Origin of the sequence: Alkalihalobacterium sp. APHAB7, from assembly GCF_048323755.1 — a bacterium.
In the GTDB taxonomy this organism is placed as follows: Bacteria; Bacillota; Bacilli; order Bacillales; family Bacillaceae_F; genus Alkalihalobacterium.
Genome location: NZ_JBLWFS010000018.1, coordinates 1 through 57,671 on the forward strand (window position 1 = coordinate 1; position 57,671 = coordinate 57,671).

The 57,671-nt window shown below is 37.1% G+C and carries 61 protein-coding genes (1 of these 61 running past the window's edge); 21 read left to right on the forward strand and 40 right to left on the reverse strand.

The genetic code is table 11. The features are described from left to right. Window positions 1-116 (forward strand): IS3 family transposase (locus ACNSTQ_RS15885; RefSeq protein WP_418200878.1); only part of this gene is annotated, 116 nt, incomplete at its 5' end. Window positions 117-220: 104 nt separating this feature from the next. On the opposite strand, the gene ACNSTQ_RS15890 is transcribed toward ACNSTQ_RS15885, so the two are convergent. Beyond that, the gene (locus ACNSTQ_RS15890; protein ID WP_418200800.1) at window positions 221-532 is read right to left on the reverse strand and encodes a hypothetical protein; all 312 of its coding nucleotides are present in this window, start codon (window positions 530-532) and stop codon (window positions 221-223) included. Between the two features lie 472 nt (window positions 533-1,004). On the opposite strand from ACNSTQ_RS15890, the gene ACNSTQ_RS15895 reads away from it, so the two are divergent. Next, window positions 1,005-2,147 (forward strand): GGDEF domain-containing protein, encoded by a 1,143-nt coding sequence (locus tag ACNSTQ_RS15895; RefSeq protein ID WP_418200801.1) that lies wholly within the window; start codon window positions 1,005-1,007, stop codon window positions 2,145-2,147. A gap of 118 nt (window positions 2,148-2,265) precedes the next feature. Continuing rightward, a complete protein-coding gene (locus ACNSTQ_RS15900) occupies window positions 2,266-3,867 on the forward strand; it encodes an ABC-F family ATP-binding cassette domain-containing protein (protein WP_418200802.1) in 1,602 nt (533 codons plus the stop codon). A gap of 61 nt (window positions 3,868-3,928) precedes the next feature. On the opposite strand, the gene ACNSTQ_RS15905 is transcribed toward ACNSTQ_RS15900, so the two are convergent. The 6 genes from ACNSTQ_RS15905 to ACNSTQ_RS15930 form a co-directional block, all read right to left on the reverse strand. Then, the gene (locus tag ACNSTQ_RS15905; protein ID WP_418200803.1) at window positions 3,929-4,792 is read right to left on the reverse strand and encodes a DUF6671 family protein; all 864 of its coding nucleotides are present in this window, start codon (window positions 4,790-4,792) and stop codon (window positions 3,929-3,931) included. Window positions 4,793-4,838: 46 nt separating this feature from the next. After that, the gene (uvsE, locus tag ACNSTQ_RS15910; protein ID WP_418200804.1) at window positions 4,839-5,699 is read right to left on the reverse strand and encodes a UV DNA damage repair endonuclease UvsE; all 861 of its coding nucleotides are present in this window, start codon (window positions 5,697-5,699) and stop codon (window positions 4,839-4,841) included. 18 nt (window positions 5,700-5,717) lie between these two features. Beyond that, a complete protein-coding gene (locus tag ACNSTQ_RS15915) occupies window positions 5,718-6,458 on the reverse strand; it encodes a metallophosphoesterase family protein (protein ID WP_418200805.1) in 741 nt (246 codons plus the stop codon). A gap of 25 nt (window positions 6,459-6,483) precedes the next feature. Beyond that, on the reverse strand, window positions 6,484-7,284 hold the full coding sequence (locus tag ACNSTQ_RS15920) for a S1C family serine protease (RefSeq protein ID WP_418200806.1): 801 nt from the start codon (window positions 7,282-7,284) through the stop codon (window positions 6,484-6,486). A 223-nt stretch (window positions 7,285-7,507) separates the two neighbouring features. After that, the gene (locus tag ACNSTQ_RS15925; protein WP_418200807.1) at window positions 7,508-9,994 is read right to left on the reverse strand and encodes a DUF3656 domain-containing U32 family peptidase; all 2,487 of its coding nucleotides are present in this window, start codon (window positions 9,992-9,994) and stop codon (window positions 7,508-7,510) included. A 303-nt stretch (window positions 9,995-10,297) separates the two neighbouring features. Next, window positions 10,298-10,450, reverse strand: coding sequence for a hypothetical protein (locus ACNSTQ_RS15930; RefSeq protein WP_418200808.1), 153 nt, complete (start codon window positions 10,448-10,450; stop codon window positions 10,298-10,300). A gap of 71 nt (window positions 10,451-10,521) precedes the next feature. Between ACNSTQ_RS15930 and ACNSTQ_RS15935 the strand changes: the two genes are divergently transcribed. Then, window positions 10,522-10,905: a DUF2512 family protein gene (locus ACNSTQ_RS15935; RefSeq protein ID WP_418200809.1), complete on the forward strand. Its 384-nt coding sequence runs from the start codon at window positions 10,522-10,524 to the stop codon at window positions 10,903-10,905. Window positions 10,906-11,300: 395 nt separating this feature from the next. On the opposite strand, the gene ACNSTQ_RS15940 is transcribed toward ACNSTQ_RS15935, so the two are convergent. Both ACNSTQ_RS15940 and ACNSTQ_RS15945 read right to left on the reverse strand, forming a co-directional pair. Further along, the gene (locus tag ACNSTQ_RS15940) at window positions 11,301-11,657 is read right to left on the reverse strand and encodes a hypothetical protein (protein ID WP_418200810.1); all 357 of its coding nucleotides are present in this window, start codon (window positions 11,655-11,657) and stop codon (window positions 11,301-11,303) included. 81 nt (window positions 11,658-11,738) lie between these two features. Further along, the gene (locus tag ACNSTQ_RS15945) at window positions 11,739-12,650 is read right to left on the reverse strand and encodes an NAD-dependent epimerase/dehydratase family protein (RefSeq protein WP_418200811.1); all 912 of its coding nucleotides are present in this window, start codon (window positions 12,648-12,650) and stop codon (window positions 11,739-11,741) included. Window positions 12,651-12,790: 140 nt separating this feature from the next. Between ACNSTQ_RS15945 and ACNSTQ_RS15950 the strand changes: the two genes are divergently transcribed. After that, on the forward strand, window positions 12,791-13,288 hold the full coding sequence (locus ACNSTQ_RS15950) for an arsinothricin resistance N-acetyltransferase ArsN1 family A (protein WP_418200879.1): 498 nt from the start codon (window positions 12,791-12,793) through the stop codon (window positions 13,286-13,288). 55 nt (window positions 13,289-13,343) lie between these two features. Here ACNSTQ_RS15950 and ACNSTQ_RS15955 read toward each other — a convergent pair whose 3' ends face one another. The 3 genes from ACNSTQ_RS15955 to ACNSTQ_RS15965 form a co-directional block, all read right to left on the reverse strand. Then, a complete protein-coding gene (locus ACNSTQ_RS15955; RefSeq protein ID WP_418200812.1) occupies window positions 13,344-13,742 on the reverse strand; it encodes a (deoxy)nucleoside triphosphate pyrophosphohydrolase in 399 nt (132 codons plus the stop codon). A 5-nt stretch (window positions 13,743-13,747) separates the two neighbouring features. Then, complete coding sequence (locus tag ACNSTQ_RS15960) at window positions 13,748-15,817, reverse strand: AMP-binding protein (RefSeq protein WP_418200813.1); 2,070 nt, start codon at window positions 15,815-15,817, stop codon at window positions 13,748-13,750. Window positions 15,818-16,032: 215 nt separating this feature from the next. Next, window positions 16,033-16,272, reverse strand: a complete 240-nt coding sequence (locus tag ACNSTQ_RS15965; protein ID WP_418200814.1) for a hypothetical protein — start codon at window positions 16,270-16,272, stop codon at window positions 16,033-16,035. A gap of 135 nt (window positions 16,273-16,407) precedes the next feature. Here ACNSTQ_RS15965 and ACNSTQ_RS15970 point away from each other — a divergent pair, with 135 nt between their 5' ends. Then, a complete protein-coding gene (locus ACNSTQ_RS15970; protein WP_418200815.1) occupies window positions 16,408-16,950 on the forward strand; it encodes a YpiB family protein in 543 nt (180 codons plus the stop codon). Between the two features lie 122 nt (window positions 16,951-17,072). Continuing rightward, entirely contained in the window at window positions 17,073-17,903 is an 831-nt protein-coding gene (locus ACNSTQ_RS15975; protein ID WP_418200816.1) for a site-2 protease family protein, read from the forward strand. A 135-nt stretch (window positions 17,904-18,038) separates the two neighbouring features. Here the strand turns inward: ACNSTQ_RS15975 and ACNSTQ_RS15980 are convergent, their stop codons facing one another. Continuing rightward, the gene (locus ACNSTQ_RS15980; RefSeq protein ID WP_418200817.1) at window positions 18,039-18,170 is read right to left on the reverse strand and encodes a hypothetical protein; all 132 of its coding nucleotides are present in this window, start codon (window positions 18,168-18,170) and stop codon (window positions 18,039-18,041) included. A gap of 92 nt (window positions 18,171-18,262) precedes the next feature. Between ACNSTQ_RS15980 and ACNSTQ_RS15985 the strand changes: the two genes are divergently transcribed. Further along, entirely contained in the window at window positions 18,263-19,168 is a 906-nt protein-coding gene (locus tag ACNSTQ_RS15985) for a CobW family GTP-binding protein (protein WP_418200818.1), read from the forward strand. A 126-nt stretch (window positions 19,169-19,294) separates the two neighbouring features. Here ACNSTQ_RS15985 and ACNSTQ_RS15990 read toward each other — a convergent pair whose 3' ends face one another. The 6 genes from ACNSTQ_RS15990 to ACNSTQ_RS16015 form a co-directional block, all read right to left on the reverse strand. Then, the gene (locus tag ACNSTQ_RS15990; RefSeq protein ID WP_418200819.1) at window positions 19,295-19,507 is read right to left on the reverse strand and encodes a DUF6501 family protein; all 213 of its coding nucleotides are present in this window, start codon (window positions 19,505-19,507) and stop codon (window positions 19,295-19,297) included. Window positions 19,508-19,593: 86 nt separating this feature from the next. Next, on the reverse strand, window positions 19,594-19,893 hold the full coding sequence (locus ACNSTQ_RS15995; RefSeq protein ID WP_418200820.1) for a hypothetical protein: 300 nt from the start codon (window positions 19,891-19,893) through the stop codon (window positions 19,594-19,596). A gap of 561 nt (window positions 19,894-20,454) precedes the next feature. Beyond that, window positions 20,455-21,261, reverse strand: a complete 807-nt coding sequence (locus ACNSTQ_RS16000) for a DUF169 domain-containing protein (protein WP_418200821.1) — start codon at window positions 21,259-21,261, stop codon at window positions 20,455-20,457. Between the two features lie 64 nt (window positions 21,262-21,325). Next, a complete protein-coding gene (locus tag ACNSTQ_RS16005) occupies window positions 21,326-22,495 on the reverse strand; it encodes a Ger(x)C family spore germination protein (protein WP_418200822.1) in 1,170 nt (389 codons plus the stop codon). After that, complete coding sequence (locus ACNSTQ_RS16010) at window positions 22,492-23,964, reverse strand: spore germination protein (RefSeq protein WP_418200823.1); 1,473 nt, start codon at window positions 23,962-23,964, stop codon at window positions 22,492-22,494. Before ACNSTQ_RS16010 ends, ACNSTQ_RS16005 begins: the two co-directional genes overlap by 4 nt. After that, window positions 23,961-25,043 carry an endospore germination permease gene (locus tag ACNSTQ_RS16015; RefSeq protein WP_418200824.1) on the reverse strand — a complete coding sequence of 361 codons (1,083 nt, stop codon included), beginning with the start codon at window positions 25,041-25,043 and terminating at the stop codon, window positions 23,961-23,963. Before ACNSTQ_RS16015 ends, ACNSTQ_RS16010 begins: the two co-directional genes overlap by 4 nt. 266 nt (window positions 25,044-25,309) lie before the next feature. Between ACNSTQ_RS16015 and ACNSTQ_RS16020 the strand changes: the two genes are divergently transcribed. Beyond that, window positions 25,310-25,546, forward strand: coding sequence for a transcriptional regulator SplA domain-containing protein (locus tag ACNSTQ_RS16020; RefSeq protein WP_418200825.1), 237 nt, complete (start codon window positions 25,310-25,312; stop codon window positions 25,544-25,546). Window positions 25,547-25,573: 27 nt separating this feature from the next. Further along, window positions 25,574-26,602 carry a spore photoproduct lyase gene (gene splB, locus ACNSTQ_RS16025; RefSeq protein ID WP_418200826.1) on the forward strand — a complete coding sequence of 343 codons (1,029 nt, stop codon included), beginning with the start codon at window positions 25,574-25,576 and terminating at the stop codon, window positions 26,600-26,602. Window positions 26,603-27,034: 432 nt separating this feature from the next. Here splB and odhB read toward each other — a convergent pair whose 3' ends face one another. Together odhB and ACNSTQ_RS16035 are read right to left on the reverse strand one after the other, a co-directional pair. Beyond that, window positions 27,035-28,261: a 2-oxoglutarate dehydrogenase complex dihydrolipoyllysine-residue succinyltransferase gene (odhB, locus tag ACNSTQ_RS16030; protein ID WP_418200827.1), complete on the reverse strand. Its 1,227-nt coding sequence runs from the start codon at window positions 28,259-28,261 to the stop codon at window positions 27,035-27,037. Window positions 28,262-28,264: 3 nt separating this feature from the next. Continuing rightward, entirely contained in the window at window positions 28,265-31,090 is a 2,826-nt protein-coding gene (locus ACNSTQ_RS16035; RefSeq protein ID WP_418200828.1) for a 2-oxoglutarate dehydrogenase E1 component, read from the reverse strand. A 273-nt stretch (window positions 31,091-31,363) separates the two neighbouring features. Here ACNSTQ_RS16035 and ACNSTQ_RS16040 point away from each other — a divergent pair, with 273 nt between their 5' ends. Beyond that, a complete protein-coding gene (locus ACNSTQ_RS16040; protein WP_418200829.1) occupies window positions 31,364-32,152 on the forward strand; it encodes an HAD family hydrolase in 789 nt (262 codons plus the stop codon). Between the two features lie 65 nt (window positions 32,153-32,217). Here ACNSTQ_RS16040 and ACNSTQ_RS16045 read toward each other — a convergent pair whose 3' ends face one another. Then, window positions 32,218-33,066, reverse strand: a complete 849-nt coding sequence (locus tag ACNSTQ_RS16045; RefSeq protein WP_418200830.1) for a Ku protein — start codon at window positions 33,064-33,066, stop codon at window positions 32,218-32,220. 173 nt (window positions 33,067-33,239) lie between these two features. Here ACNSTQ_RS16045 and ACNSTQ_RS16050 point away from each other — a divergent pair, with 173 nt between their 5' ends. Continuing rightward, entirely contained in the window at window positions 33,240-35,057 is a 1,818-nt protein-coding gene (locus tag ACNSTQ_RS16050; RefSeq protein WP_418200831.1) for a DNA ligase D, read from the forward strand. Between the two features lie 29 nt (window positions 35,058-35,086). On the opposite strand, the gene ACNSTQ_RS16055 is transcribed toward ACNSTQ_RS16050, so the two are convergent. After that, window positions 35,087-35,983 carry a manganese catalase family protein gene (locus ACNSTQ_RS16055; protein WP_418200832.1) on the reverse strand — a complete coding sequence of 299 codons (897 nt, stop codon included), beginning with the start codon at window positions 35,981-35,983 and terminating at the stop codon, window positions 35,087-35,089. A gap of 49 nt (window positions 35,984-36,032) precedes the next feature. After that, a complete protein-coding gene (locus ACNSTQ_RS16060) occupies window positions 36,033-36,275 on the reverse strand; it encodes a YuzF family protein (RefSeq protein WP_275117416.1) in 243 nt (80 codons plus the stop codon). Between the two features lie 352 nt (window positions 36,276-36,627). Between ACNSTQ_RS16060 and ACNSTQ_RS16065 the strand changes: the two genes are divergently transcribed. Next, window positions 36,628-37,449, forward strand: a complete 822-nt coding sequence (locus ACNSTQ_RS16065) for a squalene/phytoene synthase family protein (protein ID WP_418200833.1) — start codon at window positions 36,628-36,630, stop codon at window positions 37,447-37,449. A gap of 154 nt (window positions 37,450-37,603) precedes the next feature. Here the strand turns inward: ACNSTQ_RS16065 and megL are convergent, their stop codons facing one another. Continuing rightward, a complete protein-coding gene (gene megL / locus ACNSTQ_RS16070) occupies window positions 37,604-38,812 on the reverse strand; it encodes a methionine gamma-lyase (RefSeq protein WP_418200834.1) in 1,209 nt (402 codons plus the stop codon). A gap of 576 nt (window positions 38,813-39,388) precedes the next feature. Then, window positions 39,389-39,916, reverse strand: coding sequence for an N-acetyltransferase family protein (locus ACNSTQ_RS16075; RefSeq protein ID WP_418200835.1), 528 nt, complete (start codon window positions 39,914-39,916; stop codon window positions 39,389-39,391). Between the two features lie 73 nt (window positions 39,917-39,989). On the opposite strand from ACNSTQ_RS16075, the gene ACNSTQ_RS16080 reads away from it, so the two are divergent. Both ACNSTQ_RS16080 and ACNSTQ_RS16085 read left to right on the forward strand, forming a co-directional pair. After that, window positions 39,990-40,235, forward strand: coding sequence for a DNA alkylation repair protein (locus tag ACNSTQ_RS16080; RefSeq protein WP_418200836.1), 246 nt, complete (start codon window positions 39,990-39,992; stop codon window positions 40,233-40,235). Window positions 40,236-40,380: 145 nt separating this feature from the next. Further along, entirely contained in the window at window positions 40,381-41,613 is a 1,233-nt protein-coding gene (locus ACNSTQ_RS16085) for an aminopeptidase (protein ID WP_418200837.1), read from the forward strand. A 90-nt stretch (window positions 41,614-41,703) separates the two neighbouring features. Here ACNSTQ_RS16085 and ACNSTQ_RS16090 read toward each other — a convergent pair whose 3' ends face one another. The 6 genes from ACNSTQ_RS16090 to ACNSTQ_RS16115 form a co-directional block, all read right to left on the reverse strand. Next, on the reverse strand, window positions 41,704-41,964 hold the full coding sequence (locus tag ACNSTQ_RS16090; RefSeq protein ID WP_275117422.1) for a DUF2535 family protein: 261 nt from the start codon (window positions 41,962-41,964) through the stop codon (window positions 41,704-41,706). 99 nt (window positions 41,965-42,063) lie between these two features. Next, window positions 42,064-42,975: an aldo/keto reductase gene (locus ACNSTQ_RS16095; protein WP_418200838.1), complete on the reverse strand. Its 912-nt coding sequence runs from the start codon at window positions 42,973-42,975 to the stop codon at window positions 42,064-42,066. A gap of 173 nt (window positions 42,976-43,148) precedes the next feature. Then, window positions 43,149-44,351 (reverse strand): alpha/beta hydrolase, encoded by a 1,203-nt coding sequence (locus ACNSTQ_RS16100; protein ID WP_418200839.1) that lies wholly within the window; start codon window positions 44,349-44,351, stop codon window positions 43,149-43,151. A 319-nt stretch (window positions 44,352-44,670) separates the two neighbouring features. Further along, window positions 44,671-45,204 (reverse strand): peptide-methionine (S)-S-oxide reductase MsrA, encoded by a 534-nt coding sequence (msrA, locus tag ACNSTQ_RS16105; protein WP_418200880.1) that lies wholly within the window; start codon window positions 45,202-45,204, stop codon window positions 44,671-44,673. Between the two features lie 277 nt (window positions 45,205-45,481). Beyond that, entirely contained in the window at window positions 45,482-45,613 is a 132-nt protein-coding gene (locus ACNSTQ_RS16110) for a hypothetical protein (protein ID WP_418200840.1), read from the reverse strand. A gap of 91 nt (window positions 45,614-45,704) precedes the next feature. Beyond that, on the reverse strand, window positions 45,705-46,367 hold the full coding sequence (locus ACNSTQ_RS16115) for an SIMPL domain-containing protein (protein WP_418200841.1): 663 nt from the start codon (window positions 46,365-46,367) through the stop codon (window positions 45,705-45,707). A gap of 199 nt (window positions 46,368-46,566) precedes the next feature. Here ACNSTQ_RS16115 and ACNSTQ_RS16120 point away from each other — a divergent pair, with 199 nt between their 5' ends. Beyond that, window positions 46,567-46,698: a hypothetical protein gene (locus ACNSTQ_RS16120; protein WP_275117427.1), complete on the forward strand. Its 132-nt coding sequence runs from the start codon at window positions 46,567-46,569 to the stop codon at window positions 46,696-46,698. Between the two features lie 36 nt (window positions 46,699-46,734). Here the strand turns inward: ACNSTQ_RS16120 and ACNSTQ_RS16125 are convergent, their stop codons facing one another. Together ACNSTQ_RS16125 and ACNSTQ_RS16130 are read right to left on the reverse strand one after the other, a co-directional pair. Next, a complete protein-coding gene (locus tag ACNSTQ_RS16125; protein ID WP_418200842.1) occupies window positions 46,735-47,409 on the reverse strand; it encodes a hypothetical protein in 675 nt (224 codons plus the stop codon). 133 nt (window positions 47,410-47,542) lie between these two features. Continuing rightward, entirely contained in the window at window positions 47,543-47,830 is a 288-nt protein-coding gene (locus tag ACNSTQ_RS16130) for a HesB/YadR/YfhF family protein (protein ID WP_418200843.1), read from the reverse strand. A gap of 172 nt (window positions 47,831-48,002) precedes the next feature. Here ACNSTQ_RS16130 and ACNSTQ_RS16135 point away from each other — a divergent pair, with 172 nt between their 5' ends. The 4 genes from ACNSTQ_RS16135 (at window position 48,003) to ACNSTQ_RS16150 (ending at window position 52,195) form a co-directional block, all read left to right on the forward strand. Continuing rightward, a complete protein-coding gene (locus ACNSTQ_RS16135) occupies window positions 48,003-48,521 on the forward strand; it encodes a ribonuclease H-like YkuK family protein (protein WP_275117429.1) in 519 nt (172 codons plus the stop codon). 462 nt (window positions 48,522-48,983) lie between these two features. Continuing rightward, complete coding sequence (locus ACNSTQ_RS16140; protein ID WP_418200844.1) at window positions 48,984-50,384, forward strand: sigma-54 interaction domain-containing protein; 1,401 nt, start codon at window positions 48,984-48,986, stop codon at window positions 50,382-50,384. A gap of 119 nt (window positions 50,385-50,503) precedes the next feature. Then, window positions 50,504-51,916, forward strand: coding sequence for a lysine 2,3-aminomutase (ablA, locus tag ACNSTQ_RS16145; protein WP_418200845.1), 1,413 nt, complete (start codon window positions 50,504-50,506; stop codon window positions 51,914-51,916). 6 nt (window positions 51,917-51,922) lie between these two features. Continuing rightward, complete coding sequence (locus ACNSTQ_RS16150) at window positions 51,923-52,195, forward strand: YokU family protein (protein ID WP_418200881.1); 273 nt, start codon at window positions 51,923-51,925, stop codon at window positions 52,193-52,195. Between the two features lie 51 nt (window positions 52,196-52,246). Here ACNSTQ_RS16150 and ablB read toward each other — a convergent pair whose 3' ends face one another. The 6 genes from ablB to ACNSTQ_RS16180 all read right to left on the reverse strand — a co-directional run bounded on the left by ablB (window position 52,247) and on the right by ACNSTQ_RS16180 (window position 57,495). After that, the gene (gene ablB / locus ACNSTQ_RS16155; RefSeq protein WP_418200846.1) at window positions 52,247-53,071 is read right to left on the reverse strand and encodes a putative beta-lysine N-acetyltransferase; all 825 of its coding nucleotides are present in this window, start codon (window positions 53,069-53,071) and stop codon (window positions 52,247-52,249) included. A 45-nt stretch (window positions 53,072-53,116) separates the two neighbouring features. Beyond that, a complete protein-coding gene (locus tag ACNSTQ_RS16160) occupies window positions 53,117-54,388 on the reverse strand; it encodes a peptidase (protein ID WP_418200847.1) in 1,272 nt (423 codons plus the stop codon). After that, window positions 54,381-55,070 carry a 3-oxoacid CoA-transferase subunit B gene (locus ACNSTQ_RS16165; RefSeq protein ID WP_418200848.1) on the reverse strand — a complete coding sequence of 230 codons (690 nt, stop codon included), beginning with the start codon at window positions 55,068-55,070 and terminating at the stop codon, window positions 54,381-54,383. Before ACNSTQ_RS16165 ends, ACNSTQ_RS16160 begins: the two co-directional genes overlap by 8 nt. Further along, window positions 55,055-55,738, reverse strand: coding sequence for a CoA transferase subunit A (locus tag ACNSTQ_RS16170; protein ID WP_418200849.1), 684 nt, complete (start codon window positions 55,736-55,738; stop codon window positions 55,055-55,057). The genes ACNSTQ_RS16165 and ACNSTQ_RS16170 overlap by 16 nt, the downstream gene beginning before the upstream one ends. Window positions 55,739-55,742: 4 nt before the next feature. Beyond that, window positions 55,743-57,092 carry an aspartate aminotransferase family protein gene (locus tag ACNSTQ_RS16175; protein WP_418200850.1) on the reverse strand — a complete coding sequence of 450 codons (1,350 nt, stop codon included), beginning with the start codon at window positions 57,090-57,092 and terminating at the stop codon, window positions 55,743-55,745. A gap of 196 nt (window positions 57,093-57,288) precedes the next feature. Continuing rightward, window positions 57,289-57,495, reverse strand: a complete 207-nt coding sequence (locus tag ACNSTQ_RS16180) for a hypothetical protein (protein WP_418200851.1) — start codon at window positions 57,493-57,495, stop codon at window positions 57,289-57,291. 159 nt (window positions 57,496-57,654) lie between these two features. On the opposite strand from ACNSTQ_RS16180, the gene ACNSTQ_RS16185 reads away from it, so the two are divergent. Then, window positions 57,655-57,671 carry the 5' end (the start) of a DUF421 domain-containing protein gene (locus tag ACNSTQ_RS16185; protein WP_418200852.1) on the forward strand. Its footprint extends 472 nt past the window's final position, so only the first 17 of its 489 coding nucleotides appear in the window; it begins with the start codon at window positions 57,655-57,657; its stop codon lies off the right edge, out of view.

The following is a 57,671-nucleotide window of genomic DNA, read 5'->3' on the forward strand; positions in this document are numbered from 1 at the left end:
AGCTTAAACAGGATATTGACAAATATATCCGCCATTATAACCATACTAGATATCAATGGAACCTAAAAAAGATGACTCCTGTGCAATACAGAAATCACCTTTTAAAGGTGGCCTAAGCCTTTTTTAAAAATGTCCTTTACAAAGGGTACCTTTTATTCAAGGAATCATCTTTTTTATTGAAACACTTACCAGTCGCCGTTCATGTAGAGCATTAAACCCTTTACATTAATTGATACGGTCCATCTGGGCGTTCTAACACATATTGCTCCTGAGCTTTATTTAACATTTCACTCCAAGTACTAAAATGAGTGGTTTGAGCGATAAATTGATCCCATTCTTCCTTATTGCTATTAATAATATTTTGTATATCCACTGTATCGAAATATCCATTTCTTAAGAACTGTTGCCATGAATAATACGAAGTGTATCGTGCCATAAATTGTTCATTAAATAAGAGATGGTAAGGTGCAATTGTTGTCGAGTACTGTTCAACAAACATTTTTTGTAAACTAGAAATTACCGATTTTATCATACCTAACATCCCCTTTTATTCATACTAATCTGATCTGATTTATTCTAACAAAAACATAGCGATCTTTTTTTACTAAGCTGATTTCGTAAACTTTGTTGCTTTTGGGCCGTTTTTTGAAAATAAAATAGCCTTTTCAAGACAAATTCATTTGTCTGAACGGCTATTTTATTTTCAAAAGCTTCACGCATAGCGTGAAGAGCCAAGCATTCGCTTGGCTTACGGTCCAAAAGCACGGAGCAACAATCTTTGTGAAAAGAGCCATTTACTAAAATGACTGTCACTGTGAAGTTTAATTACTTACTTATATATTATTCAAACAATTCCTACCTGTCAACTCGTATTTATAATTTTCTCAGTGTTTTATGTCTGTTTTTTTCTTTTCTTCACATTATTTTCTATTGTTTTAAAAAAACTAAGGTGTATATAATTAAATTTGTCCTACTTTTTTTAAGAAAGTGAGAATTATAATCAAATGTACTACTTTATCCATGAAATGTTTGCGAATGCTGCTATTTTATCGTCATTTATTTTCTTTGCGGGATATTTAAATAGAGATGTTGCCTTATCGGTCCATTCATCACTTCGCACGAGATTTGCAATAGGGCTATATTGTAGTTTTTTAGGAATTATTTTGATGCAATACAGCATTCAAATCTCAGAAGCTGTCATCGACTTACGTTATTTTTCAATTATGCTTGCAGCTTATCTAGCCGGCTTAATACCAGCTATAATAGTTGCTGCTATTATTGGGTTTGCACGAATATGGTTTTGGGGTTTAAATTTAGGTGGATTAATTGCGTTTAGCACTACCCTCATTGTAGGAGTAGGGTGTGGAGTAATCGGTCATTTCATAGCCAAACAATATCGTAAAAAATGGTTATATATGATTACCTATTCAACACTGGTAGGAGTGGCAACACTGTACCTCTTAGTAAGAGATATAGTCATCATAATACAATTTAGTGTGATCTTTCTTTTGACTGGTATTTTTCTTATGTATTGTTTACGTTATGTTAGAGAAGCAAATGAAAATTATCGTTCCATCAAACAGAATTCCTATGAAGATGCGCTGACAGGGTTAACCAATGTACGCGGTTTCAATAAAGCTATTCAAGAGTTAGTTGATGTGACTCGAATCAACGAAGAAAAGCAGCTTTCCTTCCTATTAATTGATATTGACCATTTTAAGAAGATAAACGATACATATGGTCATCTTAATGGAGACTTCGTTTTAAAGAAATTAGGGCAGTTGCTACAGTCAGAATCTCGTTCGTCAGATATCGTATCAAGAAATGGTGGCGAGGAATTCTCGATTTTACTTCCCAATTGTGATAAAGAAGATGCTGTTCAAATTGCCAAAAGGATCCGGAAATCGGTAGAGGCGGCTTTGTTTCATATAAACGGTGCACAACTTAATGTTACTATTTCACTTGGGGTTTCGAACTTCACTAGTCCAAGCATGACACCTGAACAACTCGTTCAAGAGGCAGATGAATGCCTTTACTTTGCTAAACGCGATCTGGTCGAAATCAAATTGCAGTGCGAAAAGACGGGAAGTTTACCACTGAAAAATAAAAAGTTACAAAGCTTCAAGGTGCGTATTGATCACGCCTGATTATCCAAATCAGGCTTTTTAATTTGTATTATATTCATTCTGCAGTCAACTATAGTTTTTTATAAAGTGAATTAATGGTATAATTTTATAGATATTGTTTTTTGGAGGGTTTTATTTAATGATTACAGTACAAAATGTAGGTTTACGTTACGGAGATAGAAAACTGTTTGAAGAAGTAAATATTAAATTTACACCAGGTAACTGTTACGGTCTTATCGGCGCGAACGGTGCTGGAAAATCAACGTTTATCAAAATTCTTTCTGGAGAAATTGAACCTCAACAAGGTGAAGTACATATGAATCCAGGCGAGCGTCTTGCAGTTTTAAAACAGAACCACTTCGAATATGAAGAACATGAAGTCCTTAAAGTTGTTATTATGGGCCATGCTCGACTATATGAAGTTATGCAAGAAAAAGATGCGATTTACATGAAAGAAGATTTTAGTGACGAAGATGGAATTAAAGCAGCTGAACTAGAAGGTGAATTCGCCGAAATGAACGGTTGGGAAGCTGAGTCTGAAGCAGCTATTCTTCTAAAAGGTCTTGGTATTGGCGAAGACCTTCATTATAAAAAGATGGCAGATCTTACAGGTGGGGATAAAGTCAAAGTACTCCTTGCACAAACATTATTCGGTAAGCCTGATGTTCTTTTACTTGATGAGCCGACCAACCACTTAGACATTCAAGCGATCCAATGGTTAGAAGAGTTTTTAATTAACTTTGAGAATACCGTTATTGTTGTATCCCATGACCGTCACTTCTTAAATAAAGTGTGTACTCATATTGCCGACTTAGACTTTGGAAAAATTCAAATTTATGTTGGAAACTATGACTTCTGGTATGAGTCTAGCCAGCTAGCGTTAAGAATGGCTCAAGATCAAAATAAGAAAAAAGAAGAAAAGATTAAAGAACTACAAAACTTTATTGCCCGTTTCTCGGCCAATGCATCTAAATCGAAGCAAGCAACTTCTCGTAAGAAATCATTAGAGAAAATTTCATTAGATGACATTAAACCATCATCTCGTCGCTACCCGTATGTACACTTTACTCCTGAACGCGAAATCGGAAATGACTTATTACGTGTAGAAGGTCTTTCTAAAACAATCGATGGAGTAAAAGTGTTGGATAACGTTAGCTTTACGATGAGCAAAGATGACAAGATTGCTTTAGTCGGTGCAAATGAACTTGCAAAATCGACTTTATTTAAAATCTTAATGGGTGAAATGGAAGCAGATAGCGGAACGTATAAATGGGGCTTAACCACTTCTCAAGCTTACTTCCCTAAAGACAACTCGAAGTATTTTGAAGGCTGTGACCTTAACCTTGTCGATTGGTTACGTCAATTTTCACCGAACGACCAAACTGAGAGCTTCTTAAGAGGCTTCCTTGGTCGAATGCTGTTCTCAGGTGAAGAAGTTATGAAAAAAGCGAGTGTTTTATCTGGAGGCGAAAAAGTACGTTGTATGCTTTCAAAAATGATGTTAAGTGGTGCTAACGTTCTCCTATTAGATGAGCCAACGAACCACTTGGACTTAGAATCAATTACAGCTGTAAACAACGGACTCATCAACTATAAAGGTTCAATGATCTTCACTTCACATGACCATCAGTTTATTCAAACGATTGCTAACCGCATTATCGATATTACACCAGAAGGTACAATTGTTGATAAGCTTATGACATATGATGAGTACTTAGAAGTAGCAAATGCTAGTGCTTAACCACGCAAACACCGCTCAAGTCATTTGAGCGGTGTTATTTTTGTATTTGTTATTGTAAATTTTAAGGGTTGCACCAATTACAGCGAGCCGGGTCCGCGTACTCCTTGCCACTTGGAAACAGAATTTCTTCTTCATGTGTACAGTTTTTACATTTATACAAATGAGACCGAACGGCTTCGGTAGGATTACCGCAATACGCACATTCTAATCCTTTTTTGTATTCAATGACCTCATACCCAGGCGTTGTACAAACTGGGCAAAACGACTGTAGTTTTTTGACGAGATCTAACGTGGCTAATTCAATATTTTTCATTCGGGTCGGATTAAACATCGCTCGCATATCGGTTTGAATAAAAACAGACTTTCGTGAGCTGGTTAGCAACCGGGAAACGGCACGTTTAAGATGGTCAGCCTCTATAATCCCTTTTTCCATCTCTTTTCGATTTGTCGTATCCTCAGTAGCTTTAACAATCACTCCGTGGTCGGGAAACCCTTGAGCTAGAGCAAATTCATATGCATCTTCGTAACTTTCAACTATTTTTCCAGCGTAATTTGTGTTGCCATTTGCTGTTAATCCTGTAACCTCAAGGTCTCGATCCTTATCAACAAACAAGATGAGCTCGCGATTAAAAGGCATAAACGGAATGATCGGGTGTGAACCAAATGACCCCTCACTTGCCAACCCTATATTTAGTCCACTTTGGAGCATCGCTGTTTCTACCTTTTTTTGAGCAGCTTCAAGCTGGTCTCCCGCTCTCTCCACGTCATTTGAAAACGTACCAAAAACATCCGTATCCAACTGTTCAGGAACTGCTACTTCAATGCCTAACTCTTGTTTTAAGATAGGTGCAATCACCTGTTCTTTTTTATGCATGGTCGCAAGTATCGCTTTTTGATTTAAGTATATATTCTTGTTTTTTTTCATCTAAACGTCATCTGCACTTTCTTCCAGAATGATAAAACCCATCCTACTACCTTAGCTTGAGGATCGCTTGTTCTTTCATTTTAGCTTCTATCATTATATCTACATCATACCCATCTAAAACCGACATGAAATAATTCATATCTTCCTCGTGGATAAAATCGTGATGTGCCGTATCAGTCTTGCACGTTTTTCCTGAGCTTATATGCATTTTCGGTTTACCTATTCCGTCCCACGTTTTCACTACTGTTGAAATAACCTCATGGATATTAGTATCCACAGGATTACAGAAGTGGTGATGGATATCAAAGCATACCGGTACTCCCGTTTCTTTGTGAATGTCCAATACGTCATTAACGTTATACACCTTATCATCATTTTCGAGGCGAAGTTTCTCCTTTATGTTAGGACTTAATCGATTATAGACGCTAATAAACCTTTGTTTACTTTCTTCTTTATTTCCATAAGCACCGCCCGTATGAATAATGATATCTGTCCCCTTCACCAAATCCATTAATTTGGCATGATACACTAGGTCTTTTAATGCATTACTTACTACATTTTCATTTGGTGAATTGATGACCGTATATTGACCCGGATGTATACTAAGCCGCATGTGATGTGTTTGTTTGATTTCAACGATTTGATCCGTGAGATGAAGGACGTCTTTATCTTCCCACCAATTCCAATCAAGAATATCATGACTACCAAACGGTATAATATCGCTACTCAAGCGAAAAAAAAGAATATCATGTTCTGCATTCCAGTGAACCATTTTCAGAACTTCTTTCAAATTGAGTAAAGCAAGTTCCTTAATTTTTGCCATACCTTCTTTTTCAACGGTAGCTAAACGACATGTCCTCATCTTTGATTTCAAGCTAATATTTTGACACGCATAACCTAGTCGCAATTCTTCTCATCCTTTTCATCAGTCTTTCAAACCTCGATACTTTGCAGTTGTTAACTCTTTAATATAATCTTCTAGCTCTGGCATATTTACATCTTTCGCATGCTCTATCGCTAACTCAATGTCATACGGAACTCGTACAAATTGAATTGAAAAACTACCTATTTGTTTTGACTGATACTGACCTTCTAAAACTGCATACGAAGCTTGTGTAATTTCTAACGGGTTTCCGACGCTCCCACAATTGAATAACGTTTTCCCTTGAAAGTTTTGCACATAAGCATTGTGTACATCCCCGTATCCGACAACATCGGGCTCTTTTTCACCCTCAATGTTTTCCGTGTATTGAGAATTTTGGAACATCGTTAGTCTTTTCTCAATTAGATCCCACGGTTGTATTCTTTCATGAACACTTCTAGGTGAAGCGTGAAATAAACGAATTAACCTCCCGCTCATATAAAAGTCAAAAGAGAAAGGAAGTTGTTCTAAAAAAGCGACTTGATCGTCACGTAGTTGTGCTTGGTGCCAGCGAAGTGTTTCAAACTTTGGTTCTTTCGTAATGATATCATCCCAATTCCCCATAATCGTCAGCTCACAATTCGCTTTAACTTTATCAATGACTAAACTCGAATGCGGACCTTTACCAACAAGGTCTCCAAGACAAATAATATGAGATATTTGACGACTTTCAATGTCGGCTAATACAGCATCTAAAGCTGGTGTATTGCCATGAATATCTGATATAACTGCGATTCTTTCCATTGTATCCCCTCTCTCTTTCTTTTAATTATGGACCGATAAGCTGTTGTAATTCATCGTTTACATATTGGATCGGAATAGCTAACCCGACTGAATTTTTATCATCAAGTAATCGCGGGATCGTTCGGGCATAGACAACGCCAATGACCTTTCCTTCTTCATTGATAACAGGACTTCCGCTATTACCGCTATATATCGGTGCGGAAATTTTTAACACATGTAAACGATCCTCATTTTCAACGATTTCACCGTCAGTTACAATTTGTGAATGCATCAATGGATTACCAATGACATAAATTGCATCTCCAATGGATCCACTGTTTTCATCTAAAGTAAGATGCGGAACATCCCTAGCAGGAACAGATACAAAAGCGAGATCTAATTCTTCATTGGATTCAATCACCGTTCCTTCGTACAAATCGCCATTTGGAAAACTAACGACAAGTTGTCCTTTTCCATCCACTACGTGATGATTCGTTATGATCATTCCTTCTGATGATATGGCAAAGCCCGTTCCCCTTGAATTGTTACCTTGAATGGTGACAACGGCTTCTTTATATATTTGAATATCTTCTTGTTTGGATAGTTCGTTAGACGTTCTTAAGAACTGCAGAGCGTTCAAATTAAACATGTTTAACCATACACCCAGCACATTTAGGACGAGTAAGAAAGAAACACCGATCGCAACCGATTTTATAATGAATGCTTTACGCTTTTTTTGCTTTTCAACTCGTTCAAGATCTTCTTCCTCTTCTTCAATAAAAAAGTCTTCTAGTGACGGTTCCTCGTACTGATGCTCTTCTATATTTTCATTTTCTTTATCGTTCATACGCTCCTCCACCCTCTTATAAATACTATTCTAATCATATCATTTTTATTTAGAAAACACGATTTACCACTACTCTCGACGCAAATAGAAGTAGCATAACTAAAATCGCTTTTCCTGAACTTCTAGACAATAAAAAAAGACAGGAATTCATCCTGTCTCTTGATCAATGTTGTAAAGTTACTCATTAACTACTATAGCAAGTTTAGTGAGGTCTATTATATTTTTACTTTTTCACCAGTTGTCCTCTAGTGACACCAAGCTGGTTCGTTGCACGTAATTCACGCCAAACACTGCTTCCTGAGCGCTTTCCATCTAGTGCTTCACGATATAAAGATAGAACTTCTTTTACCTTGTCTCCAGTCTCCTCAAGAAACTCGACACGATAATGTGCTATACCTAATTGTAAGAATTGCGGTAAATATTCTGCTCCAGATTGTTCAATGGCATTGTAGACTGTATTTCTACATCCAATATCAACCCGAACTGGGTGCGAAAAGCCAACACGGTCTTGTAAGGAGATACGATGTTCCTCACAAGGACGACCACAGTTTGTAAAATCTGTTCCTTCACTTAAAAATGTACAATACACACAGTGTTCTGTATGAAACATTGGTAAGTGCTGATGAATAACAAGCTCCATTTGATCGGTTGGTGCCACTTCAAGCATATCGACCATTTGCTGAACATTTAAATCGTAAGAAGGCGTCACACGTTCTAGCCCACGACTTAAGAATAATTCAGCAGCCTTATGATTGGCGATATTAAGTGAGAAATCACCAAACAATGGTAAATCTAAATTTTGAGAAGTATAATATTGCACGGCACCTAAGCTACGAACAAGAATAGCATCTGGTTTGGCCTTTAAAATTCCATTTAAAATACCATTTTCTCCAGGCATATGAATACGAGGTGTTGCTAACGCGATTGGTTTATTATATTTTCTTGCTACTTCAACTGCAGCCGGATAATCTGTCGTAAACTCAAAATCAGCGTAAACGAAATGGACATCCGTCTGACAAGCTGCTTCCACTTGTTCCATCGAACGGCAAAGAGCAATCAACTCACTACTCGACACTTTTTGGTCGCGTTCTTTTTTCGCAGAGACCACTGTTGACTCTTCGGTTACTTTGTATTGGCGTGGTTTTTCTCGAAGTTCAAGTAGTTGCTCAGCTGCGACACGACGCATGCGATTAAGCTCTTTTACCGGAACAATTAAGTCCCCTTCTAATTGAAGTTCTAGATGTGTTAATTCAAAAACCGTCCCGCCTAAACGACCCCATTGTTCCACTAAATATTCTTTCGTTAGTGGTCTTTTCATCGCCTTTTCTAGTTCCATTTCAGAATGAACAACGACAGAATTTCCGTTAACTACATCAGTCCATTTTGCGACAAGAGGTTTTCCTTCTGCACCGCTTGTTCCAATTCGAACTGGAAATAATTTAAACGTAATTTCACCTTCAAATGTTTTACGTAAGCGATTTTCAAGCTCTTGGTCACTCGTTTTCCAAATTTTATCGCCAACTTTAACTTTTGTTAAATTCACATCATGACGTCCTGGAACAATTTCAATTAAACCAGATGGAATTTCACCCGGCACTTTTTCTCCACGTTTTCGAAGGTCATAGACACGTCCGCCTTCTTCTTTTTCTTCCGGTCGACCTGCATCAAATACAATTCCATCGCCGCGCTTTAACGGAGCTTCAATGTCACAGAGCACCGCATCCTTTAACACTTTTTTAACCGTACCTAAATAAACACCCCGTTTTTTCGGGAACGTTCCATCAAGAAGTTTTTTATGATTTGTTCCACCTAGGAATCCGTGTGTAAACCCACGACTAAAACTCTGTTCTAGTTCACGAATATCTTCTACTGACGGGCGGTAATCTGACCCTGCCATATATTCATCAATGGCTTTACGGTATTTACTAACAACGTTAGCAACATACTCAGGAGACTTTAAACGTCCTTCAATTTTAAAAGAAGAAACTCCAGCCTCGATTAGCTCTGGTACGAGATCAATGGCAGCAAGATCTTTCGGAGATAGAACGTAAGCGATATTGCCCATTTCTTTTCTTTCCCCATCAACCATTAGATCATATGGTAAACGACAGGCTTGAGCACATTCGCCGCGGTTGGCTGAACGACCTCCCCACATTTCTGAAGTTAAACATTGTCCAGAATACGAAACACAAAGCGCACCGTGAACAAAAACTTCTAGTGGTGTTTCGGTCTTATTGGAAATCGATTTAATCTGTTTTAGATTATTTTCACGTCCCAGTACGACCACTTCAATGTCATAAGGCGCTAAAAACTCAACAGCCTCTGCAGAAGTTACAGTCATTTGAGTAGAGCCATGGATCGGAAAGTCAGGTGACATTTCTCGGATCATATGCATAAGACCCATATCTTGGACAATTAATGCATCAACACCTGCTTCGATACAGGCGGTAACTAGTTGTTTTGCATCATTTAACTCGTTTTCAAACACTAAAATGTTAAAAGTTACATAACCGCGTACATTATATTTGTGTAAGTACGCCATAATATGAGGGAGTTCTTCCATTTGGAAATTATCCGCTCGAACTCTGGCGTTATATTTCCCAATACCAAAAAAAACAGCATCTGCTCCGTTGGCAACAGCTGCACGTAAACAATCCCAATTTCCGACAGGTGCTAATAATTCAACGCTTTTTTTTAAAAAAGGATTCAAGAGTGAATCATCCTTTCGTTTTTAAGACAAATTTTATTTAAAAAACTTTTAACCATAAGTGAGGCAAAGTTACATGCTTTTCATTAACTTTATATCTCTAGAATATTTAAACTTCATAAAGATTGTAAACAAGCCTTTTCTATTTTAAACGATAATCTGCATCTCTGTAAGCTTTTTTATTTATCTAACAATTTCGACATGTAATATTCGTCCACATTGGTTTCGATTTGCGGTTCCACCTTTTGCTAAGATATGTCCAATCAGACTTCCGTTATTTTCTGCTACTAGTATGGTCGAATTTTCTTACTTTAAAAACATTTCAATCATTTTTTCGATATGCTCTTTTGACGTATTTCTTTCGTCCGGTTCTAATAATAAAAAATCTGTTTCTTCTTCTATTTTTTTCAAAAGGGTCCCGTATCTAACTGCATCATTAAGCGCTATCGTCCGTATCATCAGCTCCTCCTCACTTATAGTTATTTCATTGACATTTGTACATACTAACGGTATTGAAAAAGATTTAAGGAGTGGTTATCATTTTTAAACATTTAAACCCCATCCTCATAAAAATGGCTATGACAATCATTGTACTCGTCCTTGTCATGTCCGTCGCCTATAACTACCCGCTTTGGACCCCGATTGGAATTGGGATATTGGTTGCAGCGGTTAGTTATTCTGTTGGTGATTTGTATATCTTAAAGATCTCAAACAACGTGATCGCTTCCTTGGCAGATCTCTTTATAGCCACTTGGTTAATTTGGATCATTGGACCTCTCTTCCAAGGCTTAGGAATTCCATTTTTCGTTGCTTTTATATCCGCCCTGCTCATTACAGGTGGAGAATGGTTTTTTCATAAGTACATGGTTAATTACAGAAAAAATATCCACCACAACCCTAAATATCCAAATTAATGTTAAGAACACACAACAGTGCACTATATTAGGCATGGAGAACCCTTCTCCATGCCTGTTCTTTACTTCTTTTTCATGCACAGACTACCCTGTTTACTATTTTTTCAAGTATCTACTCTAGTAAATTTTTTTATAAAATAGAAGTATAAATTACTAGATTTGCTCATAGTCTAGAACAAACCATTTTAGGAGGTAGTCAAATGATTACAAAATGGAAAGGTCTAGATCTTCAAGAAAAGAGTCTAGTTATTGGAATGTCTCTATCTGTAGCCTTTTTTCTGTTAATGAGCGCAGTTAAGTATATGTAACCTCTCTTACATAAAAGAGCACTATCTTCCCATGACGAAAGACACCTTTAACACAATAAAGCATTAAAGGTGCCTGGCACCATATTTTTAAATTTGGTTGAAAAATTGTTGAATGTACCGATAGCTTTGTCCGAGATCGCCTAGTGAGCCTTGTTTCGAACAGAGAATATCAATTGCACTTTTAACTGGGTCTATTTTAAACACTGTAATTATCATTAGATAAGGTGTACCTTTTTTCTTTTCTACGATAATTTCACCACGCTCCAAATCGACTTTCTTTATGTCCCAATCGGAAAACTTTTGATTGATCGTTGTTGTAACATGTTCGATCATTGCTCGCTGATTTTTACTGAAATATCGTGTTTTTAATTCCGGAACTTTAGGTTGTTCACTCGTTTCTTCTGAACTTCTCCAGATCCCAGTTATCGTTCTCATTAAGCTCATGTATTGAGTCCCTCCTCTAGGTGCCACTATTGTTCCATTATTGCTACTTTCATAAGCTTTTATAGCATATCATTTTTTTTCTCACGTTTCACCTGTCGTCCCATTTACTTTTTTAAAATAAAACCTTACAAGTTCAGGTAAATAATCGTCTACACTTCTAAAGGTAAAGCCTAACTGTTCTGCCTTTTTAGAGCATAGCGAGTACGAGTCAGGTAAAGCATATGGTGACATCGTTTGCTCATTCTTCTTATCGGTATAAATTGCCTTGTTACCGCCAATGTCTTCTATTTGTTTCATAAGGTCTCTAAATGATAGATCATCCGGTGCAGAACCGTTAATCGGACCTTCAAACGAACTGAGCCCTAATTCAAACAAAAAGTTAGCAGCTTCATCAGAAGTGATGAAATCCAGGATGTTATCAAGGTTGGGAATATGAAGGGGTTCTCCTTTAACTACTTTTTCAACATGAAACTTTAAGCGTTCCGTATAATCATCTTTTCCAACAACAATTGGCAACCTGACAGCAACGACAGGAAAGCTTGCTTTTTGAAAATAAACAGCTTCAGCCACACGTTTCGCTTCCTGATAACCAAAAATACCTTTGTATTCTCGTCTTCCTTTCAGCTCAAAAGTGGAATACGTATACGGATCAAAATCACCCTCAATTTTATTGACACCAAAATCATATACCGCCCCACTCGATGTAAAAACTAGTTTAGAAATCTTGCCATTTAAAATATCGCAAATATCTAATGCCTCTTGTGGAGAATAACAACTTTGATCATAGACGATATCAAATGATCGAGTAGATAGAGCCTCCTCTAATGTATTTTTATCTTCACGATCAACGATTAAACGTTCCACACGGTCACCAAAGTCATCACTCGCCTGTCCCCTCGTTGCAATCGTTACAGCTACTCCTTCTTTTAATAAGCGTTCAACTACCTTTTTTCCAAAAAACATCGTTCCACCCAGTACTAGTGCTGTTTTCATACTTTGCCTTCCTTTCAGTTAGATTTGTCTGTTCTTATGTAAAATGACAAACAGATTGCTAAATTTTCGTTCACCCGAAAAGCTAGAAATATGATATCTTAAAAATAACTAGATTTAAAAAGAAAGGGTGCATGGTTGTGATTAAAATCGTAACAACTCGATTAGCTGCTGATACAGACTTAGATGTAATAAGAATTATTTATAACCAGGGAATTGAAGATCGAAATGCTACTTTAGAAACAGAAACAAAAGACCATGCATATATGCAAGAATGGTTTGCTAACCATCAAGGACGATATGGCGTCATTGTCGCAGAGATTGAGGGAATGATTGCCGGGTGGGCTTCTCTTAATCAATATTCCCCTCGCGCTGCTTATGATGGAGTGGCTAGTTTATCCATATACATTCATAGAGATTTTCGTGGAAAAGGCGTTGGCAACCATCTCTTGCAAGCGATCGAACAACTCGCGGTAGAAAATGATTTTTATAAAATTGTTCTTTTTACATTTCCTCAGAATGAGATGGCACAATCTCTTTACCGGAAAAATGGCTATCGTGAAGTAGGTATCTTTCATAACCAGGGCAAATTGGACGGAACATTCATTGATATTATGGCAATGGAAAAATGCTTTGTTTAATAAAGTAAAACGGCACTCTAGGAAGGTGCCGTTTTTTATAATTCTACATTCAACATCACTGAATTATCTTTTGTTGTAACCAATCAACTGTCGGAATATCAGCTGGCGCCCAGTTTAATTGGTGAAGGCATTCTATAGGCACCCATCTTAACTCAGCGTGTTCCATTGGTTTAGGCGTACCCTCAATAATCTTTGCTAAGTAAGTGTGTAAATGAACGATCACGGAGTCGGTTTGATGATGTGTATCCGTAATCTTTTCTACTACTTCAATCTGACAACCCAGTTCTTCATCAATTTCTCGAATTAACGCTTCTTCCATGTTCTCGCCCTTTTCTATTTTCCCGCCTGGAAACTCCCAATGATTGGGCATCGACATCGTCTCAGATCGTAATGCACAAAGAATTTGTTTGTTTTCATTCACCATAACGGCTCCTACTACTTCAATCGTTTTCAATTGGATCACTCACTTTTAGCTATTCGTTCTAGTGTGACGTAGTCTGTCTTCCCACTACCCAAAAGAGGAATTTCTTCAACTTGCTTTACTTCAGCTGGAATTAATAGGGCTGAATGTTTATGAGCTTTTACATATCGCTTTAGTTCACGCATATTAAATTCTTCTTTATTCGTAAACAATACGATCTTTTCACCCTTACGTTTATCTGGAATACTGACAGCAGCAAACCCGATGTCATCAAAACATTGGGCAACGATTTCTTCAACGAGATTTAATGAAACCATTTCACCACCGATTTTTGCAAAACGTTTTAATCGTGATTTGATCGTAATGTAGCCGTAATCATCGATTTCAACGACATCTCCCGTATCATACCAATCATTAAGTGGAATAAACCCTTTACCGTGGATTAAATATCCTTTCATTAAGTTCGGTCCTTTGATTAACAAGCTCCCACCTTTTTCGATCCCTTCAACCTTTTGAAGTTTATATTGAACGCCAGGGATCATTTTTCCTACCGACTGTTCTTTTGCGTGCATTGGCGTATTTACTGCTAACAGAGGTGCAGCTTCTGTTGCACCATACCCTTCTAATATCCGAATTCCAAATTTTTGTTGAAACAGCTCTTTAATTTCTTCTTTAACACTTTCCGCACCTGCGATGACATAACGAACAGTATGAAAATCAAATGGATGACCGTTTTTACCATATCCATTTAAAAACGTTGGTGTACTTAAAATAATCGTAATGTCCTCATTATAAAGAAGTTCTGGAATAACCTTATATTGAATCGGCGATGGATGTATGACAACAGGAATACCTGATAATAGCGGTAAAAATGTTCCAATTGATAATCCAAAACTATGAAACATCGGTAACGGGTTTAACATTCGATCGCCGGTATGTAAATCGATAACGGATAACGCTTGGTGTATGTTTGCATAAATATTATCGTGGGTTAAAATAACACCTTTTGGCTTGTTCTCACTACCAGAAGTAAATAATATAACCTCATTTTTAGCATGAACAGATCGCTGTGAACTTGCGTGATTTTTTAAGCCGACAATTTTATCTTTTGAATTCAAGCTTTCTTTTACATCTTCAAGATAAATGATCGACAGGCCATTGGCTTTAAATACGTCAATTACCTCATTCAATTCTGCTTTTTCAATAAAAACTTTCGATGTTAAGATCGTTTTTACACTTGCTGTCTCACAACAATCAATCAACGTGGAGTGCCCCATCGTAAAGTTTAATACCGCTGGTGTAATACCGATTTTAAATAAAGAGAACAAACATACCGCTTGTCCGATGGAGGAAGGCAAGAAAACCCCGACTCTTTCTTCATCTAATATTGTTTCCAGTTTGGAACTTAATACTTGAACTCCTAGCAAAAACTTTTTGTAGGTTAGTGCATTCGTAGGGTCCTTAATCATAATTTTGTTTTGATCGTGAACTTTTGATGCTTCAAGAAGTTCATTAAATAAATTAACATTATACTTATACATTGATTTTGCATATAGTTCGGTCATCTTTTGATAAATGATAGATGTTGCCAGCTGCTTTTCATTGACACCAGGCTTCTTCTCAATATTAATTTGGAACGGTTCTCCAATATGTATCGAGGCATCTTTTTCTGAAAATGGATTGAGCGACGTAAAATTAATTAGTGCGTTCTTTGTGTCATTCGTTTGAATGATAACCGGATAAATTGTCGCTTCTGTGCGATTGGCGATAAATGCAATTTCTTCATAAATCTTCATGAGATTACCCGTTCGCGAAATCCGGATCTCTGGAAATACAAGTACAGGCTCTTCTGACTCTATAATTGAGATCGCCTTTTTTAACACATCAGGCGTTACCTCTTCAAAGTATGTAACTTTTCGTCCGACCAAGTTCTTTTCATTCAGTTCATATTCTTCTTTATTAAAAATGAAAAAATGTACGTGTAACGGTAGTTCCCGATGCAAATAAACTACGTCGTTTTTTGATACATGGTTTGACATGTATATGACTCGATTTGTTTTCGGTTTCTCTATCTTTTTCTCTGTTTTCTTTTTAAATAATCCAAACAATGGAAATCCTCCAGTCTTGTCCAACCTTATGTTATTTTTTAGTTATATCCATTATAGTATTTTACAGGTAAATTGAAAAATGTCACACTGTTAAAACAATTACAAAGTAAAAAAATGGTACCTGGCACCTTTAGTTCACTAAAGGTGCCAGGTACCACTACTGCGTTAAAGCATCAAAGCATCGTGACTTACATAATGGCTAAAACCATTTTACTCTACATGAACGCATTATTATTTTGCTGGTTGATATATAGGAAAAGTGAAAAATACGTTTTAAGTTCTTTGATCGACAAGTAATCATAGTCTTCAAACGAAAAGTAACTAAAGAAAGCCTCTACCGCTTCTTCTTCCGCGCTAATCAAAATAGCTTCTTGTCCGATATAACTACGAATTTGTTCAAATAACTGGCCGTAACCGTAAAGTTTAAACACATCACCGATTTGCTCTTTTTCCATCCTTTATCCCTCCACTACTAGTATGGTATGAAGGTCAACCGAATAAACGTGTCACAAAATCTTACAATCAAGTAGTCTTAAAACTTTATTTTTGAGTAAAATTAAATGATCATAGTTTTATCAAGGGGTTTTTTTATGAGTAAATTTGTTTCAGCACACGAAAAAAAAACTTTCTTATTATGGTTTCTTGAAAACCATCGACTAAAGAAAGCGGATGCCAGGCGATTGTTAGAAGTTTTATTAAAAAACTTTCATATATTAGATCATGTTCATTTCACAGACGAGTTAAAAAGCCATCGAAGAACCGTTGTCATTTCTAGCATGAATTCAGATGAAATAGGATTTAAATATTATCAATCAGGTCGAGTATATGAAGAAGTTGCTGTTGCCTATAACGACATCACTACCCATCCAACGGAACCCGTTTATCTTTTACTACATTTTTACGGTAAATTAAACAATCAACGGTACTTACAACTGATCGAGAACAAATCGATTGATAATATTAGACGTTATGAGCACTATGAAAAAGTTGCCAAAGAAGCAGAACAAGTGATTGAGCAATCTCTAAACCAAAATAAGAAAGAGATATTACTACGCCAAATTGATAAAGCTTTAGATGAGAAAAATGAAAAACTCTTTCAACACCTCGTTAAGCAATTACAAACCTATGAATAGTTGTTCTAGTTCTTTCTAGTCATCATATGATGAAATATAATTCGTGGATTAAGGAGTAGCCTTTACTTTTCTCATTAGATATTCTTGTGAGACAGCTAAGAATATGAGGGGGTTAAAAGAATGTGACCTGGTATGAAATGTTCCTTTTCCTAAAATTGGTTTTAGCAGTTTATTTTATTCTTTTTATTCATAAGTGGGGACATTACTGCTTTGCCCGTTTCACTGGTTTAAAAGTGACTAACTTCCTTGTGGGACGTGGACCTACCATTTATCATACCGTTACAAACGATTGCCGATGGTCTTTTCAGTTGTTCCCCATTAGTGGAAAAGTAACCGTTCATTCCTTACAATTCCAACGATCTCACTTAGGGATCAAAATGGGATTTTTTCTGTCGGGATCACTTACCAATCTTTTGTTTTATTTGCTTTGCTATGGTTACTTCAGCTTTCAGCAGACAGGTGCTTTTTGGGGAGGCATCGTTCAAGCATTAAAAGGAATTTATCATCTTTTATTACTTATACCAACTATAAAAATTTCAACGATCTACTCTCCAGAGCGAGACTTAATCGGTCAGCTTGAATTATACACTTCTTTAGCGCAACTAATGGACAGTGCTGTACTCGGCTTAGCACTTCTAAGTTTACTATATGCGATGATTAACCTGCTCCCCATCCCTGGCCTTGACGGTGGACGGTTGGTTTTACTTTTCCTCGAAGAGATCGGAACTCAGCTCGGTATAAAAGAAAGTTATTTACAAAAAAGTATGAAGGCTTGTCTTATAATAGGAACCTTTTTTCTTTTTTCACCGTTTATTATTAATAATATCTGGTCGATAAGTTTAGAGCTTGGACTAACATTTTTAGAGATTATCCTATGGATCACGCTACTTATTAGCATCTTTATGAATATCCATATCTTTTTAGAAAAACAAGAAGTTTTAAAAAAACGATAAAAGAATTGCAAAACAAGGAGAGCGATTTTCACTATCGCTCTCCTTGTTTATGACTTGGTCCATCACACTTAAAACATTCAATCCTATTTCTTTTTAATGTATTAGAACCGCATTATTATTTTACTCCGACTTTTTCTAGTCTTCCTCATTTTTTAAAGGCTCGACATGCCAATAATAAATTTTTGGAAAATAAATGTATGTTAAATAATCTTGTACTAATGAAATCCCAAGAAACGATACCATTTGCAGGTCAATCCCTTTCATCATCCTGATCCCCCCTCTTCATAAGTTTATGGGATTGACAGCCAGCTAGTGTATAATAAAACGAAAATCAACTTTGAATGAATAAGGAGTTACAAATGAAACAAACGGAAATTTACATCCTTTCGGGATTTTTAGGCAGTGGAAAGACCACTTTATTGAGAAAGTTATTACAACATGAAAAAGAAACCGGTAGAGATGTCGGTGTCGTAATGAATGAGATTGGAAAGGTTTCGATTGATAGTACTGCTGTATCTGAGGATTTACCATTAAGAGAATTACTTGATGGATGTGTTTGCTGTACAATTATTGACCAATTTGAAGATCAGTTAGCCAAATTACTTGAGGAACATGAACTCGATGCGATCTATATCGAAACGACAGGAGCTGCTCATCCATTAGAAGTGTTCGATGCATGTATGGCCCCATCGATCGCCGCCAGAATTCAAATGAAAGGGATCATCACGGTCATTGACCTCTCACTTTGGATGCAACGACATACGCTTGACCCCGCTGTCGAAGAATTAATAATAGAACAAGTAAAACATGCAGATTTGTTACTTTTGAATAAAAGTGATCTTCTGCAAGAGAGCGATCAAGCGTCCGCTCTTTATTCAATTCAGGGTTTAAACTCTAAAGCACTAGCGATACTCACATCTAATGCCGACATTAACCCGATGGTTGTTACTGGTATTTCTTTAAACGAAAAAGACGAGAAATCATCGGTCACCATCGATAAATTAGCGTTACAAACTTATGTCCATACGTTCAACCACCCTGTTCACCACGAGGGATTTGAACAATTTATCTCAAGATTACCGGCATCTATCTATCGGGTGAAAGGCTTTATTCGCTTTATTGAGTCTAACTTACTATATTCGTTTCAATATACAAATGGACAACCTATTTTATTGCCTGATCTATCTGACCACCCAACAACGATTGTGTTTATCGGTTCACACTTAAACAAAGCAGATTTGAAGGAAGCATTAAATTTACTGTAAAAAAGACTGACTCCCTTGACCTCAAACCTCTTTTTAGCGTTAGATCACAAAATACGCCTGAAAAGGAGAGAGACGGAGTCAGTCTTTTACATTGATTCGTATATCCTTCATATCGATGAAGTTCTACTAGTTAACTTCTACTTCTTGAAAGTAATCTTTGTAGTAACCTCCAACTTTCCCTGTGTTGTCGACAACAAAATAAAACTCTTCTGTTTCATTTTTTACATCGTACACTTTATCAGCAGTTAATGCACGGTCGACCATATATTTTTTTGCATTTGTATGTACGCATTTTACTTTTTTGATCGTTTGACTCTCACTCCACTTTTGATGGATCATGACTTTTACCTCCTTTTAGTACGTATATCCCTTATCATATCAAAAAAAGGCAAAAGATAGAATAACCGCTAATCATGTCAAAACAATTATCTCGTAAATTCACGGTTTAAATCAATCGCCATTCCACTCCAAACATAACATTCTGGTCCTTCTTCGGATATAATGAAGTTGCCGTTTCGCGTAAGAGTCATTACACATCCATATTCGTCTTCAACAGATTTTGCGACATTACCATTCTTAATCGCATATGCCCCTTCAATTTCACCTACATGTGTATAGGCTACATGAATATCAAAGTAAAAGCCATCATCTGTTTCGTCATAAATATGTAAGTATCCACCTACATCTGGATGATCATTAATATTCCACTGTCCTTCCCAAGCCAACTATTTTTTTTGAATACCAGTGTGTGGTTCATTGTCTTCTATTGCCTCTGTTTTTGTCTCTTCCTCCATCATTTGTTCCCGCAACTCATTTTCAAGCTCTTCTTTTAACTCTTTACGCAATTCTTCTTTTAACTAAACCCTCTTAATTACGTAAAAAAAGGTTGGGTTTACTTAAAAATTATCCCAACCTTTCTAAATTGAATGGTTATTGCGCTTACTCAACTAATACACGCGTGCGTTCGTTATTCATATGAAGGCCATTTCCGTTACATTCCTTCCTTAGTTTGTCTTTCATGTGGCTTTATGAAGGACACTTCCCTTACAGCTCTACCTTGTTTTGTCCCTCATCAGCTTCATGAAGGACACTTCCCTTACAGCTCTACCTTGTTTTGTCCCTCACCAGCTTCATGAATGACACTTCCCTTACAGCTCTACCTTGATTTGTCCCTCATCAGCATTATGAAGGACACTTCCCTTACAGCTCTACCTTGATTTGTCCCTCATCAGCTTCATGAAGGACATTTTATCTGTCCACCTTGCATAGAACTTTATAACTAAAACCTAATTCCCGCTTTGATCATCAAACATATCATTTAGTCGTTCATATGTTGCTGGATATTGATTTTCATACCGCAAGAAGGTTGGAATGGGGTAACGAACACCACCTCGGTGGGTGCCCTCTAACCCTTCCATAAAAGACGATACACCAGAATACGGAAAAGAAAAGGCCATTTCATGGTCATGGGTTTGACCAAACACTCGGTCACCATAGCACGGTAAAATCACTTGCGGCTTGTCGGATTGCATCGTGCGAATGATAATATCTGCACAATCGGCACGGGCTGAAAAATGTGAAGTGATCTCCCCACCTGTTGTATATAACGATGCTGCTACCATTCGCATAACTTGAGCAGAATTTCCATAAGTAACAACAATTTGCGGTTCAAACGTCGCCCGATTTAATGGTGCAATTACAATGGTACCGGCTTCAGCTTTTGCAAACTTCGGTACTGCTTTTTCAGTTTCAACTCCTATTTCACAGGTCTTGGCATACATTCCGTGTGCTAAATTCCCATCAGAGTAAAAATCTACTTCATCTTCATATGCAAAAGCAACTTTTGCGATGGGACAGGACTGATCCTCACTTCCCATAGCCAATGCCCATCCGTACCTTCTTGACATCGTAATCGCTTGACAAATACTAAACCTCGACCCTAAATCCCTCAAAGGACGTCTTACTTTCTCGGGTAACTCTTCCCCTTCCTTCATAACTCGAATTCCTAAAGGAAATGTATCAGGTCGTACAAATTTTTCAATCGCATTGCCTAATAAGCCTACTTTTTCGATTTGATTTACCGCATTTTCCATGTAGTTCTCCCCCTAACTTATAATAATTAGACTATTCTGTAAGTTAGAGTGAAAACCCTTTCTTTTAGCGAATATCCTTCATATCAACACTTGGATTTTTCTTTACGCCTGTATGCTCAATCGTTAAATTAATACTTATATCATGTAAAGAAGTTTCTGTGAGTATTGGATCACCATTCTTCTTTAGACGTTGCCAGGTAGGAAAGTTTTTACGAAACAACTCATGCTCTAAGTTATAAAAGTCAACCCCCTCTTCCACCCCTAATAAATATAGTTTCATTATTTCATCCGTAATAGTTTCCTTCGTTTTTTTCTCAATTTCTTGTAGCTTTATCGTCTCATTGACGTTACGATTAACGAAATACCCTGTTACATCAAGTTCGATGTTGAATTTAGGGGTGTTTTGAATAAATACAAGATCGACATTGGCAGACGGGTATTCAAATACAACATGGTATTCGATATCTTCATTATCCCCTTGGACTGCTACGTCTGCTCGAACTGTTTCAGGTGTTAACCACCTGAGGCCATTTAGTTTTTCTGTTTCATAGAACCCTTTAAATTCATCATTTTTAATAAAAAAGGCCCCATTAAGTGCAATCTTCGGATCTGTTACTTGATCTTTTTCCCACGTAGTATTATCTATTGCAACTGAAGCAACGTAGGTCGTTTCCGCTGGTTCGAATATTTCTCTCGCCAACCTTTGTAATTTAATCGGACGAATAACAGAGCTTTGCTCATATATTCTTTTCGGTGCATGTAATATTGTATCTAAAGTCGTTTGTCCAAAAAAACCTGGTGTTGACAAAACTTTTTCAACCGACTCGTTCGTACCAAAAACCCATGGGGTTAAACGAAATTCATAATATCTCGTTAAAGAATCAAATATGTTATCAAACCCTTTTTCAATAGCTGTCTCACTCAATAAAATTGTTGTGACATGAGCCCATATAATTCGTTCTTGTGCGGTTTTGTATACTACAAAGAATGAATCTTCAAATGTATCAGCTACTGCTTCTGAGACCCACACACTTCCTTCTGATGTTTGCCCTTCAGTCCTCGCAATGCCCTCAAAAGAAACTAATTGGATATAACTATGGTATTTTCCATCCTTGTAATCTACGCCAATAGCTGTTGCATAGCTCAAATGCTGAATTTCTTTTACATCTGTACAACCACAAATGTACACGACACACAAACAAATAATGACGAGAATTTTGTAATTTTTCTTCATTCCGACTTTCTCCACTTCCGTAACATTGGTGCTGTCCATTTACTTCTTTTAAAGGGATTCATGACTAAAGCAGAAAGGAATTCTTTAAAATCTAAAGAACTAATTGGCTCAAGATAAGCCACCTTAAATGACTCAAGTCGGCACAGGTAGATAAGAATGCTAAACATCGTTACAAAAAAACCGTACACCCCTAATAGTGCAGAAAAAAGCAATGAATATATTCTTAAAACCGTCACTGTACCAGTTAATGATTGATTGACTAGCGTATAAGTCGCTACAGCTGTAAGGGCGATGATCACAATAAGTGCCGGTGAGGCTAATCCTGCACGAATTGCAGCATCTCCAATAATCAGCCCCCCAACTATCGATATGGTTTGTCCTAGTGCTCTAGGCATTCGAACCCCCGCTTCTCTAAGTAATTCGAACAACCCTAGAATAAAGAATGCCTCTACTGCTGCTGGAAATGGTAAGCCATCTCTTGCAACAACAACAGTAGCTAATAACGGGAACGGAAGTTGATCAAGGTTCACAGAAGAGATTGCAATCCAAAATCCTGGTAGAAAAATAGCAATATTTACTCCAATAATTCTTAAAAGCCTTTGAAAAATGACATAAAAATATGGATAATGTACGTCCTCTGGTGATTTAATTAGTTCAAAGAAATTAATGGGTCCGATTAGTACTACGGGAGAACCGTCAACTACAATGATAAATCGTCCGCGAAGTAAACATTCGATTACAAAATCAGGTCTTAAAATATGGTCAAATAATGGAAATAAAGAAAAAGTACGATCAGATAGCCATTGTTCTAATTGGCCACTACTGACAACAGACTCTACTTCAAATGTTTCTAACCTTTTTCTGACAGACTTTACTAAAGCTTTATTTGCCTTGTTTTCCAAATAAAGCAAAGCTACTTTTGTTTGCGATAGTGAACCTATTGTAAAGATTTCATTATATAAATACTTTGTCTTCATACGTTTTCGAAGTAGTGAAATGTTAACAAACAGTTCTTCAGTGAAAGCATCTTTCGGTCCTTTTATCGAAACTTCTGTAGACGACTCGGCAGGAACCCTTTGAGGAATTTTTGATATATCGACACTATAAAAGAAATGATCATTGACTTTATAAAATATTAGAAATCCCGAAAAGACTTTCTCAAACATTTTGGAAAATATTTCAATACGTTCCATTGGTGGCAATTCAACAGTGTTTTGTTGTTCGTCAGTTCGTGTATTTGTATGTTTTATTTGATTTACTACTACCTGGTAGTAATCATTAAGTTGAGTTGTATCAACCATTCCCTCACAATAAAAAGCTGTAATTCCCGAGTCTTGTTCATCAGGTATAAATTGTATTTCTCCATAACTACTAAGCACTTTCTTCAATATTTGTTGATTGAGCATTCCTTTTTGAAGTTCATCTTCAGCTTTGTATTTTCGAGAAACACGGCTCCAATTTAACTTCATACGCTCTCACCCACGTTTTTCTTTTGTGGCAAATAACTAACCACAACAAGGATTAATGTTAGAGTAACTCCAAATGTAAGTGCAACTGGATAAAAGTAGTTTCTAAGTACTGTTGTCATCCAAATATCACTTGTAGGATAAATAGAAAACACAGCAAGTAAAATACTATACAAAATGAGAGTAGTTCTTTTTTTGAAAATCGATAAATTGTCAAATATGTCATTAATTAAGAATAAAAATAATGCAACTCTTAACGTTGCTCCACTAAGTAATTGAAAGATAGCTAAAAAATCTAAATGGGAGAAATATTCCCCAAGCATTACAAGTCTCCATTGCTCAAAAGCAGGGAAACGTATTAAAGCTGCTACATTCGGGCCAAAGGCTGAAATGGACCCAAATGCTGGCCCCATAACTAATCCCATTAGTATAGTAATTAGTATAAAAATAGATAGAAAATTAAATGATTTTTTTACATGTTGTTGCAAGAGAAGAAGAATTAGTATATCAACACTACCTCCTAAAACAATCATTATCCCTTCTAAAATTGGTCCTATTCCGTGCGTAAATAATGGAAAAAGGTATGAATAGTCTTTTTCCGGCAATGTAGCAATCGCAACAAAATGTCCTAGTAACCAAACAAACGGTAAAAGAACTGTTGACATATAGACGATCGTCTTAAGGTTATAGAATGCCGCTCCAATACATAATAAGAGAAAAGAGAAGACTACTATCCAAATAGGTGTAAGCGGGAGGAAATAAATATGTATCTTTCTTATAAAATCGTCAAAAGTAATAATCCCTGACAATGCTATGTAAATAAATAGCATTGCAATTGTGATACTTGAAAAAAAACTATTTGTACGTACTTTCAGCCAAGTAGATAGTTTTTCCTGACCATTTTTTTTTATGATTAGGTGCAGCAACCAACCCCAAAAAATTAATATCAAATAAGCGATAAGAACAGAAACCCAAGCATCACGTTTTGCAGTTTTTAATAAATGCGGGAGTAATAGAACATGATTAGATATTCCAAGAGTTAAAATAAGTACAAACAATAATTGCAGACGAGAAAATTTCATATTTTGTCCACCCAATTCAAGTAAGTTATGGATATTTTCTCTTAATTTATTTAGTCTATACACTTTCCTAAGTAAAAAACTTTATATTAAAACCTCTCCTACAAAAAAGGTTCAAAACCCTTCAATTTTATATAGTACCTAAACCACTTCCTCTAAAAGTTTCCTTTATTCCCAAGCTTTGCTTCAATTTAAAAGCTATAAAAGAAGGTGTACAGGAAAAATTACTACTATATAAAACAAAAACAATGAAATGAGGGGTTTCCATTATGAATATAAGCGAGTTACGAGATGGAGATTCGGTTTATGTAATCTATCGAAATCCACATACACAAAATGTTGCTACAGTTCAAGAGGCTACAATTACCTCTAATCCAGAAAATCCAAACGAACTATCTCTTTTCATGTACGATACATACTATCCTCTAACGGATGAATATGCGATGTATCAAACCTCTGAAGAAGCTGAACAAATGTATGAATATTATTTTGGCCCGACCATGTAATATTAAGGCCAATGAAGGAAGTGACTTATGATCAAACCATTTGTACCTCAACTCGTCTATATTGAACCTCAAGCACTCGAATATGAGCTTGGAAGAGAACTTAAAGAAAAATTCGAAAAAATGGGTCTAGAAATTAGGGAAACGACGTCACATAATCAAGTTCGTAATATCCCTGGAGACAATGACTTTCAAAAATATCGAACCGCCAAGTCAACTTTAGTTGTCGGTGTAAGACGAACGTTAAAGTTTGATACGTCTAAACCTTCAGCTGAATATGCTATTCCGTTCGCGACAGGTTGTATGGGCCACTGTCATTATTGCTATTTACAAACGACGATGGGTAGTAAACCGTATATACGGACGTATGTAAATACCGATGAAATCCTAGAAGCAGCTCAAAAATATATGGATGAACGTGCTCCTGAAATCACTCGATTTGAAGCATCTTGTACGTCTGATATTGTAGGAATCGACCACCTAACCCATTCGTTAAAACGGGCAATCGAATTTTTTGGGAAGTCTGATTTTGGTAAGTTACGTTTTGTGACAAAGTTTCATCATGTCGACCATCTACTTGATGCTGAACATAATGGCCGTACTCGCTTTCGCTTTAGCGTAAACGCTGACTTTATTATAAAAAATTTCGAACCCGGAACCTCGGCATTACAGCAACGTATTGAAGCCGCTGCTAAAGTGGCTCGTGCAGGTTATCCATTAGGGTTTATTGTTGCCCCTATCTATCTTCATGAAGGATGGCAAGAAGGGTACAAAAAAATGTTTGTTACCCTAAATGAAACGTTACCAGCAGAAGCGAAAAAAGATGTGACATTCGAATTAATCCAACATCGCTTTACGAAGCCAGCCAAACGTGTCATCGAAAAAAATTATCCAATGACGAAATTAGAATTAGATGAAGAAAAACGAAAATACAAATGGGGGAAATACGGAATTGGAAAGTATGTTTATCAAACAGATGAACAAGAAGAAATAAAAGAGACGCTCTACAGCTATATTCATGAATATTTTCCTGATGCAAAAATCGAGTATTTCACATAAGGTTGTATTATAACAGAAAAATAAAAATATAAAAAAAACAAGGATAATATAACAGTATCAGCCTTCTAAATACAAAAGAAGCCGTCTGGGTTAGACGGCTTCTTTTGTTGAGGTAAGTATGTGATATATGGTAAATGGAAATTGAAAACAATAATTAGTTTCTTGCGTAGTAATCGTTGATCATATCAAGGATTGTTTGCTCTTCCTGCACTTCTTCAAATTGACCTTTATTCTTATTCTCAGTTGACATTCTCATTAAAAACAACTCCTTGTTTGAATTTTTTGTTTATTCCTTCTTCTTGTTTTCTATTATATTACCCTGTTATATAATAGTCAACTAGTTTTTTAAAATTGTTATATTACATTTTGTCCCTTTTTTTATTAAACCAGAAAAAGAACCTCCATGCATCAGCATGGAGGTTGCTTTTTCACTCAACTTTGCAACATTAGTTTTTCAGGGTTCTCCAATAGTTCTTTAACTTTGACAAGAAAACTGACAGCTTCTTTTCCGTCTATAATGCGATGATCATAAGAAAGAGCAATATACATCATGGGTCGATTCTCCATTTGCTCTTTGTCTATAGCGACAGGTCTCCATTGTATTTTATGCATACCTAATATTCCAACTTGAGGTGTATTAAGTATCGGTGTAGATAGTAAAGATCCGAAAATCCCGCCATTTGTAATCGTAAATGTTCCACCTTGCAAATCTTGTATTTTTAAGCTTTGGTTTCTAGCTGCTTCTGCAAGTCTTGCAATCTCACTTTCAAGTTGACCAAAATCCCGTTGATCTGCATTACGGACAACAGGAACGACTAACCCTTCATCTGTAGAAACAGCCACACCAATATCATAGAAGTTTTTCTTAACGATATCTGTCCCTTCAATTTCTGCGTTCAGTAAGGGGAACTTTTTCAAGGCAGCAATAACGGCTTTTGTAAAGAATGACATAAACCCTAATTTGATTCCGTACTCTTCCTGAAATTCTTCTTTATGTCGGCTTCTCATTTCCATTACAGCTGTCATGTCGACTTCATTAAACGTTGTTAACATGGCTGCAGACTGCTGAGCTTCAACGAGACGTTTAGCGATCGTCTGCCGTCTTCTAGACATAGGAATTCTTTCGATACCTTCATTTTCTTCCTTTGATGGCTTTTCTTGAAGTGGTTGTTTTTCTGCTTGACTTGTATTTTTATTATAAAGCTCAATGTCTGATTTTCTTAACCGACCTAATGGATCTTTTGCTGTAACCTCCTCTAAGTTGATTCCTTTTTCCCGAGCTAATTTTCTTGCTGCAGGAGAAGCAATCGGGTCCTTACGTTTATCTTTTTCCCCTTCTTTATGTTTAGAGTCTTTGTTATCTTTAGTATGTTCCCTGTCCTCTGTAGAACTAGTTTCATCATCGGTGCTGTTCTGATCTTCGTTTTTACCTTCTTTCACAATAGCAAGCGTTTCGCCTACTTGGACTGTATCTCCTTCTTCCTTGCTATGTTCTTCTAAGACACCCGATACTTCACTAGTAATCTCTACATTTACTTTATCTGTTTCAAGTTCAACGACATATTCACCTTTATCAACAAATTCACCAGGTTGCTTTAACCATTTGATAATTGTTCCTTCAGTAATCGTTTCAGATAATTCAGGTACTTTTATCTCCACCTTTTAATCTCCTTTCCCTCTGAACTGTATCGCCTCATTTACAATTCGTTCTTGATCTTTTTTATGAATATTAGGATCTCCTTCTGCAGGACTTGATCTGGCAACCCTTCCGATATATTGAATGGATGTTCTTTCTTTAAAAAGATTTCTTAATTTCGGCTCAATATAAGTCCAGGCTCCCATATTTTTCGGTTCCTCTTGTACCCAAAATACTTCTTCCACTTTTGAGAACTTTTTCACGAATTCCTTTAACGACTGGAATGGAAAAGGATATAATTCTTCAATACTAATATGATGTAGTTGTTCTTGTTCCTCTTCTTCTAACTTTTCGATCTTCTCACTCAGTTCAACACCCATTTTTCCTGAAGAAAAAATAATTCTCTTCACTTTGTCTTCATGGCCTTTTTGTTTAGGGAGCGTGGCGACAAAAGATTGAAAAGAACCTTTGCTCAGTTCTTTGATGGTCGAAGCTGTCCTTGAATGGCGCAACATGCTTTTAGGTGTCATGATAATGAGCGGTCTTACTTCATCCATCTGTAAACTGGCAGCCTGTCGACGCAAGATATGAAAATATTGAGCGGCTGTAGATACATTGGCGATCGTCCAGTTGTTTTCTGCAGATAATTGAAGAAAGCGTTCTAATCTAGCGCTTGAATGCTCAGGTCCTTGACCTTCGTATCCATGCGGTAAAAGCATGACCAGCCCCGATCGTTGCCCCCACTTGGCTCTCCCTGCGGAAATAAACTGGTCCATTAACACTTGGGCTGAGTTTGCAAAATCACCATATTGCGCCTCCCACAGCACTAACGTTTCTGGTGCAAAAACATTATAACCATACTCGAAGCCAACGACTGCGGCTTCAGAAAGCGGGCTATTATGGATCGCAAAAGAAGCTTTGGCTTGAGGTAAACGATGCAGCGGTGAATACTTCTCTCCAGTCTCTCGATCATGTAATATAAGATGCCGTTGTGCAAAAGTTCCCCGTTCTGAGTCTTGCCCTGTAATTCTAATCGGTATTCCGTCCTTTAGAATGGTTGCAAAGGCTAGCGTTTCGGCGAATCCCCAATCCACCTTTCCTTGTTCCCCGAATGATTGTAAGCGTCTCTTTAAAATACGTTCAAGTTTTTCATTGGCTTTAAATTGATTCGGCCACTTTAATAGATCTTCATTTATCCTTATCAGTTCATTTGCCTCTACTTTTGTTTCAATCTTGGGTAGACCTTCTCTAATCTTTTTCGGTACGTCTATTTCTCGCTTTACTTGTTGTTTTACTTGTTTCATTTTTTCATAAGCACTTTCAAGCGATCCTTGAATGGAGATTTCAATCCTATCTATTTCGTCTTGTGTTATCACACCATTTTTCAATAAGTTATTTCCGTAAATCGTTTTTACGGTAGGATGGTCCTTTATTTGTGAGTACATTCTTGGTTGTGTCATCATCGGTTCATCCATTTCATTATGACCGTACCGACGATAACCGACTAAATCAATGATGATATCTTTTTTAAAGCGCATTTTATATTGAAACGCTAAATGAATAGCAGCTAAACAAGCTTCTGGGTCATCAGCATTTACATGGATGATTGGAATTTCAAATCCTTTGGCCAGGTCACTCGCGTAACGAGTTGAACGGGAATCACCTGTATCTGTTGTAAAACCAATTAAGTTATTGGCAATAATATGAATCGTCCCGCCAGTTTGATAGCCTTGCAAACGACTAAGATTGAGAGTTTCAGCAACTATTCCTTGACCGGGGAATGCTGCGTCACCATGAATTAAGATGGAAAAGGCTTGAGAAACATCATGCGTTGGGAGCCCGCGGTTGCTCCGCACGTCTTGTGAGGCTCGCGTAAATCCTTCAACGACTGGGTTAACAAATTCAAGGTGACTTGGGTTATTCGCTAACGTTAACTTCGCTTGCTCTGTTTTTCTATCTGAAATTTTTCGGTTGGCGCCTAGATGGTACTTCACATCTCCGCTCCATCCATAATTAATTCCAATCGAACCCTCTGATGGAACTAAATTCTTATTTGGTGCATGCAGAAACTCTGAAAAAATTAATTCATACGGTTTTCCTAGGACATGGGCTAGCACGTTTAATCGACCACGATGAGCCATACCAACCATAATATTATTAACACCTTCTTGAACGGCTTCTTCAACAGCGCTGTCAAGGATCGGAATGAGGGTATCTAAACCTTCAATCGAAAATCGCTTTTGACCTACAAAGGTTCGATGTAAAAATGTTTCAAACTCTTGAACTTCAGCCAATCGTTCAAACAGTGCTTTTCGTCCTTCTATTGTTAGAGGGCGATATATAGCCCCTGATTCCACCATTTCCGTTAACCACTCACGCTCGTATTCCTCATGCACATGACTAAACTCGAAGGCCAGTGTGTTTGTATACACATCCTTCAAATATTCAATCGCTTCTTTTCCTGTTGAGACTTGAGGCGGTGAGTAAGGACATAACACTTGATACGGGATCTTTAATAAATCCTCTTCCGTTAACTGAAACCTTTCTAAATAAAATTTATGTCCTTCCTTTTTCACAACCGGAAAAGGATAAATATCAGCTATCATATGACCATTTTGTCGTATCGCATCTGCCATCTTGATGGCTGATGCTACCTTTTCATACGAAGTGGAAGGTATCTCGGTCTTTTGCCCTTCATTTTCTTGCTCACTCGTTTCGATCCCCTCATAAGAAGTCTCACTTCCAGCTTTAAGATCTTTTGATAATTCTTCGTACCTTTCAAGAACATATCCTAAATTGGGACCGTGAAACTGTTGCCAAAGCTTCAGTTGCTTTGACTGTTTTTTGTTCATATCAATTCCTCCAACATTAGACATTGGTTTGATGGTCCTTTTATTAATCTTTAAAATGACTCTTTTCTCAAGATTACGAAAACAGCCTTCAAATAAATGCTAAAATTACTACTATTACTATAATGAATACATAAATACAATTACCGTTATGCCAAAATACAAACAATATTTTTGGCGTAAATAAAAATTTGAAGTTTTTCTAATTTTCAAATTCATTTTTTGTAGTACAATCAATAGTAGACAAAAAGAATTCTAAAGGAGTGGAGATGGAGTATGGTAAAGGCTGTTATTTTTGACTTAGATGATACATTATTATGGGATAAAAAAAGCGTAGCGGAATCATTCAAAGCTACTTGTGAGGCAGCATCAGATAAATACGATGTAAATATTGATCGATTAGAAGACGCGGTAAGAAAAGCGGCCCGTCAGTTATACAGTCAATATGAAACGTATGAATTCACGCAAATGATTGGGATCAATCCATTTGAAGGTTTATGGGGGAACTTTGATGATAAAATCAATGTAAATTTCCGAAAAATGAAGGAAATTGTCCTGCAATACCGAACAGATGCTTGGACACAAGGGTTAAAAACACTAGGAATTGAAGACCCTGCATTTGGCGCTGAACTCGGGGAGTTGTTTGCAAAAAAACGAAGAACGCTACCATTCGTATACGAGGATACGTTCACACTATTAGAGAAATTAAAAGAAGACTATCAACTCTTATTATTAACAAATGGCTCTCCAGAATTACAAAACGAAAAACTGGATATGACTCCTGAGTTAGTTCCTTACTTTGATCACATTGTCATTTCTGGTGCTTTTGGACGCGGTAAACCGGAACCTGCCATTTTTGAGCACTGCTTATATTTGACTGGATTAACGAAAGATGAAGCGGTGATGGTCGGTGATAATTTACATACCGATATTATTGGATCTAACAAAATAGGGATGAGAAATGTGTGGATTAACCGTGATAACAAAGACATCGTTGACGATATTCACCCAACCTATACTATAAAAGAATTGTCAGAGCTTCCATCATTGTTAAAACAACTTTAAACAACACTTAAACAGCTGAAGAGGCTTGCCTATTGTACGGCGAGCCTCTTTTGGTTCTTTTTTCATTATGCGTTCTTTTTTGCTTTCACCATTTTCTTTTTTGTTGTTGTAGTTGCTGCTGGTTTCGTTTTTGTTTTCGTTTTGTCAATGGATGCTTGTAAGGCAGCCATTAGATCTGTGACATTCCCTGTCGCTGCTGGTGCTTTCTTATCTGTAGCCGTTACGACCTCTTCACCATTTTTCTTCTGTTCAATTAATTCCATTAAGGCATTTCGATAATCATCATGGTACTTTTCAGGATCAAATTCTGTGGTCAACTGATCAATTAACATTTTTGCTGTCTCTAGTTCTTTATCTGTCACATCATCACTACTCGGTACATTTGGAACATCCGCCTCGTTTCGAACTTCATCTGGAAAATGAATCGTTTCCATCACGAGTGTATTATTATAAACACGAACGACCGCTAGATGTTCTTTGGAACGAATAATAATTTTTGCGATACCAATTTTACCCGAATCCTGAAGAGCTTTTCGTAATAACGTATAAGCTTTTGTTCCCCCTTCATTCGGTGCAATAAAGTAACTACGTTCAAAGTAAATAGGGTCAATTTCTTCAAGCTTTACAAAATCAATAATTTCAACTGCTTTATCTTCATTTTCTTTTCTTAATTTTTCAAGATCATCCTCATCAAGAATGACAAATTTATTTTTGGCATACTCATATGCTTTCACAATTTCTTCATTTCCCACTTCTTTTTCACAAACCGGACATTTTTTCTCGTATTTTAGAGGGGTTTTACACTCAGCATGTAAGTTACGCAATTTAATGTCTTTATTTTCTGTTGCTGCATGAAGTTTTATTGGAATGTTAACTAAACCAAAACTAATACTACCTCTCCAAACTGTATGCATTTATAGGCCTTCTTTCTGTCATTTTACTCCTTATTATTTGGTGCTTGTTATGAATTATGTAAAACGTTCAATGATAAAAGCAGTTTCTTTATGGCAATTTGAATTCCTCACCACTTAGTACACGATCATCTGGGTAAGCTAATAATGATTTGAAAGAGAAAGGATCGTAAATCATGAAAAAACCAATGAGTCCGACACTGTCATTTGAAACGCCAGTCGGGGAGAAGTGGAGATTTGAAATTAAATATGATGGGTATCGGTGTCTCCTCAAATGGAGTACCACCGAGTTTTCGCTTATTAGTAAAAATGGACGGCCTTTAAATGAGCATTTTCCTGAACTCGTTGCTGCTGGGGTAAACATTCAGCCCAACATAAAGGATTTACTTCCTCTTGAATTAGACGGTGAGATCGTTGTTCTAGAAAATGAATTAAAAGGAGACTTTGAAGCCATACAAAGACGAGGAAGATTACGAAATGAAGAAACGATAAAGCGAGAGTCTCAAAATCATCCTGTGACTTTTTGTATCTTTGACATAATAGAACTTGGTGGACAAGACCTTAAAAACGAAAGCTATTCAGATCGGAAGCAAAAGTTGTATCAATTGTTTAAAAAAGAAGAATTTCAACACGAACGAACGTTTAAGTTCGTTCCATCCTATGACTCGTTTCACCCTATATGGGAGCAAGCAATCCTACATGATAGTGAAGGCGTCATCGCTAAACTGGATCATAGTAAATGGGAAAATGGACGAACACGCTCGTGGTTGAAAATAAAGAACTATAAGCGAATTAATTGTTTTATAACAGCATTAGAAAAAGAGAATGGCTACTTCCACGTTGGATTATGGCAGGACGGACAAATAGTACCGATTGGTTTATTTAAACATGGTATGAAAAGCGAGGAAGAACGAGCATTAATTGAAACGGTAAAGAAAAATAAATCGAGTGAAAATAAGCAATTTATAAACGTTGATCCTGGAATATGTATAGAAATTAAATACTTGCAATTTTATAAAGAACAACTGAGAGAACCTTCTTTTGAACGATTTCGCTTCGATCTATCGTATGAGGCTTGTACTATTGACCAGTTACAAAATAACAAGCAACCTCCAGTCATCACCCAACATGAAGTTGAAATCACTAGCCCTGACAAAGTTTATTGGAAAGCTTTATCTTTTACAAAACAAGATTATATTGAATACATTAAAAACATTGCACCTTATTTTTTGCCCTTTTTAAAAGATCGTCATTTAACTGTTGTTCGTTATCCTAACGGTGTTGAGGGAGAAGCATTTTTCCAAAAGAACATTCCAGACTATGCTCCTTCATTTGTTGATGCTTCCGTGCATGAAGGAATTAACTATATCGTATGTCAATCCTTTGATACGCTCCTATGGTTAGGAAATCAAGGGGCCATCGAATTTCATATACCTTTTCAAACCATTAATTCTCAAATACCGAGAGAGATTGTATTCGACTTAGATCCACATTCCGTCGATGACTTTCAAGTTGCTGTAAAAGGAGCGCGCATAATTAAAGAAATATGTGATCAGCTCGGTCTACACCCTTTTGTAAAAACATCTGGTGGTAAAGGTATTCAAGTGCATTTACCTTTAAAAGGAGGGAAATATACGTTTGAAGAAACACGTATATTTACTTCATTTGTTGCTGATTTTCTCGTTTCCACAGAGCCAAATTTATTTACGATCGAACGAATGAAAAAAAATCGCGGTAAAAGACTCTATGTTGATTATATTCAACACGCAGAAGGAAAAACGATTATCGCTCCTTATTCTGCAAGAGGACGTAAAGAAGCAACCGTTGCTACCCCGTTATTTTGGGAGGAAGTTAATGAACAGTTAGCACCTACTCACTTTACGATTGATACAATTATTAAGCGCTTAAATAAAAAAGGTTGTCCGTTTGAAGATTATTTCTACGTCGATCAACCATTAGATCAAGTGATCGAGTTTTTGACTCAAAAAAAGTAATAAAAACAGGTGCGCTTGGCACCCGTTATTTATAATCCAGCAGAACGCATTAAGCGTTTTACAATTTCCTGATAATCCTCAGCTGAAATACCAGGAGCAAATTCTTCTGGTAATTCTTCATAATCCGGCGTTGGAGCTCCTTCTGGCGCTCCAATAATAACTTCTAATGGTTTTCCATCTTCTGGGTGAGTTCCCTTCCAAATTTTATTAATATCACGGAAGTCTGTCGGACTCCATGTATATAACTTCGTATGAATACCTTCATCTTCAAATTTCTGCGCTGTTTCAAACGCACGGTTACTTAAATTAGGAATCGGAAGCATCTTGGTCATATCGACACCTGTAACCACTTCAATAGCCTTTGCATACGCAACGATATGAACTCCGCCACGTACAAGTAAATAGCCGATCATTTCACGTGCAGTCGGATTTTCAGTCATCTCATATACACGCATCTTATGTGTTCTTGCCCCGCACTCTAGGAAGAAGTTATGAATTAAATCTAATAATAAATTACCACTATTAAAAACATTGTCTCCTGTCCACGGCCGACCATGTGAATCAGCTGGTTTTGCTGTTTGTGCCGTGTCTATAAAATGGTGATGAAACCTTAAATCTTTTGCCGTTTGCATCGGGGCGATATCCGGATCCCCAGGGAATGTTGTATTATTCAACATAATATTGATTGTATTAGATACTAGCTGAACATGACCAAATTCTTCAGCTGTAATACTTGCAACTAAATCATAAAACGGTTTAAACTTCTTTTTATTACGAAAGTTAAACGATTGGTACATATAATTATTCAATGTTGACATTTCACCAAATTTTCCACCAAGTAACTCTTGGACAGCGGAAGCACCATTTGGATCAGAATATTCAGGCCTTGGTAAGTCTATTAACATCTTATCAAAACGTATTATCACAAACCGTCTCCTCCTTCTCCCCTAACCAATTGGAAGCTTAAATGATAATTTACTGTGGCAGTACCCAAATAATACTTTGAGTCCGAATAAAAAAAGGTGAACCTGCAACATCTACAACCACATGATCAGGCTTAACATCAGTTAATGCGCCACGAATATTACCTTGGGCGGTTTGAACAACGACAGTTCTGCCGATAATTGTTTGTAACGTCTGATATACGTAAGGGTCAACTAATGAAATCATTTGCGGAGCGCTCGCGTGACCGTGCTGATGACCTTGATGATGATTCATGGTAACGACTCCCTTCTATTTTGTCAGTCGCTCCCATTCTATGATGCATTGTGCATGTACCATACCAATTATTTCTGTTCTCAGTTATTTGGAATAATGCAGGACAAATTAACTCGTACAATAACCTCTTTAAACTCAAAGGCTCTTTACTCAAAGGTTGTTGCGCCTTGCTTTTAGACCGTAGCCAAGCGGATGCTTAGCTCTGCACGCTGTGCGTGTAAAACGGTCCAAAAGCAACAAATTTTATGAAAACAGCCATTTTAAAAAGTAGAAATAGTGGTGTTTCTGGTAATTCAGTCAGTTTTAGTCTAAAATTTTAAATATGAAGCCATTTGAAAGGAAGGTACACTACATGACCGATAAAAAAAATCTTTATGATCGAGCGAAGCGAGTATTAATGGAAACGAGTCGGACATTTTTTATTCCTATTAGCAAATTACCGGATGAATTAGAAGAAGCTGTCATGTCTGCTTATCTTTGTATGAGGGCAATCGACGAAATTGAAGACAGTGCTGTACTTTCAACAGAAGTAAAAGTTAACTTATTAAATCAAGTCAGTGTTTTGTTAAAAAAACCTTTCGATGAAGCTGAATTAGCTACCTTATTTAAACCTTACAAATCTTCTTTACCAGAAGTCACACTAGACCTTAACGACTGGATTGAATTATGCCCTGAATCTGCAACTCCTGCCGTATTAAGCGCAACTTCCGAGATGGCAAAAGGAATGGGGAAGTGGGTGAACAAAGCCTTCAACATTGAGACTGAGGAAGATTTAGATGAATACACCTATTACGTGGCAGGTTTAGTAGGAGTAATGCTGTCAGATCTTTGGAAATGGTACGACGGGACGGAATGTGATCGAGATCTTGCAATTGGGTTCGGGCGAGGCCTACAAGCTGTTAACATGATCCGCAATCGTGAAGAAGACTTATCTCGAGACGATGTAGACTTCTTCCCAGATGGATGGGAAATGAAAGATATGTTTACATATGCCCGGAGAAATCTTAATCTTGGAGACGAATATACGAAAGAATTAACAGTTGGACCTGTTTATTATTTCTGCAAAATTCCGTTAGCGCTCGCTTTTAGTACACTAGACGCTATTGAAGCAGGACAAGAAAAGCTAACACGTAACTCTGTAATGCAAATTGTAAACGAGGTTGTTGCAGAGTAAAAATTAATAAAATTGGATAACCTGAAATAAATCAACAACAAAAGGATGACTCATAGTGCAGCTAGGCCTCACTTTGCTCGAGTCATCCTTTTAATGATGTCGCTTCCTTATAAACTTCAATTCAGGCGACGGGACGTATATAAAAAATAACCAACTATATTTTCTCTAATGCTTGCTCGATATCTGCCCAGATATCTTCCCATGCTTCTAAGCCAACAGATAAACGGATCAAGTCGTGCCCAATCCCCATCTTCTCGCGCTTTTCTTCTGGTACTACAGAATGTGTCATCGTTGCTGGATGCTGAATAAGCGTCTCTGCATCACCTAAACTTACAGCAATTTTTATTAACTGTAATTCATTCATAAATCGTTGTGCAGTTTCTTTTCCACCATCAATTAAGAAACTTATCATTCCACCTGCTTGCTTCATTTGCGATTTAACAATTTTAGCTTGCGGAAAGTGATCATCTCCTGGGAAAATAATATCTTTTATTTTTGGATGCGCTTTCATTTTATCTGCTAGTTTCAAAGCATTCGTACAATGGCGATCCATTCGAACTGGGAGCGTCTTTAAGCCACGAATTAACAACCAAGCATCAAACGGACTAATAATTCCACCGATGTCTTTCTGCGTAGTCATACGAACTTCATTAACAAATTCTTGACTTCCAACCATGAGACCAGCAACAACATCGCCGTGCCCACTAATATATTTAGTCGCACTATGAACCACGACATCAGCACCAAAGGTTATCGGTCTTTGTAAATATGGGGTGGCAAATGTATTATCAACCACTACTCTAGCTTCAAACTCTTTCCCAACCTTGCAAACTAACTCAAGATCTACTAATTTCATCGTCGGGTTAATCGGTGTTTCAATATAAATCACTTTCGTTTCAGGTCGAATATAGGAACGAATCTGCTCTTCTTCATCCATTTCAATTAAGTCATAGTCCACATTAAAGCGGTCTTTTAACAACTCTAATAAGCCATACGTACACCCATAAACTCCTTCTGAGACAAGGATATGGTCTCCTGAACGAACAAGTCCAAATAGTGTCGCAGAAACAGCAGCCATACCCGAACTAAAAGCAAGCCCTGCTTCTCCTCCTTCTAATTCAGCAATTCGTTCTTCTAGGACGGTTACCGTCGGGTTTCCTAATCTGGAGTATACATAGCCTTCTTCTTCTCCTGCAAACCGGCGTTCACCTTGCTCAGCCGATTTCATTGTGAATGTTGAGGATTGAAAAAGCGGTGGTGTTAAACTCCCTTGAAAAGATTGACTATCATAACCTTTGTGAATGACCTCTGTTTCTAATCTGTAGTTTTTCAAAACAATCACCCTTCTACGATTATTTCTCATTCTCTCCTTTTATATTATTCTATGAAAGCATCATTCGGTCAATGGTAACGCTTACATTTTTTTAAGAAAATACACAAAAGCCACAACTTCTAATCTTATTAATTTGTCTCAATAATTGTTGCTTTGAGCTATAGAAGTTAACCAAACTAGCTTTAGTGGGGACTTATAAGCCAAAGTTGGTCCCGACTTAAACATCAAGCTATTGGTTAAATTCTTTCATGATTTATTCCTTTATGTGCTCCAATCATTGCTTTTGGTTGATGCTTCCTCCTAGTTTTTTCCTCCACTGCTCATCATTCTGCACTTTTCGTTCACGCTTTCTCCTAGTTTTTCCCTATTCCGCTCACTAATCACTGCCCTGACTTTTTAATACTTCCATCTAGGGTGGTTCAATCCATTAATTTTTAGAATGACGAAGAGGCTGACTAGAACAGGTTACTAATTTCACCCTATAGTCAGCCTCATTAGATACCACCTGCCAGAAGAACATATGATTTTCCAAGTATTTATTTTAATTCAAATCAAGTCAACCTGCTGCAGCGACATCATCGAAAACAAAACAGACTTTATTTTCCCTTATCTAGAAATCAACTGATCCAAACTATACCAACCGTATGCAGCTTCTTTATATGATTGCCCGCCGATTTCAATGTCTTCACTTACTAAAAATTCTCCATTTAATGCTTCTTCGTAAAAACGTTTAGCCGGATTGTCGTCGAGGACCCAAACTACTAGCGCTTGACATCCGTTGTCCTTTAATACCTCTGCAGCCTTTCCAACCAGCTGCTTTCCTCCACCTTTTCGTTGCGCATTTTCGTATAAATAGATTGCGAACAGCTCACCATCAATTCCTGGAAAATTTCCTGTTCGTTCTTTACCAACAGCCGCAAACCCAAAAACTTTATCATCTTCTTCAATCACAAGAACAGTAGTTGGATGGTTCTCGGTAGAAAGAACTCGCTTCCACATTTCCTGTCGATCTTCCACTTTTAATGAATCCAAATATTCTTCGGAAACGATTCCTTTGTAGGTTGTCTTCCAACTTGCAACATGAATATCGGCAATCACTTGAACATCTTTAAATTGAGCTAATCTTATATTCATAGTTTCCCCTTCTTTCTCTAGATAGAGTATTCATAAAATAAAATGGAAATACTGTGATTAGGAGGTGTTACTTATGGCGGAACCATATTTATGTCCTAATTGTAAAACCAACCGATCCCGTTTTAACCGTATTGAACAAATAGCTCAAGCTGTTAAACTGAACCCACAAACAGGTGATGTAGTGGAAGAGTATTCAAACGAAAAACTCGATCCTTTTCATCTGCCTTACCGTGGTCCTTCATTAAAAATACAGTGTGGTGCATGTGGACTCATTGAAGACGAGCGAATGTTTGTACAGTACGGAAAAAATAATCGTTAATTTCAGTTGTTTTTAACAAGAGAGGGCTATAACCCTCTTTTTTATTTCATATCATTTAATTAAAGTGACGGTTTCCTTTTTCAAAACGAAAATAAACTGTTAAAATACTCTTGTAATAGAAATTATACATAAGCGAGGGAAATAAATGGAGAATTTACAATCAAAACTTGAAAAGTATGCTGAATTAGCCGTAAAAGTTGGTGTCAATATTCAAGAAGGTCAAACTTTAGTGATCAATGCACCACTTGCAGCTACAGACTTTGTTCGACTTGTAGCGAAGAAAGCTTATGACGCTGGTGCAAAAAATGTCCATGTTGAATGGAATGACGAAGAACTAACATTAATTAAATATAAGAATGCCCCGGATGAAGCTTTTCATGAGTTTCCACTTTGGAAAGCAAAGGGATATGAAGAAATGGCCGAAAATGGTGCTGCTTTTATGAGTATCGTCGCTAGTAATCCAGACTTACTGAAAGGTGTAAACCCTGAGCGTATTGCTAATGCGAACAAAGCATCTGGTCAAGCGATGGATACATTCCGTTCGTATGTTCAATCTGACAAAATCAGTTGGACAGTGATCGCGGCATCTGCACCGGGCTGGGCTCAAAAAGTGTTCCCTAATGATTCTGAAGAAGCAGCGGTTGAAAAACTGTGGAATGCAATTTTCAGCGCAACACGCGTTGAACTAGAAGATCCTGTTTCAGCATGGAAAGAGCATTGCGAAAACCTTACGAGTAAAGTTGAATTCCTAAACAATAAGCGTTTCCAAAAGCTTCACTATACAGCTCCTGGTACTGACTTAACAATTGAACTACCTGAAAAACACTTATGGGCTGGTGCAGGAAGTAACAACGAACAAAATGTATACTTCGTTGCTAACTTACCAACCGAAGAAGTGTTTACAGCTGCGAAGAAAGACGGCGTTAACGGAACAGTATCTAGTACGAAACCATTAAACTATGGTGGAACACTTATTCAAAACTTTTCTTTAACATTCAAAGATGGAAAAGTTGTAGAATATTCAGCTGACGAAGGCTATGAAACACTAAAACGCCTAGTTGAAACAGATGAAGGTTCGGCTTATTTAGGTGAAGTCGCTTTAGTACCACATGATTCACCGATCTCAAACTCAAATGTTATTTTCTACAATACATTATTTGATGAAAATGCATCTAACCACTTAGCTCTAGGAAGTGCCTACGCGTTTAACCTTGAAGGTGGAAAAACGATGTCTAAAGAAGAATTACAAAAGAATGGCTTAAACACTAGTATTACACACGTTGATTTCATGATCGGTTCTGCGGACATGAATATCGATGGAATTACAGCGGACGGTGAGCGTGAACCATTATTTAGAAATGGAAATTGGGCATTTTAATATAATGTACCGATAGCAAAAGAAAAAAGCTACGTCTCCTTATCTAGGCAGGCGTAGCTTCTTTTTATCTTTTTATATTAATTCTATATATTAACTAGGGGCGTCTAATTGGTGTAGAGTTTTCGTAATACTAAGAGATTTCATTTTGTTATATTCTTTTAAGCCGCACTTTCCTATAACAAAACTCGAGAAAGAATAAATCCCTTTTGGCTTTGCGCTTCTCTCAATATCATCAATTAATAACTGTAAATAGTAATTAACAACAAAGACATCTTGATTTACAACAGGTATGTCGACTATTTTATATTTCTGTCCACTCATATGAAACAGTTCTAATTTTTTTGTTGCCATACATTTACCACCCCAATATTGTTCTATAAATAGAATAACTCATTTTCTTATTACGAACAACATAATTCATTAAAGTTTTTAGAAAATTCAACTAAAATATTATAAGTGGGCAGTAAAATTATGCTGCTTTGTCAGCGCCTTCACTTCCTCTAATTGATGTTCGGTTATATTTTTACATTGGTCATAAGACTGAAGAATATCATTCAACTGTTCCACGGTTCTTGGCCCAGGAATTGTTGTGGCTACTACTGATGGCGTTGTTACATAACGAAGAGCTAAACTTGTGTTCCTTTGATTTCCTAATATTCTTTCGATCTCTGGAAGTAGTTGTGATAATTCATTTGACGAATAGTCAAGATAGCCATTAGCAATTTTATTTTTCCAATTTGAAGATAATACTCCCTTAGCTAACGGCCCTCTAGAGATGACAGATATATGTTGTTTACTTAATAAATCAAACATCTCTACTTCTGCTCGGCGGTCTAGTAAACTATATTGCATCATTACACTAACAATATTTGATTTCTCTACATACTCACGTATGACGTTAGGTCGTATGGATGAAATACCATAATATCGAATGAGACCTTCTTTTTTCAGCTCTTCAAATGCTTCAATTGTTTCATCAATTGGATCCTCAATCGTTCCGCCGTGAAGTTGATATAAATCAATGTAATCCATTTGTAGACGACGAAGACTTTCTTTTACTGCTGTTTTTATGTAGGTTTTGGATGGGTCCCATCGCCAGCCCTCTTGGTCTTTGTCCCAGCGGTTTCCACCTTTAGTTGCAACTATTATTTCATCCCTTTTTCCTTTAACGGCTTTTCCGACAAGCTCTTCGTTTAATCCAAACTCATATAAATCTGCTGTATCAATAAAATTCATTCCACCATCTATCGCTTTATGGATGATTTCAATACTTTCCTTTTCATTCTCAGTTTTTAATGACATGGAACCTAGCCCAACTTCTGAGACAAATAAATCACTCGTTCCTAAACGTCTTTTTAACATGATTTCACCATCCAATTCTTCTTTTACTTTAGTTAAGCAGATTTATAGTAAGCAATCAAACAAGACACCTTAAATCTACAACATATGAAATCCTGCATCACAATACAAAGGGAGTCACTATCATGATGACAGTAACTCCCCCTTTTAGCCCTAGTGGCTAGCTTTTCATTATTTTATTTTATAAGAGTGTATTGAGTCGGCAACATTGTAAATGCTTGTTTTCCAATTAAAAAACATGCCATCGCATACGCTTCAAGTTGATCACGAAGTGTTTCTTTTCCATCCTCGATATTAACCACTTTTACCGTGTACGGTTCATATAAGATTTCATCATGAAATGCAGTTCTTAAATAGTGAACCGATTTCTGTAATCCGTGATTTCCACGATACATCACTTCGTAAAAAGAGATAAACCCGTGCATAACTCCTTTATAACGAATGGTTTCCACTGGTACACCGAAGTCACTTAATCTTTTGCCGTAAGCTTCTCCTTCATCTCGTAATGGATCAAATTCAGCAGTAATAATTAAGGTTGGCGGTAATCCTGTTAAATCTTTAGCTTCCAATGGTGACGTATAAGGGTTTGACCACATATCTGGCTCTGGTGTATATTTATCTCTTGCTAAATACATGACACTTCTTGAAAGTAAATAATAACCGCTATCGTAGACATTTCGAGAGGGTAACGCTACATCTTGAAACGTCGTTAACGGGTAATAGAGTACTTGTGCAGTTAATTCTGGACCACCTTCGTCTCTTGACATCATCGCAACAACAGTAGCGATGTTACCGCCTGCACTATCCCCGGCTACTGCGATTTTACTTACATCCCCATTCCACGCTTCAGCCATATCGTACGCCCACAACAGCGCATCATACCCATCTTCAATCGCAGTTGGAAATACATATTTGGGCGCAACACGATAACCAACAGCTACGACGATACTCTGTGTTCTTCCTGCTAATGCACGAACAATATTTTCATGTGTTTCAATACTTCCATAACCTTCTAGGAACGCCCCGCCATGATAATACATTATAATTGGATAAGGTCCTTCCCCATTGGGTCGATAAACTTTTCCTGTTATCTCCGAACCATCTCGAACTGGGATCTCAACAGTCTCTCTAACCATTGTACTTCTCCCAGTACTTCCCCTAACAAAGTTCGGTATTTCTAAATCAAGAGGCACTAAATTCTCATTGACGGCGTGTAAGATTACCGCAGTCTTTACTGGTAATTTTCCTTCCTCTTTAGATGCCCATTGTTCTACAGTTACAAAAACTACAACCGCAAATAAGAGAACAAAAACAGCAACGCCAACGGTTATATTTCTGATTATTCTGAAAAATTTATATATATTACTTTTTATTTTCATTTTGTTCCCCTCATTCCTCTCCCAATAACAATAACAATAACAATAACGAATATTCAAAAAAACTATCTTAATAAAATTATATCAGATATTTTAGATTTTTGTTCATACTTTTACAAATTATTTATGTAATTTTACACAATTTTATAGATTTCGGTTATTTGACCGAACAAAAAAGAACCGTAGTAAACGATTCTCTTTTGTTACAGGTAGTATTTGTTTCTTTGTTATGAAATATTAGAATGTATAGGAAAAATTTTGTCCGTCTTTTTAAATCTTAATAAAAGTGATCTTACTTTTATTAGGAAGACACACATAATAATTATTTGGTGCGTGAGTTTTCGTCCCAATGTACTTGAAGAAATTCATCTCTTCCTGATTTTTCCCGGTCTTCTTTATAATGTGTAGGGCTCTTTTTATAATAATCTTGATGATACTCTTCTGCTGGGTAAAACGTTGATGCTTCCATGATCTCTGTAACGATCGGTTTTGAAAACTTCTGACTCTGCTCCAACTTATCTCTAGACGCCAGTGCTTCTTCCTGTTGTTCTTGATTATGATAAAAGATCGCTGTACGGTATTGTGGACCTCTATCATGAAATTGCCCTTCTGGATCAGTAGGATCTACCTGCTGCCAGTAAATTTCAAGAAGCCTCGAGTAAGGAAAAAGCTCTGGATGAAATGTAATCTGAACAACCTCGTAATGACCAGTTGTTCCCGTTTTTATCTGTTCATATGACGGGTTTTCTACGTGTCCGCCCATATATCCTGATACGACTTTCTCTATTCCTTCAAATTCATCGAATGGCTTGACCATGCACCAAAAGCACCCGCCAGCAAAAGTTGCATGCTGCAATGTATTTTCCATATATAACGTCATTAACTACACCCCCAAAAGTTTAGTGAATTTATCGTACTCCTTTATAATTTGAAATGCAAAAAATCAGTCTTATGGTTGAAATCCAGTCGTAGTAAGTCGGTGTTGACTTACCGTATGCCTGTGAAAAAGTTTCGCTAGTCGCGAGGTCTAGACATTTTATAGATGTTATACATACTTAACTGCAAATAAAAAACTACCGCTTCTTCGCGATAGTCTGAGAAATAGTGAATCTATTTATTTTATTTATTAAAAATTAATGATTAGTGTGGAATGGATCTTTAGCATCGATATCAGACATTTTCATAAACATAATTGACATTGTAATACTAATTACCATTGCTAATCCACCGAAACTAAGAATTGCTACTAATGCTACTGCGCTCATTTAAGTCACCCCTATTTTAAATCTATATACGTTAATTACTATCTATATAGTAACATATATCTCAGCTCTAATTATGGCGAAACTGTGACAATTAGCTGTAAGAATACACCACTGAGACTTTAGCACGGATAACCACATCTTGTGTAGTAATTGGCGGTGTAGCAGGATAAGTTGCGGCTAGCACCATTCCTTCAGGTTGAAAAACCGAAACAGGTTCGTCACTGATTTCCGTAATTGTTATTGGTGGCTGAAGTAATGTAACCCCCATTTGCTCAGCAATGTGATTTGCCTTTTTTGTACTACTTTGGACAGCAATGGACAAAGCTTGCAGATAATATTCCTGTGGATTAGAAAGCTTAAACTGTAAACCTTGAATGACATTAGCACCGGCTTCTGCGCTTGTGCTTAACACTTCACCAACCTGATTAATATCGGTTATCGTAATATCAAATAAATGTTCCACTTCATATCCCCTAAGAATACTTTTACCTTCAATAAAATCGTAAATGGGTCTAACATTATATGTCCTTGTTTCTATTCTTTCTCTCGGTATTCCTAAGTTTTCTAAGTTTTGTATGATGTTATTAGCAATTCGTGCATTTTCCTGAATAGCTTCATTTGGATGTTCTCTTTCAGTACGCACACCTAACGTAACTTGAACAATATCGGGAGTAGCAGCTACTTCCCCTTCACCAATAACGGTGAGACGAAATCGATTTCCGTCTGAACTGCGAATCGGTTGACGATAATACATACTCATTCCCCCCTACAAGTTGTTATAAAATTGTTTTAATTGATTATATGGTTTGAACCGATCTTTTATCGTGTTACTTTTATGAAAATATAAAAAATTCATTGCTAAAAACCTAAATGAAGTTGATTTTCAGAGTGTCGTGTATTTTTCGCAGTTATGGTGAAACTACTAGCGTAACCTTAAAGGAGGAGATTTTGCTATGAAAAAACGCCGTCCTCAAGAAGACAAGGCATTGACGAACAACCAAACACCAACTGAATCGATGTTTAACGAAGAAACATCAAGTGAATTGGTCGATCAACCGAAGAAAAGACAGAAAAAGAAAAAGTAACAGCTTACCTTGCTGTTACTTTTTCTTTACCTAATATTATTTGATTGTTTCTGCCATCACTATAAATGGCGGAAGGACCTCTTTTTCACGTGGAGTATGGATTGTTAATATGATTGGCTGTTCCTTGCTCTTAACGAGGATAACACTAACTGCAAATTTTTCTGTATAGGCTTTATACCATACAGAACCTTCTAGAAAATCGCTCATTAATGCGGTTTCATTGTGGAAATATTCATCAGAAACAGCTTTGGCGCGCATTGGAATATCTGCTTCTACTTTACTCAAATCAACATCTGTTGGCAGTACTTCAATTCTCATAAAAACATTACCATCTTCTTTAGATATCACAACATCTTTTCTAGGTTCTTCTGCTTCAAGTTCATACTTATCATAGATATACATTGAGAAGTTTTGATTGTCACTTTTTCTGAGAAAAGCAGTTTCTTCATACAGCTCTCCTTCAATGCGATATGTTAATTTTTTTTCATTTGATTTTTCTTCAGATTGATCCATTTGCTCCTCATTGTCTTTTTGTTCTTCTTGCTGGTCATTTGAACTGCTTTCTGCGCTTTCTCCATCTTGGGTTTGTTTTTCTTGCGGTTGACTTCCCCTACTTTCTTCTATAGGGTCTACCTGCTCTGCCGTGCCACAACCTCCTAATAGAAGTACACCAAATAAAACAGTCATTATTAATCTTATTCCTTTTTTCATTCTGTAACCTCTCCTTTTACTTCTTGAATAAGTTGAATGCTGCATTCACTTATATAGACGCTTCACTCTCTATTCGGTTACAACAGTCGAAAAATCCCCCCAAAAAAAAGCCGAATATAAATCGGCCTTTTGCTTAAGCCTGAACAAACTCAATTTCCTCTTTCGTTCGGCTGTATTTAATTTTTACACCCTGACCATCAAAATACCACATATCTTCTCTTTCAATAAAAAAAATCGTACCTTCCATATTAACTTCAATCGCAGCATCTTTCGGCTCTTCTTTCACAATCCCTAACGAAAAACCTTGTTGGAAGCTTCCACACCCACCGTAACGTACAAAAATTCTCATATATTCTGTGCCTTCTAAGTTAAATTCATCTTTAAACCATTGATACGCTGGCTTTGTTACTTCAATACTCACTCCAAACACTCCTAACGTCTCGTTGTACTACTCTGTTTCGCTATTTTTACTATAACACATTTTATAGAAACATTCTCGTTCGAAACATTGAAAAATAGGAATAGGAAAAGCTTGCCTCATCATAAAGTTTAACACAACTAGTACTAAAATATTTCATTAAGGAGGGGGATGCATGGGTATATCCTTTCAAAACCTTTCACGGAAACATATGACCTTCCAAGAAGTGTTTCAATATATATGTTCATTTATGGAGAAGGAACCTGCTTCAACCTATCGTTTAATTATTGGAACCGATTCACAAGTACATGGCAAATATACGCGATTTGTCACTGGGATTGTTATTCGCCGAGAAGGAAAAGGTGCATGGGGATGCATAAGAAAATTTGATATCCCCACGCGAATTGAATGTCTCCATTCAAAAATATCAATAGAGACAACACTAACCGAGCAAATTGCTCAATTATTTACAATCCAACGAAAAAAGCAAATGATCAATATCATTCTCCCGCATATTAAAGAAGGCAGTTCCTTAACGATCGAAGGCCATATTGATGTTGGACAGGGGGCAAGAAATAAAACAAAAGTTTATGTCGAAGAAATGGTCAAACGGATTGAAGAACATGGCATGAAACCCTTTATTAAACCTCAATCTTTCGTAGCTTCTTCCTATGCAAACCGTTACACAAAATAAGGGTGACGAGAAAAACAGGCTTGGTTCATTTTTGCCTCGACGAAACTTTTTTTGCCGTAGTGAATAATATACATTAACACTAAGGGAAAAAAGGTGATGAAAATGGGAAGAAATAAGAAAGTCGTACAGTACGCCCATTTATTGCACAAGCTTAAAGTGATTACTGCAAAACAAAGAGACGATATAATTAGAAAGAACACTAGACAACTACAGCCATAATGCATAGATGCAATTACGCATATAACCATAAGATCATGTTAAAAAGCTGCGACCTGATTAAGATTAAGGTGGGCAGCTTTTGTTTGATTCAGATGAAAATAAGGCAACAGGTCAGGCACATGACTAAGGTATACTACATTTACTCTCATGTTTTTGAGGTTAAAACATAATTATAAATAGAAGAGTGCCAAATTTCCGGCTCCCCTTTGCCAACATTTTAGCAATAAAAAAGGAGGTAAAGAAATGACAACAAAAGGTACTCAAACAACACCTGATTTACTTCAAGCTGTGTTTGACACAATCGATGAAGGAATCCATGTTGTCGATTTAAATGGGAAAACCATTTACTATAATAAGGTGGCTGCCCAATTAGACGGTGTTGATGCAAGTGAAGTCATTCATAAACATGTACTTGATGTTTTCCCTTCACTGACAGAAGAAACAAGTACGTTACTACAAGTCATAAAACACGGGTCACCTATCTATTATCAAAAACAGCGGTTTGCTAACGTTCGTGGCGTCCTTGTGGATACGGTTAATACGACAATGCCGATTTACCAAAACAATGTAATTGTTGGCGCTGTTGAGATATCTAAAAACCTTTCAGAAATCAAGAAGCTCTCCGAGAAGCTCATTGAATTACAAGAAAAATTCATTCGGAATGGAACTTCAGCTAAAAAAGGAAATTCTACTTCGAGTGCAAGGTTTGATTTCGAGGATATCATCACTCAAAATGAAACACTAAAGAAACTCAAACAAACAGCAACCAAAGCAGCCAAGACTGCTTCACCGATCTTAATCTATGGTGAAACCGGAACAGGGAAAGAGCTGTTTGTTCAGTCGATTCATAATCATTCCCAAAGAAAAAACGGCCCGTTTATCGCTCAAAATTGTGCAGCGATACCCGCTAGTCTTCTTGAAAGTATTTTGTTCGGTACTTCTAAAGGAAGTTTTACAGGTGCAGCCGAACGGCCAGGTTTGTTCGAATTGGCCCATAATGGCACTTTGTTCCTTGATGAAATTAACTCGATGCCGATTGATCTACAAGCAAAGTTACTACGAGTCATTGAAGATGGAATTGTTCGGAGAATTGGCGGCACAAGAGGCATTCAATGTAATGTTCGCATCATTACAGCGATGAATGAACATCCAACGACTTGTGTAAAAGCAGAAAAACTCCGCCAAGATTTATTTTACCGAATTAGTGTTGTTACGCTTCATATTCCACCTTTGCGTGAGAGAAAAGAGGATATTTCGTTATTATCCGAACATTTTTTAAAGAAGTTTAATGACCGTTTTAATAAGTCTGTTAAAAGTCTAGCTCACAATGTGCAAGCCCTCTTTCAACAATACAATTGGCCTGGTAATGTCCGGGAGTTAGAACATGCCATCGAATCCGCTATGAATATTGCAGATGGCAATACAGTAACGGAAGACCATCTACCGAGTCATCTATTTCACACCTCTTCTCCAATCCAAACCGAACCGATCTCCTTTCGGAAAGAAGTAGATAAATTCGAGAAGGTTTTAATTGAAAGCGCACTGCATAGATACAACAAGAATATTCTACAAGCGGCGAAATTTTTAAACCTACCAAGACAGACCCTTCAATATAAAATGAAAAAGTATAACATATCTAAATGACAACTGACGATTTTTCGGCACTGCCATTTTTCATTTTTTACATCCTCCCCTTCCTTCCCACCTTTACGAATTGGCACAATAATTGCATTTGTATGGGTAAGAAACTAGGAGGGATCATTATGAATTTTAATTTATATAAACCGAAAAAACATTGGAAAGAAATAGAGATTTGGAAAGATGTAAGTGATGATGAGTGGAATGATTGGTTATGGCAACTCACGCATACAATCCGTACATTAGATGATTTAAAAAAAGTCATTAACTTAACCCCTGAAGAAGAAGAAGGCGTTAAAATTTCAACGAAAACAATACCTTTAAACATTACACCGTACTATGCCTCACTCATGAATCCTGATGACCCACGATGCCCGGTTCGTATGCAATCAGTACCGATATCAAAAGAAATAGAGAAAGCAAAGTATGATTTGGAGGATCCTTTGTCAGAAGACGAAGATTCACCAGTTCCAGGACTGACCCACCGCTATCCTGATCGCGTTTTATTTCTCGTTACGAATCAATGCTCCATGTATTGTCGTTATTGTACGCGACGCAGATTTTCAGGACAAATTGGCATGGGTGTTCCGAAAAAGCAATTAGATGGGGCAATTGAGTATATTCGTAATACGCCTCAAGTTCGAGATGTCCTTATTTCAGGCGGAGACGGTCTACTTGTTAATGATCAAATCTTAGAGTATATCCTAAAAAATTTACGTGCGATCCCACACGTAGAGATCATTCGAATTGGGACACGTGCACCTGTTGTGTTTCCACAGCGAATTACTGAAAACTTATGTAATATCTTAAAGAAATACCATCCAGTTTGGTTGAATACTCACTTTAACACTTCATTTGAAATTACTGAAGAATCAAAACGAGCTTGTGAAATGCTTGTGAATGCAGGTGTTCCTGTTGGTAATCAAGCGGTTATTTTATCAGGAATCAATGATAGTGCACATATTATGAAAAAGTTAATGCATGATTTAGTGAAGATTAGAGTCCGTCCGTATTATATATATCAATGTGACTTATCGGAAGGAATTGGTCATTTTCGTGCTCCAGTTTCCAAAGGGTTAGAAATTATTGAAGCCTTACGTGGACATACGAGTGGTTATGCTGTTCCAACTTTCGTAGTTGATGCTCCTGGTGGGGGCGGAAAGATTGCCTTGCAACCGAATTATTTAATCTCTCAATCTGCTAATAAAGTAGTTCTTCGCAATTTTGAGGGAGTCATAACCACTTACCCAGAACCAGAAAATTATAATCCAGGAAAAGCAGATGATTATTTTGCTCAATATTATGGAATAACTGGTAATGAACTTTCGATTGGTATTCATTCCTTGATGAAAGACGAACAAACAACGCTTATGCCAGAAGGACTTCAACGTATCGACCGTCGTAAAAATTATGAAAGTGATGAAAGTCATCAAACGTTAAAAGATCGCCGTCAAAAGCGAGATGAAATGAAAAAGAAAAAGTGGCTGGCAGAGCAGCAGAAGACGATACAAAGTGAAAGTAAAAAGGAGGAGAATTAGAGTATGATGAAATGTGAATGGTGTCACTCAAAAGATACACTACAAACGACAAAAGAAGCGTATTGGGAGCTACCAGACGGATTAAAAGCGATTCAAATTCATAATATCCCGTCTATTCACTGTCAATCCTGCGACATGAACTATATTGAAGAGTCATTGGTTGAAGAGATTGAAGACCATTTGTTTCTCATTCATACCCAGGACCTCCCACATTCCATTGGTTATGACACACTTATGAATCAACCACGGATATTGAAAAAAAACTATTTTAGAATGTAAGAGTGTGGTTAATTTATATATTTTCTGAATAGATGAATAAAGCGGCTGACTCTAAATTCTAGAGTCAGCCGCTTTATGATTAAGTTGCTTTGACCAAATACACATATCTTCAAATCCACTACTAATGATGCAGTTATTTACTAATTTTCCTCCATAATCATAGCCTAAGCGTTTAATAGTCACGTTCATACCTGGTGACAATGCTCGCGTTAATGAATACATGCAATACACACCTCGATTGAACAATTCCCTCTCTAACCTAGTGATGATGTGTAATAGAAACTGCTTTCCTCGATAGTCAGGATCAGTCGCACAGTCCGTGATTTCAGCACTTTTATATTCATTAATCATCGCCGAGGCTGCACTCACTATTTTATTTTGATCTTTAATAACAACAAAAAAGTAATCGTCCGTCATTATTTTTCTTATATAGCCCTCATCAAAAATCTTGGTCGGATATTTTTCAAACACCTTTTTATATAGTTGAACGAGACCCTCTACCTCATTATGACTAGCTAATTGCAACGAATACTGGCCTTCTAATGGTGAAAGTACCTTTAGATTTTTTGTTTGTTGAACTGTCCTCATAATTTTCTCTTGCTCTTCCAATTTCTTTGAAGTTTTTCGGTCTTTTCCTCTATATTGACTTACAATATAACTATCGAATCCACAAAAGAAACTTGGAATTTTCCCTTCTAACTCATAGCCTTGTTGAACGAAATGATCAATGTATTCTTTCGTCAAATACACTATGGTTTTCGATGGTTTGTGCTGTTGTTTCAACTGATCAAGCTGTGCTATTTCTTGTTCCCTTGCAAGCGGAAAATAGGCAACAATCCGATCATTATATGAATCTATTTCGATTTGATTTTCCATTTAATCACCTACTAATTCACCGTCGCTAGCGAACAGTTATTTTTATTACTCATCGTTTACCCCACACCAATCAATTAATGTGAGTGCGATAATTTCAGCAACTTCAAACATTCTCTCAAGCTCAATGTATTCGTTAGGGAAGTGCGCGATTTCGGTTGTGCCCGGACCGAAAACAATAACTGGTATCCCGCCTAATTTTTCTAATAACCCTCCATCTGTTCCCCAAGGAGAGGCTTCAATCTTTGGTTCAGTCTGTATTACTTGTTCAAACTTCGACTGAAGGATCCCCATTAATGGATGCTCTTCATCTATGGTACCAGGTACCCATCTTGCACCGAACCAATCAAGTCCAACTGGTTTTTCCCTAAACCATGGGTCTATTTTCTCAAGGTTTTTCAAGCAAAGATTTAGTTCTTCTTGAGCATGTCGCATTTCTTCATCTGGTGCTACACCAATCCTACCTTCAATAATGACCTCATCTGCTACGGAAGACGGCCAGTTGCCGCCTCTAATGACACCTAAATTAATCGGAATCGGTATTGGCGTATTTTCATAGAGTGGATCTACTATTCTAGCATTTCGAATTTTTTCTAAGTTCTGAAGTTCTTGAATAACTATCATTGCTTTTTCAATTGCACTAACACCCTCATAACGAGTGCCTCCATGTGCGGAACGTCCTTTAACAGTCAATCGAAACCACATGGAACCTTGTTGTCTCGGAAATATCTTCATATTGGTTGGTTCAGGAATGATAGCTGCGTCTGCTTTGTATCCTCGAATTAAGGTTCCTAAAGTACCAGCCCCTCCACTTTCTTCTTCTATGACACTTTGAAAAATGACATCCCCATTTAATTGAATCCCAAGTTCTTTTAATGCTTGAATCGCTAATAACAGAGAGACGGTTCCACCTTTCATATCAGTCGTGCCCCGCCCATACATTTTTCCACCTTCTATTTTGCCACTGTACGGGTCATCCGTCCATTGCGTTACATCTCCTTCAGGTACAACGTCAATATGACCATTTAAAATAATGGATTTCCCTTTGCCAATTCCTCTTTTCACGCCTACTACATTTGGACTTTTCAAGAAGCTCTTTCTCGTTGAGCAGAAATACGGATGAGTAAAAATATCTCCTGACACTTCCCATTCGTCAATTTCTAGATCAAGCTTCTGTAAATGGTTTATAATAGCTTGTTGAGCTTCATATTCATTCGTTTGTATACTTCGGTTTCTAACAAGTTTTTGTAAAAGTTCAATCCCGATGACTCTATTTTCGTTGATCCATGAGTGAATAAGTGTTTGATAATCTTTATTCATCGTTTGCCCCCTCCTCGTACGATTTAGAGTTTTTGAAATCAGGTGGTATTGTTAATGGACACCCCGTTCTCTCTATAACTTCCTCTACTGAATAATTACCCAATGTTTCATGTAGAACTAAACCCGAAGATGTTACTTCTATTACTGCCATTTCAGTAATTATTAAATGAACACAACGTGAAGCTGTTAATGGAAGTTTGCACTCGTTTACAATTTTCGGATTTCCTTGATTATCCGTGTGACTTAATAGAACAACGAGCTTTTTAGCCTTAACAGCTAAATCCATGGCTCCACCCATACCTGGTACACGTTTGCCTGGTACAATCCAATTAGCTAAATCTCCTCGTTCACTTACTTCTAATCCTCCTAAAATTGTCATATCAAGCATTTGTTTACGGACGATAGCAAAAGCCGTTGCACTATCAAAATATACCCCGCCTTTACGTATGGTAATCGGAAATCCTCCTGCATTACATAAGTTCTCATCCTCTTCTCCGGCAAACGGCTTTCTTCCTGCACCTACAATTCCATTTTCAGCATGGAACATGACCTTCCAGTCTTCAGGTATATAGTCTGCAACCAGGGTAGGGATCCCGATTCCTAAGTTCACACACATGCCAGGAGTAATTTCTTTGGCTGCACGCTTTGCCATCCGAACACGGTCTTCTACTCCCAAACCCATTTCCAATTCACCCCTTCACTTTCAACGATAACGTCTACAAACACTCCAGGTGTGACAATCAGCTCTGGGTCGAGACTGCCTGCAGGAACAATCTCTTCCACTTCAGCGATTGTTACCTCACCAGCCATTGCCATAAGCGGATTCATATTTCTTGCAGTTTTATCATAAATAAGATTGCCGTATGTATCCGCTTTCTTAGCAAAAATAAAAGATACATCAGCAGTAAGTGGTTTTTCCAAGTAAAAACGTTTGTTATCAATCTTCACCGTATTTTCTCTAGAACTATTGTATGACTGAAGGCCACTGTCTACAAGAATTCCCCCAAGACCTACTCCACCTGCACGAATCCTTTCAGCAAACGTTCCTTGAGGAACAAATTCAATTTCTAACTTGTTTTCATTCATTAATCGACCAGCTACTGGATTGGAACCAATATGGGTTGTAATCATTTTAGCGACTTTGTCTTTACAAACTAATCTCCCAATTCCAATATCAGGGAAACCAGCATCATTACTAATTATCGTTAATGAGTTGATATCACTATGAAGAAGCACATCAATCGCCGTAGGCGGACTTCCTACACCACCAAAGCCACCAATCATAATCGTACTTGAACTCCTTACATAATCGAGTATGTTTTCTTTCGACCGTACTTTCTGAAGTGACATGCGACTAACTCCTTTCTAGCTTAATTATGCTTTGTTCAGTCAAAATGAATGTTTTAGCGAGGCGCTCTACAAGTTGGTCAATCTCTATTGGTGTAATGGTTAATGGGGGTGCGATTAATATTCCATTGTTATCTAAGCCGTTTTGACCAGAAGCAGCAGGATATAACAATAAGCCTGATTCTAATGCGTGATCGATGACTCGTTGACTCACATTCCAATGTCGTGGAAACGACTTCTTCCGTCGGGGATTTTCCACCAATTCAATCCCAATAAGCAATCCTTTTCCACGAATATCACCGATGAACGGAAAACGTTTCGCTAATGGCGTTAACTTTTTCTTTAGTAATTCACCTTTAGCTTCAACCTCATCTATCACTTTGTTTTTTAATGTATAGCGAATGACCGCTAATGCTGTTGCACACGATTGAGGATTGGCACTAAATGTATGACCGCTCATAATTACTTTTGACCCCTCTTCTATCGGTTTCATCACTTCATCCGAAATAAGAGTTGCCGCAATTGGTGCATACCCACCACTTAGCCCTTTTCCAATGGCCATAATATCAGGTGTTACGTTCCAATGCTCGATAGCAAACATCTTTCCTGTTCTTCCCATTCCCGTCATGACTTCATCAGCGATAAATAAAATGTTATAACGCTGGCAAATTTTTTTTATTTTTTGATAATATCCGTCGGGTGGTAATATCGCTCCACCTGCAGCACCAATCACCGGTTCTGCCACAAACGCTGCGATGTACTTGGCACCTATTCTTTCAATTATATCTTCTAATTCTTCGGCACATTGTAAGTGACATTTTGGATAAGTAGAGTGGAATGGGCAGCGATAACAGTAAGGAGGTGATAAGGAAGGGTAGTTTTCAAGTAGCGGTTCAAATCGTTCGCGACGTGTAATAAAACCTGATAATGATAAAGCACCGATCGTTATCCCATGATAGCTTAATCGCCTTGAAAGAAATAATTGTTTTTCTGGTCGCTGTTTTTCTTGCCAATATTGAAGGGCGACTTTCATGGCCGTCTCGATTGCTTCTGTACCACTATTGACGAAAAAAGACCAATTGAGTGCGCCTGGTGATAATTCACTTAATTGCTTCGCCAGTTGTTCTGCTGGTTCGTTCGAAAACTGTGAACGGTATACAAAAGAAACTTTCTTGCTTTGTTCGTGCATCGCTTCGATAATCTCTTGTACTCCATGACCAATATTAGCTGTTACTGCTCCAGAAGAACCGTCTAAATATTCATTTCCACTTTTGTCATATAAAAAAACCCCTTTACCATAATGAATAATGGGATATTTTTTAGTAAGGAACGGTTGAATTAAATATTTTCTCTCCATCGCTTTCCTCCTATATGACAGGTTAACTGCAATCGGAAATGCTTTGAAAATATGTTCGTTCTATTCCTACAGTTTATTCAAGATCAATACTGTCAATGCCAATGAAAAAGAGTTGCTCCTCATTATCGCTTGATCCTCTCGGTTTACTGCTTTTGAGAGTGTCTAACAATACTAAAGAGTCAACTCTTATAACTGGTTACTTATAACCTTTACCTTTTGTTAGCATACACGGTACACCTTTACCGATCGCTCCTGGCTGTGACATCTTTTCCATATAGGCAATGCCTCGATTACACTTCGTTTTACAAGCGAAACAAACATCAGAAGTTACAACCTTCATATTAAATGCATGTTTGTTCACTTGTGGTAATAGTACTTTCTTTTTTGACGAATTTTTTGCCATATCCATTTCCCCTTGCATTAAAAAAGTATAGTAAATGATATGTCAATGAAGGGGTTTTGGTTCATCGCCTATATCGTGAACAAATAAGATTTACAAAGTATAAATTTACATTTATTTCAAACAATAGATTTAATACTTTTATGATAGGAGAACCGACATGTGATATACATTCATAT

Excerpts from the sequence above, each read along its gene's own strand:
- megL (WP_418200834.1), bottom strand. The coding sequence starts at position 38,812 with ATGAGAAATAATCGTAGAAGGGTGATTGTTTTGAAAAACTACAGATTA.
- ACNSTQ_RS16125 (WP_418200842.1), bottom strand. The coding sequence starts at position 47,409 with ATGAAAAAAGGAATAAGATTAATAATGACTGTTTTATTTGGTGTACTT.
- ACNSTQ_RS16005 (WP_418200822.1), bottom strand. The coding sequence starts at position 22,495 with ATGAAGAAAAATTACAAAATTCTCGTCATTATTTGTTTGTGTGTCGTG.
- ACNSTQ_RS15990 (WP_418200819.1), bottom strand. The coding sequence starts at position 19,507 with ATGATCCATCAAAAGTGGAGTGAGAGTCAAACGATCAAAAAAGTAAAA.
- ACNSTQ_RS16150 (WP_418200881.1), top strand. The coding sequence starts at position 51,923 with ATGAAATGTGAATGGTGTCACTCAAAAGATACACTACAAACGACAAAA.
- ACNSTQ_RS16080 (WP_418200836.1), top strand. The coding sequence starts at position 39,990 with ATGGCGGAACCATATTTATGTCCTAATTGTAAAACCAACCGATCCCGT.
- ACNSTQ_RS15985 (WP_418200818.1), top strand. The coding sequence starts at position 18,263 with ATGAAACAAACGGAAATTTACATCCTTTCGGGATTTTTAGGCAGTGGA.
- ACNSTQ_RS16135 (WP_275117429.1), top strand. The coding sequence starts at position 48,003 with ATGGGTATATCCTTTCAAAACCTTTCACGGAAACATATGACCTTCCAA.
- ACNSTQ_RS16035 (WP_418200828.1), bottom strand. The coding sequence starts at position 31,090 with ATGAACAAAAAACAGTCAAAGCAACTGAAGCTTTGGCAACAGTTTCAC.
- ACNSTQ_RS15900 (WP_418200802.1), top strand. The coding sequence starts at position 2,266 with ATGATTACAGTACAAAATGTAGGTTTACGTTACGGAGATAGAAAACTG.
- ACNSTQ_RS15980 (WP_418200817.1), bottom strand. The coding sequence starts at position 18,170 with ATGATGAAAGGGATTGACCTGCAAATGGTATCGTTTCTTGGGATTTCA.
- ablA (WP_418200845.1), top strand. The coding sequence starts at position 50,504 with ATGAATTTTAATTTATATAAACCGAAAAAACATTGGAAAGAAATAGAG.
- ACNSTQ_RS16065 (WP_418200833.1), top strand. The coding sequence starts at position 36,628 with ATGACCGATAAAAAAAATCTTTATGATCGAGCGAAGCGAGTATTAATG.
- ACNSTQ_RS16015 (WP_418200824.1), bottom strand. The coding sequence starts at position 25,043 with ATGAAATTTTCTCGTCTGCAATTATTGTTTGTACTTATTTTAACTCTT.
- ACNSTQ_RS15970 (WP_418200815.1), top strand. The coding sequence starts at position 16,408 with ATGAGTAAATTTGTTTCAGCACACGAAAAAAAAACTTTCTTATTATGG.
- ACNSTQ_RS16120 (WP_275117427.1), top strand. The coding sequence starts at position 46,567 with ATGAAAAAACGCCGTCCTCAAGAAGACAAGGCATTGACGAACAACCAA.
- ACNSTQ_RS16110 (WP_418200840.1), bottom strand. The coding sequence starts at position 45,613 with ATGAGCGCAGTAGCATTAGTAGCAATTCTTAGTTTCGGTGGATTAGCA.
- splB (WP_418200826.1), top strand. The coding sequence starts at position 25,574 with ATGATCAAACCATTTGTACCTCAACTCGTCTATATTGAACCTCAAGCA.
- ACNSTQ_RS16040 (WP_418200829.1), top strand. The coding sequence starts at position 31,364 with ATGGTAAAGGCTGTTATTTTTGACTTAGATGATACATTATTATGGGAT.
- ACNSTQ_RS16000 (WP_418200821.1), bottom strand. The coding sequence starts at position 21,261 with ATGGAAAATGCGGTAAATCAAATCGAAAAAGTAGGCTTATTAGGCAAT.
- ACNSTQ_RS16085 (WP_418200837.1), top strand. The coding sequence starts at position 40,381 with ATGGAGAATTTACAATCAAAACTTGAAAAGTATGCTGAATTAGCCGTA.
- ACNSTQ_RS15945 (WP_418200811.1), bottom strand. The coding sequence starts at position 12,650 with ATGAAAACAGCACTAGTACTGGGTGGAACGATGTTTTTTGGAAAAAAG.
- ACNSTQ_RS16115 (WP_418200841.1), bottom strand. The coding sequence starts at position 46,367 with ATGTATTATCGTCAACCGATTCGCAGTTCAGACGGAAATCGATTTCGT.
- ACNSTQ_RS15920 (WP_418200806.1), bottom strand. The coding sequence starts at position 7,284 with ATGAACGATAAAGAAAATGAAAATATAGAAGAGCATCAGTACGAGGAA.
- ACNSTQ_RS15940 (WP_418200810.1), bottom strand. The coding sequence starts at position 11,657 with ATGAGCTTAATGAGAACGATAACTGGGATCTGGAGAAGTTCAGAAGAA.
- ACNSTQ_RS15930 (WP_418200808.1), bottom strand. The coding sequence starts at position 10,450 with ATGATACGGACGATAGCGCTTAATGATGCAGTTAGATACGGGACCCTT.
- ACNSTQ_RS16090 (WP_275117422.1), bottom strand. The coding sequence starts at position 41,964 with ATGGCAACAAAAAAATTAGAACTGTTTCATATGAGTGGACAGAAATAT.
- ACNSTQ_RS16045 (WP_418200830.1), bottom strand. The coding sequence starts at position 33,066 with ATGCATACAGTTTGGAGAGGTAGTATTAGTTTTGGTTTAGTTAACATT.
- ACNSTQ_RS15965 (WP_418200814.1), bottom strand. The coding sequence starts at position 16,272 with ATGGAAAAAGAGCAAATCGGTGATGTGTTTAAACTTTACGGTTACGGC.
- ACNSTQ_RS15915 (WP_418200805.1), bottom strand. The coding sequence starts at position 6,458 with ATGGAAAGAATCGCAGTTATATCAGATATTCATGGCAATACACCAGCT.
- ACNSTQ_RS15905 (WP_418200803.1), bottom strand. The coding sequence starts at position 4,792 with ATGAAAAAAAACAAGAATATATACTTAAATCAAAAAGCGATACTTGCG.
- ACNSTQ_RS16180 (WP_418200851.1), bottom strand. The coding sequence starts at position 57,495 with ATGGCAAAAAATTCGTCAAAAAAGAAAGTACTATTACCACAAGTGAAC.
- ACNSTQ_RS15895 (WP_418200801.1), top strand. The coding sequence starts at position 1,005 with ATGTACTACTTTATCCATGAAATGTTTGCGAATGCTGCTATTTTATCG.
- ACNSTQ_RS16175 (WP_418200850.1), bottom strand. The coding sequence starts at position 57,092 with ATGGAGAGAAAATATTTAATTCAACCGTTCCTTACTAAAAAATATCCC.
- ACNSTQ_RS15890 (WP_418200800.1), bottom strand. The coding sequence starts at position 532 with ATGATAAAATCGGTAATTTCTAGTTTACAAAAAATGTTTGTTGAACAG.
- ACNSTQ_RS16165 (WP_418200848.1), bottom strand. The coding sequence starts at position 55,070 with ATGGGTTTGGGAGTAGAAGACCGTGTTCGGATGGCAAAGCGTGCAGCC.
- ACNSTQ_RS16170 (WP_418200849.1), bottom strand. The coding sequence starts at position 55,738 with ATGTCACTTCAGAAAGTACGGTCGAAAGAAAACATACTCGATTATGTA.
- ACNSTQ_RS16010 (WP_418200823.1), bottom strand. The coding sequence starts at position 23,964 with ATGAAGTTAAATTGGAGCCGTGTTTCTCGAAAATACAAAGCTGAAGAT.
- ACNSTQ_RS16060 (WP_275117416.1), bottom strand. The coding sequence starts at position 36,275 with ATGAATCATCATCAAGGTCATCAGCACGGTCACGCGAGCGCTCCGCAA.
- ablB (WP_418200846.1), bottom strand. The coding sequence starts at position 53,071 with ATGGAAAATCAAATCGAAATAGATTCATATAATGATCGGATTGTTGCC.
- ACNSTQ_RS16050 (WP_418200831.1), top strand. The coding sequence starts at position 33,240 with ATGAAAAAACCAATGAGTCCGACACTGTCATTTGAAACGCCAGTCGGG.
- ACNSTQ_RS16100 (WP_418200839.1), bottom strand. The coding sequence starts at position 44,351 with ATGAAAATAAAAAGTAATATATATAAATTTTTCAGAATAATCAGAAAT.
- ACNSTQ_RS16020 (WP_418200825.1), top strand. The coding sequence starts at position 25,310 with ATGAATATAAGCGAGTTACGAGATGGAGATTCGGTTTATGTAATCTAT.
- ACNSTQ_RS16075 (WP_418200835.1), bottom strand. The coding sequence starts at position 39,916 with ATGAATATAAGATTAGCTCAATTTAAAGATGTTCAAGTGATTGCCGAT.
- ACNSTQ_RS16140 (WP_418200844.1), top strand. The coding sequence starts at position 48,984 with ATGACAACAAAAGGTACTCAAACAACACCTGATTTACTTCAAGCTGTG.
- ACNSTQ_RS16160 (WP_418200847.1), bottom strand. The coding sequence starts at position 54,388 with ATGAATAAAGATTATCAAACACTTATTCACTCATGGATCAACGAAAAT.
- ACNSTQ_RS16095 (WP_418200838.1), bottom strand. The coding sequence starts at position 42,975 with ATGTTAAAAAGACGTTTAGGAACGAGTGATTTATTTGTCTCAGAAGTT.